At 45.2% G+C, this 55,008-nt stretch carries 60 protein-coding genes (1 of these 60 cut by a window edge); 37 read left to right on the top strand and 23 right to left on the bottom strand.

What is annotated here, in order from left to right:
* The 5 genes from HGO26_RS14150 to hemC all read right to left on the bottom strand — a co-directional run.
* The coding region (locus HGO26_RS14150; RefSeq protein WP_168825927.1) for a retention module-containing protein at positions 1-1,456 on the bottom strand (1,456 nt) is incomplete at its 3' end.
* Between the two features lie 433 nt (positions 1,457-1,889).
* Positions 1,890-3,056 carry a heme biosynthesis HemY N-terminal domain-containing protein gene (locus HGO26_RS14145; RefSeq protein WP_168825925.1) on the bottom strand — a complete coding sequence of 389 codons (1,167 nt, stop codon included), beginning with the start codon at positions 3,054-3,056 and terminating at the stop codon, positions 1,890-1,892.
* Positions 3,053-4,234, bottom strand: a complete 1,182-nt coding sequence (locus HGO26_RS14140) for a uroporphyrinogen-III C-methyltransferase (RefSeq protein WP_168825924.1) — start codon at positions 4,232-4,234, stop codon at positions 3,053-3,055. Before HGO26_RS14140 ends, HGO26_RS14145 begins: the two co-directional genes overlap by 4 nt.
* 60 nt (positions 4,235-4,294) lie before the next feature.
* On the bottom strand, positions 4,295-5,035 hold the full coding sequence (locus tag HGO26_RS14135; RefSeq protein ID WP_168825922.1) for a uroporphyrinogen-III synthase: 741 nt from the start codon (positions 5,033-5,035) through the stop codon (positions 4,295-4,297).
* A 4-nt stretch (positions 5,036-5,039) separates the two neighbouring features.
* Positions 5,040-5,972 (bottom strand): hydroxymethylbilane synthase, encoded by a 933-nt coding sequence (hemC, locus tag HGO26_RS14130; RefSeq protein ID WP_113940849.1) that lies wholly within the window; start codon positions 5,970-5,972, stop codon positions 5,040-5,042.
* A gap of 202 nt (positions 5,973-6,174) precedes the next feature.
* On the opposite strand from hemC, the gene HGO26_RS14125 reads away from it, so the two are divergent.
* Positions 6,175-8,586, top strand: a complete 2,412-nt coding sequence (locus tag HGO26_RS14125) for a class I adenylate cyclase (protein ID WP_105250440.1) — start codon at positions 6,175-6,177, stop codon at positions 8,584-8,586.
* Positions 8,587-8,669: 83 nt separating this feature from the next.
* Here the strand turns inward: HGO26_RS14125 and cyaY are convergent, their stop codons facing one another.
* A complete protein-coding gene (gene cyaY, locus HGO26_RS14120) occupies positions 8,670-8,999 on the bottom strand; it encodes an iron donor protein CyaY (protein ID WP_105250439.1) in 330 nt (109 codons plus the stop codon).
* A 79-nt stretch (positions 9,000-9,078) separates the two neighbouring features.
* Between cyaY and lptM the strand changes: the two genes are divergently transcribed.
* The 7 genes from lptM (at position 9,079) to HGO26_RS14085 (ending at position 14,503) form a co-directional block, all read left to right on the top strand.
* Entirely contained in the window at positions 9,079-9,270 is a 192-nt protein-coding gene (gene lptM, locus HGO26_RS14115; protein WP_168825920.1) for an LPS translocon maturation chaperone LptM, read from the top strand.
* Positions 9,271-9,327: 57 nt separating this feature from the next.
* Entirely contained in the window at positions 9,328-10,572 is a 1,245-nt protein-coding gene (gene lysA, locus HGO26_RS14110; RefSeq protein ID WP_168825915.1) for a diaminopimelate decarboxylase, read from the top strand.
* Positions 10,573-10,648: 76 nt separating this feature from the next.
* Positions 10,649-11,476, top strand: a complete 828-nt coding sequence (gene dapF, locus HGO26_RS14105; protein ID WP_105250436.1) for a diaminopimelate epimerase — start codon at positions 10,649-10,651, stop codon at positions 11,474-11,476.
* Entirely contained in the window at positions 11,473-12,102 is a 630-nt protein-coding gene (locus tag HGO26_RS14100) for a DUF484 family protein (RefSeq protein WP_131523371.1), read from the top strand. Before dapF ends, HGO26_RS14100 begins: the two co-directional genes overlap by 4 nt.
* A 57-nt stretch (positions 12,103-12,159) precedes the next feature.
* A complete protein-coding gene (gene xerC / locus HGO26_RS14095) occupies positions 12,160-13,080 on the top strand; it encodes a tyrosine recombinase XerC (RefSeq protein WP_131523372.1) in 921 nt (306 codons plus the stop codon).
* Positions 13,080-13,811: an HAD-IA family hydrolase gene (locus HGO26_RS14090; protein WP_168825913.1), complete on the top strand. Its 732-nt coding sequence runs from the start codon at positions 13,080-13,082 to the stop codon at positions 13,809-13,811. Before xerC ends, HGO26_RS14090 begins: the two co-directional genes overlap by 1 nt.
* Positions 13,812-13,924: 113 nt before the next feature.
* A complete protein-coding gene (locus HGO26_RS14085) occupies positions 13,925-14,503 on the top strand; it encodes a HupE/UreJ family protein (RefSeq protein WP_168825911.1) in 579 nt (192 codons plus the stop codon).
* Between the two features lie 29 nt (positions 14,504-14,532).
* On the opposite strand, the gene HGO26_RS14080 is transcribed toward HGO26_RS14085, so the two are convergent.
* The 14 genes from HGO26_RS14080 to HGO26_RS14015 form a co-directional block, all read right to left on the bottom strand.
* Positions 14,533-15,036, bottom strand: coding sequence for an AlbA family DNA-binding domain-containing protein (locus HGO26_RS14080; RefSeq protein WP_105250431.1), 504 nt, complete (start codon positions 15,034-15,036; stop codon positions 14,533-14,535).
* A gap of 132 nt (positions 15,037-15,168) precedes the next feature.
* A complete protein-coding gene (gene ric / locus HGO26_RS14075) occupies positions 15,169-15,924 on the bottom strand; it encodes an iron-sulfur cluster repair di-iron protein (RefSeq protein ID WP_168825909.1) in 756 nt (251 codons plus the stop codon).
* A 405-nt stretch (positions 15,925-16,329) separates the two neighbouring features.
* Positions 16,330-17,100: an HNH endonuclease gene (locus HGO26_RS14070; protein WP_168825907.1), complete on the bottom strand. Its 771-nt coding sequence runs from the start codon at positions 17,098-17,100 to the stop codon at positions 16,330-16,332.
* A 340-nt stretch (positions 17,101-17,440) separates the two neighbouring features.
* Positions 17,441-18,157, bottom strand: coding sequence for a Crp/Fnr family transcriptional regulator (locus HGO26_RS14065; RefSeq protein ID WP_247651554.1), 717 nt, complete (start codon positions 18,155-18,157; stop codon positions 17,441-17,443).
* Between the two features lie 260 nt (positions 18,158-18,417).
* Entirely contained in the window at positions 18,418-19,143 is a 726-nt protein-coding gene (locus HGO26_RS14060; RefSeq protein WP_168825905.1) for a nucleoside phosphorylase, read from the bottom strand.
* Positions 19,144-19,213: 70 nt separating this feature from the next.
* Positions 19,214-20,419 carry a NupC/NupG family nucleoside CNT transporter gene (locus HGO26_RS14055; protein ID WP_168825903.1) on the bottom strand — a complete coding sequence of 402 codons (1,206 nt, stop codon included), beginning with the start codon at positions 20,417-20,419 and terminating at the stop codon, positions 19,214-19,216.
* Complete coding sequence (locus HGO26_RS14050) at positions 20,416-20,967, bottom strand: NAD(P)H-dependent oxidoreductase (RefSeq protein ID WP_168825901.1); 552 nt, start codon at positions 20,965-20,967, stop codon at positions 20,416-20,418. Before HGO26_RS14050 ends, HGO26_RS14055 begins: the two co-directional genes overlap by 4 nt.
* Before the next feature lie 390 nt (positions 20,968-21,357).
* Positions 21,358-23,439 (bottom strand): flagellar biosynthesis protein FlhA, encoded by a 2,082-nt coding sequence (flhA, locus tag HGO26_RS14045; RefSeq protein WP_168825899.1) that lies wholly within the window; start codon positions 23,437-23,439, stop codon positions 21,358-21,360.
* Positions 23,440-23,454: 15 nt separating this feature from the next.
* A complete protein-coding gene (gene flhB / locus HGO26_RS14040) occupies positions 23,455-24,585 on the bottom strand; it encodes a flagellar biosynthesis protein FlhB (RefSeq protein ID WP_168825897.1) in 1,131 nt (376 codons plus the stop codon).
* Complete coding sequence (gene fliR, locus HGO26_RS14035; protein WP_168825895.1) at positions 24,582-25,361, bottom strand: flagellar biosynthetic protein FliR; 780 nt, start codon at positions 25,359-25,361, stop codon at positions 24,582-24,584. Before fliR ends, flhB begins: the two co-directional genes overlap by 4 nt.
* A 1-nt stretch (position 25,362) precedes the next feature.
* Entirely contained in the window at positions 25,363-25,632 is a 270-nt protein-coding gene (locus HGO26_RS14030; RefSeq protein ID WP_006083412.1) for a flagellar biosynthetic protein FliQ, read from the bottom strand.
* A 4-nt stretch (positions 25,633-25,636) separates the two neighbouring features.
* Positions 25,637-26,371 carry a flagellar type III secretion system pore protein FliP gene (gene fliP, locus HGO26_RS14025; protein WP_131523383.1) on the bottom strand — a complete coding sequence of 245 codons (735 nt, stop codon included), beginning with the start codon at positions 26,369-26,371 and terminating at the stop codon, positions 25,637-25,639.
* Positions 26,368-26,727 (bottom strand): FliM/FliN family flagellar motor switch protein, encoded by a 360-nt coding sequence (locus HGO26_RS14020; protein WP_131523384.1) that lies wholly within the window; start codon positions 26,725-26,727, stop codon positions 26,368-26,370. The genes fliP and HGO26_RS14020 overlap by 4 nt, the downstream gene beginning before the upstream one ends.
* On the bottom strand, positions 26,720-27,601 hold the full coding sequence (locus tag HGO26_RS14015) for a FliM/FliN family flagellar motor switch protein (protein WP_168825893.1): 882 nt from the start codon (positions 27,599-27,601) through the stop codon (positions 26,720-26,722). The genes HGO26_RS14020 and HGO26_RS14015 overlap by 8 nt, the downstream gene beginning before the upstream one ends.
* Positions 27,602-28,639: 1,038 nt before the next feature.
* Here HGO26_RS14015 and HGO26_RS14010 point away from each other — a divergent pair.
* From HGO26_RS14010 to HGO26_RS13980, 7 genes are read left to right on the top strand one after another with little or no spacing between them, the layout of a single operon-like run.
* A complete protein-coding gene (locus tag HGO26_RS14010) occupies positions 28,640-29,950 on the top strand; it encodes a sigma-54 dependent transcriptional regulator (protein ID WP_168825891.1) in 1,311 nt (436 codons plus the stop codon).
* Between the two features lie 28 nt (positions 29,951-29,978).
* Positions 29,979-30,317, top strand: coding sequence for a flagellar hook-basal body complex protein FliE (fliE, locus tag HGO26_RS14005; RefSeq protein WP_113940834.1), 339 nt, complete (start codon positions 29,979-29,981; stop codon positions 30,315-30,317).
* Positions 30,318-30,329: 12 nt separating this feature from the next.
* The gene (gene fliF, locus HGO26_RS14000) at positions 30,330-32,006 is read left to right on the top strand and encodes a flagellar basal-body MS-ring/collar protein FliF (protein ID WP_168825889.1); all 1,677 of its coding nucleotides are present in this window, start codon (positions 30,330-30,332) and stop codon (positions 32,004-32,006) included.
* Between the two features lie 16 nt (positions 32,007-32,022).
* On the top strand, positions 32,023-33,009 hold the full coding sequence (locus HGO26_RS13995; RefSeq protein WP_049821660.1) for a flagellar motor switch protein FliG: 987 nt from the start codon (positions 32,023-32,025) through the stop codon (positions 33,007-33,009).
* Complete coding sequence (fliH, locus tag HGO26_RS13990) at positions 33,009-33,719, top strand: flagellar assembly protein FliH (protein WP_131523389.1); 711 nt, start codon at positions 33,009-33,011, stop codon at positions 33,717-33,719. Before HGO26_RS13995 ends, fliH begins: the two co-directional genes overlap by 1 nt.
* Complete coding sequence (locus HGO26_RS13985) at positions 33,697-35,046, top strand: FliI/YscN family ATPase (protein ID WP_113940831.1); 1,350 nt, start codon at positions 33,697-33,699, stop codon at positions 35,044-35,046. Before fliH ends, HGO26_RS13985 begins: the two co-directional genes overlap by 23 nt.
* On the top strand, positions 35,024-35,449 hold the full coding sequence (locus HGO26_RS13980) for a hypothetical protein (RefSeq protein WP_168825887.1): 426 nt from the start codon (positions 35,024-35,026) through the stop codon (positions 35,447-35,449). The genes HGO26_RS13985 and HGO26_RS13980 overlap by 23 nt, the downstream gene beginning before the upstream one ends.
* Before the next feature lie 85 nt (positions 35,450-35,534).
* On the opposite strand, the gene HGO26_RS13975 is transcribed toward HGO26_RS13980, so the two are convergent.
* The 3 genes from HGO26_RS13975 to flgA all read right to left on the bottom strand — a co-directional run bounded on the left by HGO26_RS13975 (position 35,535) and on the right by flgA (position 37,102).
* A complete protein-coding gene (locus tag HGO26_RS13975; RefSeq protein ID WP_028761850.1) occupies positions 35,535-35,990 on the bottom strand; it encodes a flagellar protein FlgN in 456 nt (151 codons plus the stop codon).
* Positions 35,983-36,264, bottom strand: a complete 282-nt coding sequence (flgM, locus tag HGO26_RS13970; RefSeq protein ID WP_113940828.1) for a flagellar biosynthesis anti-sigma factor FlgM — start codon at positions 36,262-36,264, stop codon at positions 35,983-35,985. The genes HGO26_RS13975 and flgM overlap by 8 nt, the downstream gene beginning before the upstream one ends.
* 100 nt (positions 36,265-36,364) lie before the next feature.
* The gene (flgA, locus tag HGO26_RS13965; protein WP_131523391.1) at positions 36,365-37,102 is read right to left on the bottom strand and encodes a flagellar basal body P-ring formation chaperone FlgA; all 738 of its coding nucleotides are present in this window, start codon (positions 37,100-37,102) and stop codon (positions 36,365-36,367) included.
* A 96-nt stretch (positions 37,103-37,198) separates the two neighbouring features.
* Here flgA and flgB point away from each other — a divergent pair, with 96 nt between their 5' ends.
* The 22 genes from flgB to motA all read left to right on the top strand — a co-directional run.
* Positions 37,199-37,549: a flagellar basal body rod protein FlgB gene (gene flgB, locus HGO26_RS13960; protein ID WP_168825885.1), complete on the top strand. Its 351-nt coding sequence runs from the start codon at positions 37,199-37,201 to the stop codon at positions 37,547-37,549.
* Positions 37,550-37,557: 8 nt separating this feature from the next.
* Complete coding sequence (flgC, locus tag HGO26_RS13955; RefSeq protein ID WP_113940825.1) at positions 37,558-37,974, top strand: flagellar basal body rod protein FlgC; 417 nt, start codon at positions 37,558-37,560, stop codon at positions 37,972-37,974.
* A 2-nt stretch (positions 37,975-37,976) separates the two neighbouring features.
* The gene (locus HGO26_RS13950; RefSeq protein ID WP_113940824.1) at positions 37,977-38,639 is read left to right on the top strand and encodes a flagellar hook assembly protein FlgD; all 663 of its coding nucleotides are present in this window, start codon (positions 37,977-37,979) and stop codon (positions 38,637-38,639) included.
* A 22-nt stretch (positions 38,640-38,661) separates the two neighbouring features.
* A complete protein-coding gene (flgE, locus tag HGO26_RS13945; protein WP_168825882.1) occupies positions 38,662-39,864 on the top strand; it encodes a flagellar hook protein FlgE in 1,203 nt (400 codons plus the stop codon).
* 14 nt (positions 39,865-39,878) lie between these two features.
* Positions 39,879-40,613, top strand: coding sequence for a flagellar basal body rod protein FlgF (locus HGO26_RS13940; protein WP_131523393.1), 735 nt, complete (start codon positions 39,879-39,881; stop codon positions 40,611-40,613).
* Between the two features lie 11 nt (positions 40,614-40,624).
* Positions 40,625-41,410, top strand: a complete 786-nt coding sequence (gene flgG / locus HGO26_RS13935) for a flagellar basal-body rod protein FlgG (RefSeq protein ID WP_006083393.1) — start codon at positions 40,625-40,627, stop codon at positions 41,408-41,410.
* Between the two features lie 10 nt (positions 41,411-41,420).
* Positions 41,421-42,083, top strand: coding sequence for a flagellar basal body L-ring protein FlgH (gene flgH, locus HGO26_RS13930; protein WP_113940821.1), 663 nt, complete (start codon positions 41,421-41,423; stop codon positions 42,081-42,083).
* Between the two features lie 14 nt (positions 42,084-42,097).
* On the top strand, positions 42,098-43,210 hold the full coding sequence (locus HGO26_RS13925) for a flagellar basal body P-ring protein FlgI (protein ID WP_168825881.1): 1,113 nt from the start codon (positions 42,098-42,100) through the stop codon (positions 43,208-43,210).
* Complete coding sequence (locus HGO26_RS13920; RefSeq protein ID WP_168825879.1) at positions 43,210-43,617, top strand: rod-binding protein; 408 nt, start codon at positions 43,210-43,212, stop codon at positions 43,615-43,617. The genes HGO26_RS13925 and HGO26_RS13920 overlap by 1 nt, the downstream gene beginning before the upstream one ends.
* The gene (flgK, locus tag HGO26_RS13915; RefSeq protein ID WP_113940818.1) at positions 43,614-44,987 is read left to right on the top strand and encodes a flagellar hook-associated protein FlgK; all 1,374 of its coding nucleotides are present in this window, start codon (positions 43,614-43,616) and stop codon (positions 44,985-44,987) included. The genes HGO26_RS13920 and flgK overlap by 4 nt, the downstream gene beginning before the upstream one ends.
* Positions 44,988-44,998: 11 nt before the next feature.
* A complete protein-coding gene (gene flgL / locus HGO26_RS13910) occupies positions 44,999-45,916 on the top strand; it encodes a flagellar hook-associated protein FlgL (RefSeq protein ID WP_168825877.1) in 918 nt (305 codons plus the stop codon).
* 12 nt (positions 45,917-45,928) lie between these two features.
* Positions 45,929-46,942, top strand: a complete 1,014-nt coding sequence (locus HGO26_RS13905; protein WP_168825875.1) for a hypothetical protein — start codon at positions 45,929-45,931, stop codon at positions 46,940-46,942.
* 144 nt (positions 46,943-47,086) lie between these two features.
* Positions 47,087-47,899 carry a flagellin N-terminal helical domain-containing protein gene (locus HGO26_RS13900; RefSeq protein WP_006083386.1) on the top strand — a complete coding sequence of 271 codons (813 nt, stop codon included), beginning with the start codon at positions 47,087-47,089 and terminating at the stop codon, positions 47,897-47,899.
* A gap of 215 nt (positions 47,900-48,114) precedes the next feature.
* Positions 48,115-48,918: a flagellin N-terminal helical domain-containing protein gene (locus HGO26_RS13895; RefSeq protein ID WP_113940815.1), complete on the top strand. Its 804-nt coding sequence runs from the start codon at positions 48,115-48,117 to the stop codon at positions 48,916-48,918.
* 220 nt (positions 48,919-49,138) lie between these two features.
* Positions 49,139-49,957, top strand: a complete 819-nt coding sequence (locus HGO26_RS13890) for a flagellin N-terminal helical domain-containing protein (RefSeq protein WP_113940814.1) — start codon at positions 49,139-49,141, stop codon at positions 49,955-49,957.
* A gap of 302 nt (positions 49,958-50,259) precedes the next feature.
* On the top strand, positions 50,260-51,606 hold the full coding sequence (fliD, locus tag HGO26_RS13885) for a flagellar filament capping protein FliD (RefSeq protein ID WP_168825873.1): 1,347 nt from the start codon (positions 50,260-50,262) through the stop codon (positions 51,604-51,606).
* 13 nt (positions 51,607-51,619) lie between these two features.
* Positions 51,620-52,000 (top strand): flagellar export chaperone FliS, encoded by a 381-nt coding sequence (fliS, locus tag HGO26_RS13880; RefSeq protein WP_113940812.1) that lies wholly within the window; start codon positions 51,620-51,622, stop codon positions 51,998-52,000.
* On the top strand, positions 51,969-52,295 hold the full coding sequence (locus HGO26_RS13875; RefSeq protein ID WP_168825871.1) for a hypothetical protein: 327 nt from the start codon (positions 51,969-51,971) through the stop codon (positions 52,293-52,295). Before fliS ends, HGO26_RS13875 begins: the two co-directional genes overlap by 32 nt.
* Positions 52,285-53,493, top strand: a complete 1,209-nt coding sequence (locus HGO26_RS13870; protein WP_168825869.1) for a flagellar hook-length control protein FliK — start codon at positions 52,285-52,287, stop codon at positions 53,491-53,493. The genes HGO26_RS13875 and HGO26_RS13870 overlap by 11 nt, the downstream gene beginning before the upstream one ends.
* Before the next feature lie 16 nt (positions 53,494-53,509).
* Entirely contained in the window at positions 53,510-53,977 is a 468-nt protein-coding gene (locus HGO26_RS13865) for a flagellar basal body-associated FliL family protein (RefSeq protein ID WP_168825867.1), read from the top strand.
* A gap of 11 nt (positions 53,978-53,988) precedes the next feature.
* Positions 53,989-54,705: an RNA polymerase sigma factor FliA gene (locus HGO26_RS13860; RefSeq protein ID WP_113940808.1), complete on the top strand. Its 717-nt coding sequence runs from the start codon at positions 53,989-53,991 to the stop codon at positions 54,703-54,705.
* 23 nt (positions 54,706-54,728) lie between these two features.
* Positions 54,729-55,008, top strand: partial view of a flagellar motor stator protein MotA gene (gene motA, locus HGO26_RS13855; protein WP_168825865.1) — the beginning only. It continues 578 nt past the right edge of the window; only the first 280 of its 858 coding nucleotides appear in the window; it begins with the start codon at positions 54,729-54,731; its stop codon lies off the right edge, out of view.

The following is a 55,008-nucleotide window of genomic DNA, read 5'->3' as shown; positions in this document are numbered from 1 at the left end:
GGGTGTCGGAATCGCCGTCTTCGGTGACGGTGCCAGCATCGCTGTCGCCGTTACCGACCGTGATGTCAGCGGGATCGTCGACAGGATTAACATTAATGGTTAGCGTTGCCGTTGAACCAGTGTTAGTTGTGTAGGTAATGACTGGTACTTGGCCATTCCAGTTGGCATTGGGTGTGAAGGTGTAAGAGCCATCGGCATTGATGACTAAGTCGCCGCCTTCAAGTTCAACTGTGGTGCCTGCGGCCACTGTATCGCCGTTCACGGTGAAGCTAACGACCGATAAGGTGTTATCCACATCGCTGTCATTGGTGAGCACGTTACCGGTGGCAACGGTATCTTCATCAACGGTATTAGTATCGTTGGCTAACGCAGAGGCATCATCAACAGGGGTAACATTAATGGTTAATGTGGCCGTTGAACCAGTGTTAGTGGTGTAGGTAATGACAGGTACTTGGCCATTCCAGTTTGCATTCGGCGTGAAGGTGTAAGAACCATCGGCATTGATGACTAAGCTGCCACCTTCTAGGGAAACAGTGGTGCCTGCGGTAACGGTATCGCCATTCACAGTGAAGCTGACAACGGAAAGGGTGCTGTCGATATCGGAATCATTATCAAGCACATTGCCAGTTGCTGCAGTGTCTTCTGCAACTGTGGCGCTGTCATTTGCAAGGATGGAAGGATCATCGACAGGGCTGATATTAATGGTTAGCGTTGCAGTTGAGCCCGTGTTGGTTGTGTAGGTAATGACAGGTACTTGGCCATTCCAGTTTTCATTCGGCGTGAAGGTGTAAGAGCCGTCGGTATTTAAAATTAAAACACCACCTTCGAGAGTCACTTCTGTGCCTGCTGCATAGGTGGTACCGCTGATTTCGAAGCTCACAACACTTAGAGTGGAATCCACATCAGTGTCGTTATCGAGCACATTGCCAGTCGCTACAGTATCTTCATTGGAAGTGTTGCTGTCATTAGCAAGTGCTGAAGGTGAGTCTGCTGCAATGGTGAATTGTGGAATATTAACCGTCGTTCCAGTCAGTGCTTGGCCGCTTGTTGAGTAGCCTGAAGCTGCAATGGTTTCTGTGCCGCTACGGGCTAGAGTGACATAGCCCGAGTTACCATCACTGCCTGGTGTGTTGCCTGCTGCGGTTTCTGGTAGGTTCTGAGTTGGGTCTTCACCGGATGCAATAAGATCTTGTAATGCTTGAATTTCATCTAGGGCTGCTTCGTTAGCCGTGCCAGAGGCTGCTGCAGTAGTTTCGCTGGGCGCGACTTCATTTGATAGCTTAGTGCCATCATCGAAGGTAATTTCATAGGTTGCGTTTTCGCCAATATGGAGCACAGCACCTTTAGGGAGTTGTTCGCCATCCTTAGCGGGTTGATTTGAACCATCAACTTCGATATTGATTTGCCCTTTTACTAACTTAAGCAAACCTTTCTTTGATGTAATTACCGATCCCATAGTAAGCTCCCAACAGCCAAAGTGTGTTAATCCATAGACGCACAAGTCCAACAAATATGTCGCACTGTGATACAAGTGGTGGAATTTTAGCTAACGAAACGACTTAAGTCAATTTTTTGACGCGCTTGTGTCGCCTGTTCTTATGCGGTTTTACGGATCTTAATACGCAAAAGTGACAATTTTTAGACCTGTAACTAGATGTAGTAGCTATATCTATAAAAAGGGCCGTATTTAGTACTTTTTAACTTTAAGATTAAGCATCGTTATAAGAAATTAATCTGGATTGGGAGAGTGGTTTTTACGGAAAAGAAGCGACACGATCTAGTTTTTAACATTTTTGGCAAGTTAAGTGGGTTTTAATATGCCAGCATTGGCAAGTGCCGTGATCTTTCGTTACTCAAATCACGGCGACTAGGTTGCAGGCATTGTAGAACTACAGATTAACCGCCTGACGATAACTTTGATTTGCGTTACCTTGTTCACCTAACTGTTCTTGAATCCGCGCAAGCGCCAACCAAGAGGCTTTTGTGGGTTCGAGTCTGCAAACATTTTGCCAGCAGGTTCTGGCTTCTTTCATATCCCGTGTTTGCTGATAAAGTTTAGCTAAGCACATCTGGTAGTCGGCATTATTCTCATGGGTGATTTCATGCTTGAGTAACTGCTTACGGATTTCTGTATCTTGGGCTGTCGTTATTTCTGGAATGACTTCTAAAAGTGCTGATTCAGGAGCAGTGCGTAATTTTTTCGAGAGTAGCTTCAGCGCTTGCTCTTTGCGATTAAAGCGGCATAAACCCACAGCATAAATCGCCAAAAACTCAGACTGATTGCGCTCACTGCGAGATAACCACTGCCAGCATTGTTCTAAGGCTTCTTCGCCTTTAATGGTTGCGGCTTTGAGTAAAGCGCAGTGAGTGATTACATTGAGTTCATTTAGCTGGGTGTCATCTAGGATCTGGCGTTTCTTCAAAATAGGTAATAATAGCTTGAGCGCATCCCAATCCTCTTGCGCTCGATATAACTCGAGGGCGAGTTTGAGTACCGGTGCTTTGCTCTTACTTGTGGGGGCTAATTTATCGAGCTCGGTGCGGGCTAAAGCTAACTCACCTTGTTTTAACAGATATCGAGTACGCGTGGTTGCGACGGCATTCGCGGCCAGCGGTTGTGTTGCTGCACGGTCAAGATATTGATCACGCTCTGCTATTTTCTGTTGGTACTGGGCAGCACGAGCCGCTGCAAGTAAATTAAGTGCAGGGAGTTCGCCATTGTCGGCGCCTTTTATCATAGCGCGTTCTGCTGCTGGCCAATCTTCTTCTGCCAGAGCCAGTGCACCCATTAAGGTATGCTTTTTCGCGGAGCGACGGCGCCAGTGGCGAGGAATAAAACGGCTACGCAGCATGAGATTAATGGCGCTAATCACCAACCATTCTAGTACTTGGAACATGGCATAAAATACAATTAAGGCAATGATCCCAAAGACTAAACTGGTCTCAATCTGGTAGTCACCTGCCGCAATGTATACATAACCTGTGTTGCCCACCAACCAAGGGCTAATGCAGAGCCCTATTAGTATTATCCCTAAGAAAATTAATATCTTGATCATAATGGCACATCCTCTGATGAGGTCAGCTCACCATAGCTTGTTAGCTGTAATAGCAGAGGTTTTGCGGCAAAGGATTTCAGAGTAATAGGATCAAGTTCTAATGTTGCCAATTTATCGATTTTGGCGATGGCTTCAGCAGTGCTGTGATCTTGAGTATCAAAATAGGTTTGAATCCACTTACGCACCATCATTAATGATTGGTGATAAGCGGCTCTGTCGTAGCGGTATAACGCAAGTTGAGATTGCAGCAGTTTATGACGAATATTTTCAACCAGATACCACTGTTGCTCAGGAGCAAGTAAAGCGGGTGCATCGGCGGTTCTATGGCGTATGGTGATAAAGTCTTGGGTTAACGCTTTCCACGTCTTCCCTAAGTTGCTCTGCCAGTCATTTAAATCGCCAGTAATGTTTGTATCTTCAGGGGCATCGGTTTCTGCATCGGTGCGATTAAGTGGCAGCTTATCGAGTTGCTCAATTAAGGCATCGAGGGCTAATACACTACCATCAATATCTGTGGTTTTAATACTTGCAGTCGCTGCGATATCTTTTGCCAGAGCCTTACGAATAGGTAGCAAAGCGGGATTGTTCATGGCGGCGATGGTTTCATCCGCCGACTTTAATAGATCGGTGGCGGTGCGAGGATCTTTTTCTAACCAAAGTTTACGGCCCGCCATGTTTACTAGATATTCGGCTTCTGACGCCATCCAATGCGTTGGACTGCGCTGGGCAAGTTTATTGATCCTGTCCTGCAGTAGATTTTGGTCTTCTGCTAATTTTGTTAATTCTTGATAGGTTTTAGCATCATTCAGTTGTTGCTGTTCAAGCTGGCCAATACGTTGATTGGGTTGTAGCAGGGCTTGCTGTAATTGGTCTTGTAGGGCGATATTTTTCGCATCCTGCGCCAGCAGTTGCTGTTGCATCTGTTGGTATAACATAAAACCGCCGCCAAGGGTGCAAGCGGTTAAACCCAGCGCTAATAACACCCCAAAGCGAATCGCCCACGAGCTTCTATTGGATGCTGGCGTTTGACTCGGCGTGCTTGAAGGTGTGGCTTTGGCTGTTTGGGATTCAGTTGATGGCGCTGAAGTTATGGGCGTGTCATCAGTCGTTATTGATGGTTCAATAATAGAGGTAGCCTGTAATTCAGGGCTCTTTGCGTCGTGCTTGTTGTTATCCATTTAACAGTCCTTGAAAACATGCTACTGCCGAAATTCGAGTTAAATCGGGCTAAATAGCGCTTAGAGTTTAAGGGCGTTTAGCACGGCTTTGCTGTTGGCGGCATTGGCATTGGTGACTTGGGTTATACCAAAGGCGTGAGCTTGAGCTTCTACTCGGTTACTTGGGACTATGATATGACATGAGCGCAGCCATGCAAATAACTCTTTTGGCACTAGATTAATCAGGTTATCCAGTACTTCACCGCTGGTGACGACAATAGTGTCGATGCCAAACTCTTGCCATTGTTGTGCGATCTGTTGTCCATCGAGTGGTGGACAAGCCCGTTGATATACTTCCCAATAGCGCACTGTTGCCCCGCGCTCAGCCAGTCGTTCAGCTAAGGCTTCACGGCCACCAACGCCACGTATGATCGTAATCTGCTTACCTTTAATATCTTGCAAAGGCGCGAGCGTGAGTAGACCTTCGGTCTGCTGACAATCATCTGGGGCTTCGAGGGCTTCAATGCCGAGCTGATTTAATGCTTCCCAAGTCGCATGACCTACGGCGAAATATTGAGCTTGAGGCCAGCCTTTTATTCGAGAATGAGCGGTTGTTAAGGCATAGTCGGCAAAGCTGACTGCATTAGCGCTGATACAGATAATCATATCGGCGTGTGCCAGTGGGTGCGAGTTATTCGTTGTGATGGGCGGCGTTGCTTCGACACACAGTAGAGGTGTAACCCAATGGCTAATGCCTTGCTGATTCAAGGCATCGATCATGGACTGATTGCGCCCTTCAGGGCGCGTCAGTAAGACTTTCATCGACTTATGCTTTAGCGTAAACAGCGTCGAGTATGCTTTTTGCGCCTTTGCTCAATAGCTCTTCGGCAAGGGCAACCCCTAATTGCGTGGCGTCGGTTTTTGGACCTGTGATCACGCCTTCGATGATTTCACTACCATCAGGGTTACCGACTAGGCCGCGTAATGTCATCTCATCACCATTGATTTCGGCAAATGCGCCAATCGGCACTTGGCATCCACCTTCTAGGCGCGTGTTCATCGCGCGCTCGGCAATCACACGGTAGCGCGTTTCTAAATGTTCTAATGGTGCCAGTAGGGCCTTAACGCGTGCGTCGTTGGTGCGACATTCGATACCCACAGCGCCTTGGCCGTTGGCGGGCAAGGATTCTTCGGCAGAGATAAAGCTAGCAATCCGCTCAGATAATTTCAGGCGAATTAAGCCAGCAGCGGCAAGAATAATGGCATCGTATTCGCCGTTATCAAGTTTAGCTAAACGAGTGCCTACGTTACCGCGTAAATCTTTGATAATAAGGTCAGGGCGTGATGCGCGCAGTTGGCATTGACGACGTAGGCTTGAGGTGCCCACAGTTGCGCCTAATGGTAATTCGCTGATCGTTTTATATAAATTCGATACAAAGGCATCGCGGGGATCTTCGCGCTCGCAAATAACTTCAAGGCCTAAGCCTTCTGGGAAGTCGACGGGTACGTCTTTCATTGAATGCACCGCGATATCGGCAAGATCGTCTAACATGGCGACTTCAAGCTCTTTGACGAACAACCCTTTACCGCCCACTTTGGCTAGCGGCGTATCTAAGATAACGTCGCCCTTAGTGCTCATTGGCAGCAATTCCACCACAATACCGGGGTGAATGCGTTCTAATTCGGCTTTAACAAATTCAGCTTGCCACATGGCCAGCGGACTCTTGCGGGTTGCGATACGTATGCGGTTCTCAGACATGCCTAGTTTCCATCAAAGATCTTAGTTGCGCCAATGCTAACATTGGCAAATCGTTTATGTAAGGAAGCCGTATCGATTCTTTGAAGTTGGCGATGTTCTAGATACCGTGAAAGTGTGACGGGCTTCACGTTTAGTTGCTCGAGTTTGTAAAAGTGTTAACATGAGCACATTTCCCATAAGTGCTTAAGTGTTGTGTTTTTGAATGGATCGGCAAATACAGTTTCCTGATATAGCAGAAAGACTTAATAAGGTACGTATTGCACGCGCCCTAGCTTTGCTATCGCCGCTACAAAAACACTTATTCCATTTGATCCCTTTTTTAATTCACCAGAACGGTGTTCAGTATCCTGGCTATCATGCCGCCAATACGCCCTGTGGAATCAACGAGTATCAGGTTGGTGAGACTGAGTCCCAGGCCTGCGATGTGTTCTCGCTGCCTTTTACTACTCAAGAAGCGGATATCAATGCCTTTGAAGGCGTTTATGCGATGGGGAGTACTGGCAGTTTTGGCCAAAATGCCAAGAGCGATGTCGATGTTTGGTTAGTACATAGGGCCGATCTGTGTGCTGAGGATTTGGCGCTAATCAAGATTAAAGCGACTCGATTGACTGCTTGGTTTGCCGAGTATCAGTTTGAGGTGAATTTTTACTTAGTTCATCCGCAGCAGTTTTGTGGCGGTAAAGCCGTTCGTGGATGTCAATCAGCAATGGCCCATGAGCATAGCGGTAGTATGCAACATTGGTTATTACTTGAAGAGTTTTATCGCAGTCAAATTCGTTTGGCGGGTAAAACGATTGCATGGTGGCCAGACGCTAAACTCAATCCTGCGCTCTTGTCCTTAGGCGATGTACATGAATTACCTGCGAGTGAGTACTTTGGTGCTTCGTTATGGCAGCTCTACAAGGGCTTAGAAAAGCCCCATAAGGCACTGATTAAAGTATTGCTACTCGAGGCTTATGCCAGTGATTATCCCCATTCAACTCTGCTTTGTGATCACTTATGGCAGAAAACGCTCGCCGGTGATTTTTCGACGTCGAATGATGCCTATTACTCTATCTATGAGATTATCGAAACCTATTTACTTAAGCAGAATGATACTCGCCGACTAGAGATAGTGCGGCGCTGCTTCTATTTAAAATGTGGCGTGCACTTGAGTCGAACCCAAGAGGGCAAAGATTGGCGTTATCCTAAATTGCAAAAGCTGGTGCAGGATTGGCAATGGCCAGATAGTCTGATTAGCACTTTAGACAATTGTGAACATTGGCATAGTGGCCAGCTCAATTGGTTTAACGAGCAACTGAATGAATTGTTATTAGCGAGCTACCAAACCTTATTACGCTTCGCATCGACACATGAGTTAAATGAAGGTTTGCGGATCGAAGATTTGGGAATGCTGACACGCAAGTTGCATACCTATTTTAGTCAAGATGAAGACCAAATCGCTAAGCTGAATCTGCTGTGGAGTGCTTCAGTCGCTGAGTCCGAAGTGACTATGGTCTCAAGCTCCCGCGAGCGCCAATATTATCTGTATCGACAAGGGCCTCAGCCACAAAATTTGTTAGGCGAGTCGGCAATATGTAAGGGAAAAACCCCTTCAGCTTTAATGATTTGGGCATGTTTAAATGGGATCTCGACGCCGAGTACTCAATGGCATGAATATGGTCAGAGTAAGGCAAAGTCGAAACGGCTTACCGAAGCTTCTAAGCGGTTACTGAATTTTATCGACCACGATTGGCGTGTATCTAAACGTGACTTATGCCAGCCATGGCATTTTCGTAAGCTGATTTTCGTGCTCAATCTGGATTGCGATCCCACCATTGAATGGCAAGGACAGGAAATGATGGTCGATGTGATGAATGCGAACGTGTTCTCACTCGGGCGTAAAAAAGCCAATATGCTTGGTGCGTTAGATGCAATTTGCTTGAATAGTTGGGGTGAATGGCAGTGTCATCGCTTCGAAGGCGATACCGCGGTATTGCAAGCCTTAGCCTTTGTGACGCCGGGGCTAAGACGAGCCAGTTTACCTGTGGATATGGATGTGATCAGCTGTTCACAGAAGTTACGCCCACAGCTTAAATTAGCAGTGAAAAATCTACTAAAACAAACCATGCGTTTGTGCCAACAAGTGCAGCAATCCAGCACCTTAGTGCAGCCACTGCAGATAAGTCGTACTCGCTATGGGATCTTTTTTAATCCCTTAGGCATGGCCTATCAGGACTTAAGCGATGCCAAGTCATTTTATCAACAGTTATCCCGCAGTCATCTTGTACTATTGCCGCGGCCTGAATTAGGTGACGATCCCTTTTCGAGTATGCCGAAAGTGGTGCAGAACTATGCGGCTAAAGGCGCGATTCAGTATTTTCTACGCCAACGGGTCGATAACTTGGATGTATTTATCCTCGATGAGGAAAATCAACTAAGCCATTACGTGCAGGCGGGATCAAACATGGCCGAGTTGGTAAATAAAGTGAGCCATCACTATGTGTTCGATGAGCATTATGCTTCACGGGCCCGGTTTAATATTCCGCAATTTTTCCATTTAGTGCGGGTAGCCGGAGAGTTAACGGTGGCGCCTTTCGGTATCGATGTTAGCGATCAAGACACTGAGTTTTAGCTGGTTTTTAACATAAATAATGGGAGCCAAGGCTCCCATTATTGTTTTGTACTATTACGGTTTTGCACTACGACAGGCTTAGATTAAAAGCTAAGCTTAATGCCGCCTTGGCGCTCGATAGACTCTTGCACGAATGGCATAAATTCGCCGCCATTTCGTCCGTCCATCCATTTACCTTCAACAAAACCAAAGTGATATCCACCAAAGCGTGTGGCGACCCAAATCTCATGCAAAGGTTCTTGCTTGTTGATCACTATCTTAGAGCCATCAACAAATTCTAATTGCAATACGTTGCCACTGGCATCGATATCAAGATCGGCATCTTGCTCATCAATCGCAGTTTCAATCGCATTTTCTATGGCTTGGAACATGTCATCGGCGAGCTGGTGAAATTCTGTATCTGTCATGGCCATGCATTTCTGTCCTTTGCTTTCGTCAAGATGGGTGCGATTATAAGGCCATTAGTCACCAGATGCACAGATGTTGAGAAAAATGAGACTGTTTTTATTGTTATTGCTTGGTAGCCTATTCATTACTGCATGCGGCCAGAAGGGCCCCCTCTATCGATCTCCGGCCACAGAGGTGAATCAGCCTAAAAAGGTTGAAGCGTCTAAACCTGAGCCTGAAGTAGAAGAGATTAAAACCGAAATTCGAGCCATCGAAGTACAAAAAACACAACAATAATAGCAGCTATAACTATCATCACTATCGCAGCGATAAAGCGCAGTAAGGAATCAGACATTGGATCACTTTCTCTACCAACAAAATGCCCTGCACGCCGAAGGCTGCCAGGTCGCCGACTTAGCTCAAACCTATGGCACGCCGCTGTATATCTATTCCCGCGCCACGCTAGAGCGCCATTGGCATGCCTTTAATAATGCCGTGGCAGATCATCCACATTTGATTTGTTACGCGGTTAAAGCTAATTCGAACTTGGCCGTACTAAATGTGCTGGCACGTTTAGGCAGTGGTTTTGATATCGTTTCGGGTGGTGAGTTAGCAAGAGTGATTGAAGCGGGCGGCGATCCCGCCAAAGTGGTGTTCTCAGGCGTGGGTAAAACTGCGGCCGAAATGGAACAGGCACTTAATCTGGGCATTTACTGCTTTAACGTCGAGTCGAGCGCCGAGCTTGAGCAGTTAAATTTGGTCGCAGGTCGTTTAGGTAAAGTGGCGCCAGTTTCCTTGCGAGTCAATCCCGATGTGGATGCGGGGACTCACCCCTATATTTCGACTGGTCTTAAAGAAAATAAATTCGGTATCGCTATGGATGAGGCCGAAACCGTCTTCGCCCGTGCCCATGCTTTGCCACATTTAAAAGTGAAAGGTGTCGATTGCCATATCGGCTCGCAATTAACCGAAATTCAACCTTTCCTCGATGCAATGGATCGTATGCTAGCGTTGATCGATCGTCTAGCTGAACAAGGTATCGTCATTGAGCATTTTGATGTGGGTGGCGGTTTAGGTGTGACCTATGATGCTGAAACTCCGCCGCATCCTGATGTGTATGCCGCCGCCATATTAGCGCGTATGGGCGACCGTCAACTTAAGCTAATCTTCGAACCGGGCCGTGCGATTGCCGCTAATGCGGGGATTTTTGTCACTCAGGTGCTGTATCTGAAAGAAAACAGCGACAAGCGTTTTGCGATTGTCGATGGCGCGATGAATGACTTAATTCGCCCAGCACTTTACAGTGCATGGCAAAATATTATCCCAGTCGTGCCAAGGGACTCTGAGGCCTATGAGTTTGATATTGTTGGTCCAGTGTGCGAAACAGGTGACTTTTTAGGTAAAGATCGCAAGCTGGCTTTAGTGGCAGGGGATTTACTGGCTGTGCGTTCGAGTGGTGCCTATGGTTTTGCGATGGCCTCTAACTACAACACGCGTCCTCGTGCGGCCGAAGTCATGGTCGATGGTGAGCACGCTTTCTTAGTGCGTGAGCGAGAAAAATTGTCTCAGCTCTGGCAAGGTGAGCAACTCCTGCCGTAAACTAGAAAAATTATATTGATTCAGGCGCTTGGTTTCATACTTAATGAGCGGCGCCTCGGCTTAAAGGATAAGTATCTTGATCCAATTCACTAAGATGCACGGACTGGGTAACGATTTTATGGTGGTCGATGGGGTCACGCAGAACGTGTTCTTTTCGCCTGAGCAGATCCGCCGTTTAGCCGACCGTAACTTTGGCATAGGTTTCGATCAATTACTGTTGGTTGAGCCGCCCTATGATCCCGATTTAGATTTTCATTATCGCATCTTCAATGCCGATGGCACTGAAGTCGAACAATGCGGTAATGGCGCCCGCTGTTTTGCCCGTTTTGTGCGCAATAAAGGATTGACCAATAAGAGTAAAATCCGTGTTAGCACTTCATCAGGTAAGATGACTCTGCGTTTAGAGCGAGATGGCACAGTCACCGTGAATATGGGCGTGCCTATTCTTGAACCAAGTCTGATCCCCTTTAAAGCCAAGAAAGCCGAAAAAACCTATTTACTGCAAACACCACTGCAAACCTTTTTATGTGGCGCGGCTTCTATGGGCAATCCCCATTGTGTGCTCGACGTTGAAGATGTGGCGAGCGCCGCTGTTGCTGAAATTGGTGCCATGCTCACTAAGCATGAGCGCTTTCCCCGTGGTGTGAATGTGGGATTTATGCAAGTAGTAGATTCGGGCCACATTAAGCTGCGGGTGTATGAACGTGGTGCGGCCGAAACTTTGGCCTGTGGCACTGGCGCGTGTGCAGCTGTGGTTGTAGGTCAAGTGCAAGGGAAGCTCGGCCAGCAAGTGCGGGTGGATTTACCCGGCGGTACTTTAACCATCAACTGGGAAGGCGAGGGGAAACCTTTGTGGATGACGGGCCCAGCGCAGCATGTTTACGATGGACAAATTCAGTTATGACAGAGCCCTTGATGCCGCAGACGAATGTGCCCTTTGATGAGTTGATTATTCGCGAGTATCTGCTGGATAATCCTGATTTTTTCAATCGCTATCCTGAGCTATTGCTGGCAATGCGTCTGCCCCATCTGGAGCGCGGCGCCATCTCTTTGGTGGAACGTCGTCAAGAAATGCTACGCCAGCGAGTCAGCCAGTTGGAAGAAGAGATCACCAGTCTGTTAACGATGGCGGCGCGCAACGAGAAAATTTACCAATTCAATACTGAGTTATCCTTCCAGCTACTGAATTGTGCCGATCTAGTGTCACTCAAAGAAGTGCTGGCCGACAGTTTAAAATTACAGTTTAATTTCAGCCATGTGCGTTTGATCAGCGTTCTCGATGCTGATATGAAGGCAATATGGGATCAAAGACTGCATAAAGGTCACTATTTTGGTCGGCTAACGCAACAAGAAGCCAAACGGTTATTTGGTAGCGAAGTGGGTTCGGTGGCACTGACTAAATTGTCGGAAGACAACCCGGTGATTTTTGCCATTGCTAGCCAAGATGTCACCCATTTTCATCCTGATATGGATAACATGCTGCTGGAACAGTTGCGGCGTTTACTGGCGCATATGCTTGCCAAGCTGTAACGGCCGTTGAGCGATTTTGCTCACCCAAGGCTTGGCAAAACCCACGAGGAAACCGATATGAGTACGCAAACAGGCGAAGTGTCGGCATTAAATACTCAATGGTTACAAACCTTTGAACGTTATCTGAGTACCGAGCGGCAGTTGTCAGCCCATACAGTACGGAATTACCTTTACGAGCTTAATCGCGGTAGCGATCTCTTGCCCGAAGGCGTGCATTTACTCAATGTGAGCCGCGAGCATTGGCAGCAAGTGTTAGCCAAATTGCACCGCAAAGGTTTAAGCCCGCGATCGCTTTCCCTGTGTTTATCGGCGGTAAAACAATGGGGTGAATTTTTGCTGCGCGAAGGCGTGATTGAGCTTAATCCCGCGAAAGGCTTAAGTGCCCCCAAACAAACCAAGCCTCTGCCGAAGAATATCGATGTCGATGCCATCAGTCACTTGCTGGACATTGAAGGTACAGATCCGCTGAGTCTGCGGGATAAAGCCATGATGGAATTGTTTTATTCCAGTGGCTTACGTTTAGCGGAACTTGCCGCGCTTAATTTATCCAGTGTGCAATATGATTTGAAAGAAGTGCGAGTCTTAGGTAAAGGTAATAAGGAGCGTATCGTCCCTGTCGGTCGTTTAGCGATTACTGCGCTGCAGAATTGGCTCAATTGCCGAAAGCAGATCCCCTGTGAAGATAACGCCTTATTTGTGACTGAAAAAGGCAAGCGACTCTCCCATCGCAGTATTCAGGCGCGCATGGCTAAATGGGGTCAAGAGCAGGCATTATCGGTGCGAGTACATCCCCATAAGCTGCGTCATTCCTTTGCCACTCACATGTTAGAAGCGAGCGCCGACTTGCGGGCGGTACAAGAATTATTGGGTCATGCGAACCTGGCGACCACACAAATTTATACCAGTTTGGATTTCCAACACTTAGCTAAGGTGTATGATAACGCCCATCCTAGAGCGAAAAAAACACAGGATAAATAATGCGTTGCTATCTTAGGCCTCAACATATTCAAGCGATCAGTTTCGATCTCGACGATACCTTGTACGACAATCTGCCGCATATTTTAAATGCCGAGGCTGAGCTGGCGACGTTTCTGTTGCAGACTTATCCATTATCGCAGGCGTGGCAACCCCATGATTGGCGCAGGCTAAAACTGCAACTTTTGCAACAAAATCGTGAGCTCGCCCACGACACCAGCGCAGCACGTTTAGCTACGCTTCGCCAAGGTCTAATACAATTAGGGTATTCGTCGACTGAAGCCGAACGCGGCGCCGAGCAAGGATTAGCATGCTTTTATTTTTATCGCAGCCATTTTCAAGTGTCTGACGAAGTGCTCTTATTACTCAAGCGCTTATCGCAGCATTTTAGATTAGTCGGGATCACCAATGGCAATGTGGATGCCGAGCGGATTGGTTTAGGTGATGCCTTCGAGTTTGTGTTGCATCCAGGTAATGGCGTGCATATGAAACCCGCTAAAGACATGTTCGAATTGGCCTGCTCGCGATTAAACATTGCACCGCAACATTTACTGCATGTTGGCGACAGTATGAATGCCGACGTTCGTGGTGCTCGATTGGCGGGGTGTCAGTCTGTGTGGCTAAATCCCAGTTTTGGTCGAGTCGATTCCTTACCGATAGCCGCCTTGTTGCCCCATTTAGAAATAGCCTCCCTCGACGCTTTGACAAAAGTATTGGCTATCGACGTAAACTAACTTAGCGTGCATTTTTAATCTGTATCTTTGGGTGATTGAGATCAAGGTTTGCCAGCCAAATTTGCACTAAAGTTAAGTTTTATATCACTAAAGTCACTGACTAAGGCTATTTTATGGCGCGTATCGGGTTGTTATTACTGCTCACTTTATGTTGGATCGCGCCGGTATCGGCCCATGAGATCCATTCAGGTGGCGGTTTCATGTCGGGTTTTAACCATCCCGTATTGGGCTTCGATCACTTGCTGGCTATGTTGAGTGTGGGCATGTTGAGCACCCAGCTCGGTGGCCGCGCGATTTGGACTGTCCCCTTAGCATTTGTCACCTTTATGTTAGTGGGTGGGATTTTAGGTTTATATGTGATTGCTGTTCCCTTTGTTGAAATAGGTATTGCCCTCTCTGTGTTGTTGCTCGGTCTTGCTATCGCCTTCGACCGTCAAATCCCGTTGTTATTCGCTATGGCCTTTGTGGGCGTATTCGCGATTTTTCATGGTCACGCCCACGGCGCTGAAATGCCGGAATTGGCTAGCCCAGTCCTGTATGCCCTAGGATTTTTATTTGGTACAGCAGTCATCCATTTAGGCGGCGTAATGATAGGCCTTGGAATGCAGCGGATGACAGGGCAACGCAATTTAATGCGCGTTACTGGCGTAGCGATTGCGGCCATGGGCGGCTATCTATTAGCAGGTTTTTAACGTAATAACAGGATGTTAGATTTACTGGATTAACGTGCCTTGAGTTGCTTCATGCAAAGATGGGCGCGGCGTAGCAGTAGATTGACTTGCCGACGGCTCGCGTGCATGTCGGCATCTCCCACCCTAAAATAACTCCCAGTGTAAGGATCGCTGCCTACGTAGATAGGTTTTAGCTGCTCAGGCGCCAGCGGTACGCGGATACGAATGAGTTTTTTGTTCATAATTTCAATAATCTGTACATCCGAGATCGCTAAAAGATTGTGACTCGTGCGACTCGGGTCATCGAGGATTTCCCAAAATTCTTGCAAGACGGGAAGGGGGTTGGGAATGCCTTCAATACTGAAATGGCCACGCTCTTCCCGCACACCTAGGATGATCTCGCCACCCAAAGTGTTGGCAAAAGAGCTATAAGTCGCCCAAATGTCTTCGGGTAATTGACCTTGGCCATCGCGGCCACCTGCGAGTTTAAATTCTACTTGGGCCGATTCGTGCAAATTGGCAATATCATCGAGTGCAAATGATTGAAATGTCATGGCAGCTTATCCGTCAGCGACACATGACTTGTTGTAGCACGTCAACAATTGAAAGGCCAGACTTAGGTCTGGCCTCAAGGTTAAGCGGAAAATCTGTAATTTGGAGCCGCTACGGGATAAACATTTAATCAATTATTGAGTCAGAACCAATGCCTTAGGAAAAAGAATATTGTTTTCTAAGTGAATATGCTGATGTAAGTCCGCCTCAAATTCCGCCAGAGTGGCATAACAAACACGCCATGTAGTGCACGCATATTCAGGTGGTGTGAAGTCGTTAGTGAGCTCGTGTAATTTTTGCAAAATCAAACCGACTTCTTCATGCTCATGTTGCATCGCATTGATGGGGTTGCCAATATGGCCAAAGCAAGCCTCAACCTGCTCTCCATGACTCATGGCGCGGATCGCCGGAAACAGTATTTTTTCTTCCTTCATTAAATGTGGCATTAAGTCTTCAACTAAGGCTCGTACCCAACCCGCAAAGGGAACGATTTCGGCATAGTGCTCACCGTGAGCGCGAATCATCTTTTCGGAATATTCGACTAATAAAGGGGCTTTTTCGCGCACGTATTGATGGTGCGTTGATTCTATATATTCGATAAGTTGATCTAAGGGTAATTGATTTAATTCATCTTCTTTGCTACCGGTAAGTGTTGCGGCATTCAGCGCAGCAACCACTTTTGCGGGATCTACATCTGCACGCTCACAGGCGACTTCCAGTGATTTACCCCCGCCACAACAAAAATCGATACCAAATTGACTAAACACATGTGCGCGGCGAAAGTCTTCTGCCACTAGTTCACCTATTTTTCGTTCTAGCCAATGATTGTGTTGAGAATTAAACCCATGGGGTGGGAGTTGTGCATCTTTTGAGACAGAAGTAGCAGACATGAGTAGCTCCAGAGCAGCAATAAAGTTACATTCATATTATTTGCAGCTTTATTTTGTGGCAACTAATCCTGACTGAAATAGTCAGGTTTTGCAGTACCAGTCACATAAATGGAGTCAAATAGAAGGAAGGCTATCTGATTGTTCTGAGCTACAAGCAACAGGAAGCCCAGATATCTTGCCCGTTATTTTGGCCTTGTAACCTTATCAAGTTGGCGTTGAATCAATTCTCTGGAGATTTGATTCATCTTAAGGGGGAAAAACCGCCCTCAAAGAGCCAAAAACGAGGCGCGAGGGCGGGTTTTAGCGGTTGACGTGAATCAGTCTGGGGTAGAGTGATTCACGGGCACAATTTAAAGTAAAACGACCATGAGTAAATTTATGGTTAATGTTCTGTTGACCCAATTTTTAGCTAATTGCCAAACCTGCGCCACAATTTGAAACAAAGCAATTTTTCATTATATTTCCCATGCCGAATTTCGTTTCTTTGGCATTAAACTCAAGGCCGGAATTGGCAACAATGTACGTAACTTCTACTGCTGTAATAGGAAACTCAATGGGCCATCCGTTCGGCCTAGCGTCGTGATAACGCTTGTTGGCGTCGTCGATAGTATTTATCTCAAAATACTCGATTGATACCATGTCACCATTCGGGTAACTAATTTTTACTTTTTTAGCTGAAGGCGGACATTCAATGTCCTCTTCACCGCCAACGTTGAACCATTCATTATTTTGAATGTAAGCCCTTGGCAAATTACTTGTTGATAGTATGTGTAGGTTTAGTAAGAGATAATTATTTTCGTCTCGCTCGAACCAAATAACTGGCTGCTCCCTAAATTTGAAAATAACTGGTGTCTCGTAATAGAAATTACCGCCGACAACAGCTAAGAGGCGATTTCTCATCCAATTGAATTTTCCGCTAACTTGTTTCCAGTTGTCCTTTCCAGTTTGTTTTAGGCTATGAAGTTGTTCTTTGGTAAATGCTCCATGATCAGCTTGTATATGATGTTCTCTGCAAAGAGCGATCATGCCCTCAGGATTATGATGATTATTTTCGCGCCATGGAGGATCGAAATGATGCCATTCAAGATATGGTCGACCACAATCCAGAACAGGACAACCAAATCCGACCTCTTCCCGCAGTGTTCTTTTGACGTCTTCTGGAGGTTTCCTGTTCATATTCGCATCCTTTCAGCCTGACTAAATCAAAGATTATGATTAATAATAACTCTACAAGAGTCATTATATGTAAACGTGACACAAAGTCAGCATACCGCACAATGAATGGGTTTGATGCGTGAACCAGACTAGGCAAGTCTGATTCACTCATTACAAAATCTAACACTTTTTAGATCCATCAGATTGGATTATGGCTCTCCATATTTAGGATTGGATTTATCGCTCTTAACGATAAATGTGCTGATTGATGCAGTTTGTCGATGGCAAAGCTGATGCAAATTGGGTGGTTTGCCTATGAATCCCTTGCATAACCTGATGCTTGATGCAGCATTCTTTTGATCTACTCCGCAATAAAAGTTACTAGCGCCTTTGGGTCGATAATATGCAGCTGCTGATCGCGTTTTTCGACAAGGCCGAGTTCAATGAGGGAGTTGAGTGCGCGGCGGTAGACGCGACTGCTGGTGCCAAAGCGTTCGGCTTCTTGCTCGACTTTGTTAAAGGCTCCGAGGGCGATATTGTTTTGACTGCGTTGTAGCAGATCGAGGGCGATATTGACGGCGATGGGGTGCAATAGGCGGTTGGTGTAGATTGCCATTGAGTCTTGATAATCCCATGCCAGCGCTGAGGCAAAAAAGAGCGCTAGTTGCGGTTGAGTGACTATGCATTGCTGCAGTTTGGCGGCACAAATTACCTCGGCTTCCATCTGATCTTCGGCCATCACTGTCCACTGGCAGGGCAGTTTGGTAAAAAACTCAATTTCGCCAAAAATATGCTGATCACAATTTAGCTCACCTAACTGAAAGCGCCGACCATTATGGGCGCTAGTATACATGGCGACTTTTCCTACGGACACGACATAAAGCTCACGCACATTTTGCCCCTGTTGCAACATGATATCACCGGGGGCAAATTGGCGGCTGGCCGTTTGGCACTGAAATAAGGCCTGCTTAAAGAGTTCGCGCTGCTCGCTTAATGTGTCGCCAAAGCGGCTAGAGAGTTCAGGATGTAACTGCATGTTGATGATAGTTGTGGATATTGATGCGATTAAGGTACGCATTTCGCTGCAAGATTGATACTCATTCGATCATAAAATATGTAAATCCCTGCGTGAGGGCTGGCACTTTGGCGGCGGTAGATGGTCGTTCGCATTGTGTGTCGCCGTTGTTGTGACGCTGCAAACGTGTGTTATGACAGGTCGGTGTGAATGTGAGCTTTAGTGAGAATGATGGCGCATTGGCTGCGCCATTAAGAGGATGACTTGGTCGTTATCTGGATGCATTTATCGGCAAGGCTTACTGCTATTAACCTCAACAAGCTCTAATCACACAGTGCGTTGAGTGCGGCTAAAATGGCATGTTGCTCACCTTGGGCGCTTGCTTTGGACGATGCAACATAGTCATTAACTCCTGCTTTAACATCCTGCTCAAATAGCACTACGTTGGTTAGTATCGCCGCCACTTCAAGTTGGCGCAGTCGGCCGACGGTGAATAACGCAGCGGTTTCCATATCGGCCCCGAGCACGCCTTGGCGATGCCAATAGTGGCAGAGCTCCTGTTCTTGATTGGTATAAAAACTGTCGTGGGAGCGCACTACGCCGCTATGGGCAATAATATGATGCTGCGCGCAGTATGCTTGCAGTTTGCCGACCAAACGATGATTGGCACAGGCCGGAAAGCTGGGCTTTACATAGCTTGCAGAGCCGCCATCATCACGCACTGCGGCCTCGGCAATAATCACATCACCTATCGCTATCTGCGGTTGTAGCGCACCGGCGGAGCCGATGCGGATAAGTTGTTTAACACCGCATTGATACAGTTCCTCAAGGGCAATGATCGCCGAGGGAGCACCAATACCTGTGCTGCAAACGGTGATTATAGTGTCGCCATAACGGCCACGCATTAACCGAAACTCGCGGTTATCCGCCAAGGATTCGACATCCGTTAGATGCGCCGCGATGCGGTTGACTCGATTGGGTTCGCCGCAGACGACGGCTTTTTCACTGACTTGATGGGGCGCGACGAGAATATGGGGTTGAATGCTCATTGTTGACCTTTATCAATTACTTAGCTTGGCGGTAGCCCCGAATGGTATCGGGCTACCGCGAAGGGAAAACTTAGATAAACAAACTGACAATTGCAGCATTCATCAAGTTTGCTAACGTCGCCGCTAGCAGTACTTTCATCCCGAGCTGACCAATCAACCCCGCGCGTTGCGGTATCATTTGACTCAGGGCGCCACACACCATGGCCACTGAGCCGATATTGGCAAAGCCGCAAAGGGCAATGGTCATAATGGCATTGCTACGTGCAGAGAGTTCCACATTGCCCATATTGGCGAAGGCAACAAACTCATTCATGGCGATTTTTTGGCCTAGGAAGGCGCCTGCTGTGCTTGCTTCAGCCCATGGAATACCAATCAACCAAGCTACTGGCGCAAACAAGGTGCCGAGGATCATATCCACGGTTAAGGTTGGCATGCCAAACAGTTCACCAATCGCACCCAATCCGCCGTTCAACAAGGCCATGAGACCAATACAGGCAATAATGACTGCGCCGACGATGGCAGCGATTCCCATACCAGCAATAGCGCCTTTGGCTATGGCATCAATAAAGCTACTGGGCTTTTCATCATCGGGTAATTCTGGCACTTCGTTAACGGTTGGCTCGGTTTCTGGGATAAGCAACTTAGCGAACATCAAACCAGCTGGAGCTGACATAAAGCAAGCCATAATCAGATAGTTAAGCGCAACGCCCATCCCCGCAAGGCCCGCTAAAATGGAGCCAGCAATTGAAGACAATCCACCGACCATCACCGCAAAAATTTGTGCGCGGGTGAGGACGCGGTGGTAGGGCTTGATCAGTAACGGTGCTTCGGTTTGGCCGAGAATAATATTGCCCGCCGCATTCATTGACTCCGCCCGTGACGTGCCGAGCGCCTTTTGCAAGCTGCCGCCAATAATTAACACAAACCACTGCATAATGCCTAAGTAGTACAGCAATGAGGTGAGTGCGGCAGTAAAGATGATTTGCGGTAATACCTGTAACGCCCAGACAAAACCTATGCCTTCAACGCTGAAATTGACTAAGCTGCCAAAGGCAAATTTAATCCCTTCAGTACCATAACCAAAGACTTTGCCTACGGTATTCGATACGGCCAGCAGCACATCGGCACCAATCTCGGTTGCCAGTACAAAAAAAGCTAGCGCGATGATAATGCCAAACGCACCGATAACGGCACGCCAGCTGATCAAACGGCGGTTGTCAGAAAACAGCAAACCTACGCCTAAGAGTACAAAAATGCCGAGGATGGACTGGATCATACTGAGTGGTCCTTATATGAATTAATGGCTGCAATCACACGCTCAGCGTGGGCCTTTGCAAGGGAAAGGGTGTTGGACTTATTGCCACCTTCGGCGGCAGTGGAGTTCATCTCAAAGCTAATAATGGTATCGATAATCTCGACAGCGGCTGCGCGAAATGGGTGTTCGTAAGCTTGTTGGTATACGTTAAAGGGTAAAAAGTTAAAGCCTGTTTCGCTGTAGGAGTCTTCAGTCGCCCCTGCAGTGATAGAAAACAGGACAGGTTTACCTTGGAGCTGGCTACCATTGGGGCCAAAGGCAAAACCATAGGTAAATACCTCATCAATCCAATGTTTGAGCACGGCGGGGTAGGTGCTCCAATAGAGCGGGAATTGCACCACAATCACATCGGCATCGAGCAACTGTTGCTGCTCCGTGGCGGTATCCCCATCAAATTGAGCCACAGAATTAATACGCCAGCCCGGTTGCTCAGCTTCAAGGGTAAGTATGCTGGCATTGGCCACAGACAGAGTTAAGTTGGGGTGCCCGTTTAGCACGAGTATGTTCATTAGCTAGCTCCTGAGAGGAAACGGTGCCGCCATGCAGCCAAAACCAGAGGCTCAAGCACCGAGTTACGAAGTCATGGCGTGGATTATAGGGAGGGAAGAGTGAATACAAGAGGACATTTGTCTCCTAGCACCTGATGCAGCTCATACTATTGTGAAAATTTGATTAACATATCGATGTACAAATGAATGAAGTGATAAGCGCAATGTCGGGTCATACCGAAATGCTAACGTTTATTAAGCGCTAAGCTTAGCTCCCAATCTGTTCATCCTGACTGCGTAAAATAGTGCTAAGTGCATGTGGCACCAATGTCGAACGCCGGTTAGCATTCTGTCATTGATGCTTCTTGCACAATGAAAACTTAATAAAGCGATAGGGCTTAATGCGTTTGATTACCCGAGTTGTCCCGCAATCATAAGTTCTTTTGTTTCAGGGACTTCATTATAGGATAAAACATGAAGTCCACGGGCGAAGGCTAATGCATAACGCGCGAGGAAAGGCCTGAGTTGTGGAGAAACAAGTAGGATAGGGTTATAGCCTTTCTCTTTTGTCTCCGCGAGTAATTGGGGCATTCTTTGTTGTAGCTGCGCCAGTAGATTAGGTTCGATAGGGAAACTATCCAATGCTACTCGGCCCTGTTGCTGCGATTGATTTAACGCTGTCATTAAAGTCTGTTCTAATTCTGCGGTCAGAGTGAGTACATTCAACTGCGGACTGCTGCCTGCGATTTGATGCAAAATACTATTGCGTAAAGCGCAGCGCACATCGGCGGCGAGTAGGACGGGATCTTTGGTTTGCTCGCTGCATTCCAGCAAGGTCGTTGCTATGGTGCGTATGTCTTTTAGCGGCACTTGCTCTTTGAGTAACAAGCGGAAAACTTTGAGTAACTGAATGGGGGTTAAACAGGTACTGAGTGATTCCGCCAGTTTGGGGGCTTGCTTACTGAGTCTGTCAGTTAATTGCATAATATCATCATGTTGCAATAATTCAGGCAGTGATTCGCGCAATAACTTACTGACATGAGTGGCAATGATTGTCGCATTATCGACGACTGAATAACCTAAGTTAAGTGCTTTGGCCTTTAACTCTGGTGCAATCCAAATGGCATCCATTTGGTAAGCGGGTTCCTTGGTTAAAATCCCATCAATTTTACCGTAAACAGGACCACTTTTTATTGCTAACAGCAGATCAGGTTCTAATTCGGCGATAGCCACTTGAGTGCCCATAAAGTTAATTTGGTATGCATGTGGTGCCAAGGCTAAATTGTCGCGCACTCTCACTTCCGATAGCAGAAATCCGATTTGTTCTGAAAGGGTACGTCTGATCCCTGTTAGGCGTTTTTGTAATTCTGCTCCTTTGGTTTTTTCGACTAGATGAACCAATCTATAGCCTAATCGTACTTCGATGATGTCGGTAAAAGGCAGGGATTCCCAGCTTGGCGCTGAAGGTTCTGTCAGGCTGGTTTCTATGAGTTCTTCAGTTTTCTCTTCAGTAAAGGAGGCCTTATTCTGGTTTTGTTTCCACGCCGCAAAGCCTAGTAGTATTGCAAAAGATAAAAATACCAGTGCTGGCATTCCCGGGGTGATACCGAGAATCGCCATCACAATGGCTGCAGTGGCTAAGGTTCTAGGGTTAGCCAGTAACTGTCGACTCAATTGGGTCGGCATTTCTTCTGCATCGGATACCCTAGTCACAATAATTGCGGCAGCAGTGGCGAGTAGTAATGATGGAATTTGTGCAACTAGGCCATCACCAATGGTTAATAACGCATAGGTTTTAAAGGCTTCTGTTGTACTCAGATCATGCATAAAGATGCCTATGCTGATCCCACCAATAATGTTGATGGCTAAGATCAAGAGTCCTGCGATGGCATCTCCTCTCACAAATTTTGAGGCCCCATCCATGGAACCATAAAAGTCTGCTTCTCTGGCGACATCTTGGCGACGTAGGCTGGCTTGTTCATGTGTGAGTGTGCCGGCATTGAGATCGGCATCGATTGCCATTTGCTTACCCGGTAGGGCATCCAATGTAAATCGCGCCGATACCTCAGAGATCCGCTCTCCACCCTTAGTGATTACAACAAAGTTAATAATCATTAGAATTAAGAAGATAACAGCACCGACGACATAGTTTCCGCCAATAACGACTTCACCGAAGGCTTGGATCACTTTACCCGCAGCATCGCCTCCTTCATGACCTTCAATGAGTACTACGCGCGTCGATGCAACGTTTAAGGTCAAACGCATTAAGGTCGCAAGGAGCAATAAGGTTGGGAATACAGAAAACTCTAACGGTCGCCTGATCGAGACGCTCACCAGCAGCACCATGACGGCAAGGACGATGTTAAATGTAAACAAAATGTCCAGTAGCCATGCAGGCAGCGGTAAAATCACCATCGCCAGAATAGCGAGCAGCATGACTGGAATGCCGATATAGCTGTAATTTCCTGAAAAGGTGCGAGAAAGCCAATTCATAGGTTAAGCAATCCTTTAATCGTGACGTAAATTAGGGGGAATAAAAAAATGTGGTAAAGGCTCAGGTTTCTGCTGTAAGCCCTTACGAGATGCTTTTATTTGCATGACATAACTTAATACGTGCGCTATGGCGATAAAAAGGGCACTGGGTATTTGTTGATCGACTTGCGTTGAATGATAAATAGCCCGCGTGAGCGGTGGGATATCAATAATTTCAATATCATGTTTTTTAGCGAGTTCTCGCATATAGAGGGCGAGTTCTTCGGTGCCTTTAGTGATGACGTAAGGCGCATCCGCTAAGTCAGGATTGTATTTTAATGCCACGGCATAGTGAGTAGGATTAACCAAGAGAACATCCGCTTTTGGAATGGTGGTATCTGCCCGAGAGCGAGCCATTCGTTGCTGTATTTGGCGGATTTTAGCTTTAATCTCTGGCTTACCTTCTTGCTGGGTATGCTCGTCTTTTACTTCTTGACGTGACATACGTAATTCTTTGCTGTTATGCCAATATTGGTAAGGCACATCAATAAAGGCGATCACGAGCAGCCCAGTACCAAGATAAAACATGCCTTGCGACAGTAGATTGATGCCATCACGAACCGCTTCATCAATAGGGCGTTGATTGTAGCTAAGTAGTTCTTGTAAGTGACCATTTAAGAAAACCAACATAATTCCGATCAGTAACACAATCTTTAGGCATGACTTGAGTAACTCAACAAGAGATTGAGCGGAAAATATTCTTCCGACACCGGCAAGAGGATCGATTCGACTGTATTTAAAATTAGCATTTCCAAAATTAAATATTGGCCCCCCAGGCAAGGCTCCTGCAACTGCGGCCAACAGAGCAACCATGATGAATAGTGGGCCTAAGATGCTTAGCATTTCGACTAGGCTAGCGCCAAGATGGCGCATCATGATGTCTGGTTGATCTAACTCTGCCCGCGTGAGCAGCATATTGTATTTAGCTAATCCACTGACTCTCGTCGCAAACCAATCCGCATTACTGGTCAGCATGGCAGAGCAACCAACGACCAGTGCTGCGGAGGCAAGATCTTTAGAGCGTGGAACTTGGCCTTCTTCTCTCGCTTTACGCTTTTTCTGCGGTGTAGCTTCTTCTGTTTTATCTTGTTGGGGCGTTTTACTCATGAGATCCCTCCGATAAATTGGTACATGGCAGTTAATGCGTCTAAGCACAGATCACTGTAACGAGTTGGAATGCCGCTTAACGAAAGGAAGACGCAAATCAAGCCCATCAACAAGGTCATGGGAAACCCGAGCGAGAAGATGTTTAATGACGGCGCAGCGCGGCTTAATACACCAAAAGTGATGTTAACCATTAACATGGCGAGTACTGCGGGTATGGCGAGCATCAGCGATGCAGCAAATAGCCAGCCCATTCGACTAACCAATCCCATTAGCGGTAAGTCAAAAATCCCATTTCCAATTGGCCATAAACGAAAGCTATCAACAATGATGTTGAGCCCGACTAAATGACCGTCAAGAGCCAGAAAAATCAATGTACCAAAGATTTGTAACCATTCACTGAGAATGGGGTTGGTGTCGCCATTAGCGGGATCGTTCATCACTGCCATCGCTAGACCCATCTGCATCGACATAATAGTGCCAAGCATGGTCATCACATGGATTAAAATGGTTAAAAATAGCGCGAGCATAAATCCAATGAGTAGTTGCTCTATGGCTAAAAACAATGATCCAAGCGAGAGCGCATCGACAGCGGGAACGGGGGGCAGCATAGGTGCAATAAGTGCTGCAATACTTAAGGCAAGAAAAATTCTTACTGTTGCAGGCACATAGGAATTACCTAACAAGGGCATTATCATAAATGCCCCCATGATCCGGCAGAATGGCCACCAAAGGCTGCCGATTAACATGCTGAGTTCGGTTGAGGTGAGGGAAAGCATATCAACCGATAATATGAGGAATATTCATAAACAGCCTGTCAAATAAATCACTTAGCTGTTGTATGAGCCAATGGCCTGAAAACAGAACCATAAGTAGAGTAATGATAAGCCTTGGCAGAAAACTCAAGGTTTGTTCATTGACCTGTGTCGCAGCCTGAAATACCGCAACGATTAAGCCTAGAATGAGTCCCGGTGTCACCAACACAGAAACCATGATGATGACGAGAAACATTGAGTCAGCAAAGAGCGAGGTCAGTTCATTGATGTCCATCTAGCTACCCAAAACTTGCGGTTAAGGTGCTTACCGTCATAGCCCAACCATCGACTAATACAAAAACCATCAGTTTAAATGGGAGAGAAATAATTAACGGTGACAACATCATCATCCCCATAGACATGAGGACACTTGCGACAACCAAGTCGATAACTAAGAAAGGTAAGAAAAGTAAGAAGCCAATTTGGAAAGCTGTTTTGAGTTCACTCAGTACAAATGCGGGCATAAGGACAAAAAAGGGGACTTCCTCTGCTGCTTTCATGTGTGTGGGTTCGTTAGCTATTTTCAGCATTTGCTCAAGATCAGTTTCTCTTGTCTGCGCCAGCATAAATCGAGTTAAAGGGATTTTGGCTATTGAGACAGCCTCCATCAATTCGATCTTACCTTGGTCATAGGGCAAATAAGCTTCCTTATAAATTTTGTCTCCCACTGGGCGCATAATAAAGATAGTGAGTACTAATGCTATCCCAACAAGCACTCGGTTAGGGGGACTTTGTTGTAGTCCGAGAGCTTGTCGGAGAATTGCTAATACAATGATAATACGAGTAAAACTGGTTAGCATCATCAGCATGATGGGCAGGAAACTAATGGCCGTCATGAGCGCTAAAATTTCGAGTTTAATGTTAACTGCTTGACTGTCTTGAGCGCTATCCAGTGTGAATAAGGTCAGTCCTTCCGATGCGAGGGCTTGGGGAGCAAACAATAGAATCGCCAGTAACAATACCCGAACTATCATTCGTTACTTGTCCCATCGAGAGTAATGCTCTCTATTTCCAGCAAACGTACGCCATATCTGCCAGCCACTTCTACGACTTCGCCTCTTCCTAATAGTGCTCCATTTACTCTGATATCCAGCGGTTCACCCACCATACGGTCGAGTGCGATAACATCACCTTCTCCCATACGATTTAGTTCGCCTAAAGACATTTCAGCACTGGCCAGTTCGAGAGTAACTTGAACAGGAAGTTGTTGAAAAAAATTATTATTTTTCAATTTACGGTTATGGGTGTCCGGCTTTGAAAATGCTCTCTCAGAGAAAATATCGTCCTCTAATAGAAAATCATCATCCGATAAAATAGATTGTTCAGCCAATGTCATGCTCCTCATGCTGATAAATATCTTGGGTCAATTTCGCTACCATCTGTCCTTCATGACTATGCACAGAGGCATGAAATAGCGGTGTGTTTCCGATTGATAACAAGGTTTTTGGATAGAGATTAATAGGTAAAATATCCCCAGTTTTTAATTGGCTGAGTGATTGCACCGGGATGCTATGTTGCCCTAATGTCAGCTGCATTTTTATGGGGAGACTTTTTAGCCAGACGGCTAGTTTTGCGGGTAAATCCGCAGATACTTCAGATTTCTTAGGCTGTTCGGCCAGATGCCCCAGTAAATGCTCAGTTAAGCAAAAGAGCATTGGAGGGGTTAGTGGGCCATTGGTAAAATTGAACGACCATACTGCCGATACTGCGAGTGGCATATGGCCTTTTATGAGCTCAACTTCAAGATTATTGGTTTCGATCGTGCTATTAGGTAGCTCCTCCATTACGGAAAGTAGCAACTTTTTGGCTAACCTAAATTCAGATTGGCTGGGGTTTCTCAAAGGAGAACTTAATGGTGTTGAGGTATTACCGTAATAATTACTCGCCAATTGATCGAGCGTACAGCGATCAATTCTCCAATAACCGAGGGTATTTTGATGATGTTTTAATACAAACCATGAATAGCAATGTTCTGGAACGACAGGTGTTCTAGGTTCTGTTAACGTTGACCCCGAAACAGCGGGATGACCCTGTCTTAGTAGCGGAGATAGGATATTATTTATGGCATCGATAAGTGGACGATGTAGCTTTTCTAGCTGTTGTAATAATCGCGTTCTCGCTAGCTTTTCTTGAACTAGCATAATAGGTCTAATTATTTCATTGGAATTTGATTTTATAAGCCTAGCTTTCGCCGTCGTCTTCATTGTTCTTCCTATTAAACGTGTTTTTACTACTAGAATGCTGCTTGGCTACCTCCGTGATTCAGTTGGCGCATAAAAAACATACACAAACAGAGTGCCTAAATATTTATTTCTTTATCGTTAAGGATTAATGAATTTCTTAAAACAGTTAAGCGTTGAACTTTAGGTTCGACTCTGTTTTAAACGACGAGGATGATAAGTTAATAAGGCTTAAGTATTCAATAATAATTATAATAAATGCTGAAATATATGTGAATAGAATTGTAGGGTAAAGTTGGTTGTGAACAAAATGTTTGTTTTGGGATTGTGTAAGAAGATATTAATGCTTTAGGTTTTGCATTTTCGCGTCAATAAAAAGGCGGTTAGATATTATTTTGACATTTGTCGATATTTTGGCGGGCAATATTTATGTCAGCATTTACATATTGATTATTAATGATGATATTGTGTTGCAAATCTGTTTGTCTTTGATTTTCATTGTTTTTTGTGCGATATAGTTTGTGGTTTATTTAATATAAAACATTGGTGGTTAAATTTTGTCACTATTTTAAAAGTATCGATGGTGCATTTTTATCATTGTCATATATTATTTTACAAATATATTTGGTATAAGTCAGTCCTAAGTTATATGCATCACTTTTTTGCGGTTTTTCTTTTAGACCTTTCATGGTTGGTAGCAATTGATTCATATAATTCGGTGATACCTTAAACTTTGTTGCTGGTCACATTTCTTATCGATGATTGCACTAGAACACGTTTTAACCTTATTTAGTTGAGGGCATATCCTTAGCCATTGTCAATGTGGATACTCATTGTGTGTAGTTCTCTATCGCTGGCTTTGATATTACATGCGGAAATATATCTTCCGCATTTCGCTTCCGCATTTGTTTTTACTGTTCTTAATGGCTTGAGTTATTTATTGCTCATTCATCTAGATGGATAAGTAAGTAGTAATAGATTTTATATACACTCAAACACAAAGACTTATAGGTCTAAATTAAGGTGTTATTTAATGTACTGTAAACGAAAGGGAGTTAGTGAGTGGGTGGCCTAAGTATACGGATTGAAGGGTTAAACATATCTGCGGAACTTGCATGCAAAATAACACATGAGGATTTTTATCTGTGGAGTGATGCAATGGAATTACCTTGGCTCACTATCGTTAACTTATCGGATTGTAGTCCTTGTGATGTGAAGTCCTATCTTGCCCGTTTTCCTGGCCGTAATATCGTCGCGTTATTAGCACCAGAGCAAGGTGAGTTGGCAGCCGCAGCAATGCGAGCTGGCGTACAGGATTATCTATTAATTCCCGTAGAAACTGAGCAGTTACTTGCCTCAATTCAACGATTACACCGTTTAGAGTTACCTGATTCTAGTTTGGTTGTCGCGGCTTCTGTTAGTCGACAATTGTTGATGTTGGCCCATCGCGCCGCAACCACTGAGGCCAGTGTTTTATTATTGGGTGAAAGTGGTACTGGTAAAGAACCGCTTGCTCGTTATATTCATCGCCACTCCTCCCGTTCACATAAGCCTTTCGTTGCGATTAACTGCGCTGCCATCCCTGAAAGTATTCTAGAGTCCGTTCTCTTTGGGCATGTCAAAGGTGCCTTCACTGGTGCCATTTGTGATAAGGCAGGAAAATTTGAGCAGGCCAATGGCGGTACTTTATTACTCGATGAAATTGGTGAAATGCCCTTGCCGTTACAGGCGAAGTTACTTCGGGTGCTACAGGAGCGTGAAGTCGAAAGACTTGGTGGCCAGCATGTTATACCACTGGATATCAGAGTCATTGCCTCTACCAATCGCGACTTAAGACAAGCCGTGGAGTTTGGACATTTTAGGGAGGATTTGTTCTATCGATTAGATGTTTTACCTCTGAAAATTAAGCCTTTAAGAGAACGAAAGGCTGACATCCTGCCTCTCGCTGAACATTTCTTAAATTTATATGGCCAATCTGATTGCTCAAGTCGCTGTTATTTCAGTGAGCACGCAAGGCAAGTGCTCGTGACCTATGATTGGCCCGGAAATGTAAGAGAGCTAGAAAATTGTATTCAACGTGCATTAGTGATGCGTAGAGGCCAGGCGATTCAAGTTGCGGAACTCGGGTTAAACATTCAAGAAGAGATGCTTGAGTTGGAGCCTTTAGGCGCCTCAGATGGGCTTAAAGCGTCAAAACAGCAGGCTGAGTTTCAATATATTATTGATGTACTTAAACGTTTTAATGGGCAACGCACGTTAAGTGCTGAGGCGCTAGGGATGACGACTAGAGCCTTAAGATATCGCCTCGTACAAATGCGAGAAGCGGGTATTGATATTGAAATGTTATTAGAGCAAGCGGGTCGAGCAGCTTAGAGCAATCAAAAAGTAATAGGAATGGAATATGTCTAATGGAGCGATTGTTAGCTCAAATATGTTAATGGAAACCTTAAACATTCATCGTGAAGTGGCTAAAGGGGCGATCAACATCACTTCAAACCCTGCCGATAATGGTATGGCTTATGGGTCATTCACTGACTTGATTAAGAGTAAAGTTTCTGCCGTTAACCAAGATCAGAACCAATCCTCTATGGCGATGGCTGCTGTCGATAGTGGAAAAAGCGATGATCTCGTCGGTGCTATGGTGGCTTCGCAAAAAGCCAGTTTGTCATTTGCGACTATGCTCCAAATTCGTAATCGTCTTGTGCAAGCATTTGACGATGTAATGAAGATGCCTATTTAAGGAATTGTGTGAATGTCTACCACTTTTGTTCAATCAGGTCAGGATATTACCGGGACTGAATCTTCGTCAGGATTCATTGCTGGCATGACCCAAAAATGGCATCGTTTTAACCGTGGTGATCGTCAAGTTATCGCCTTAGCTTTACTTGCGGTGGTTGTCGCCAGTGTCATAGTGTTGATGTTATGGACTGCTACTGCAGGGTATCGACCTTTATATGGCAGCCAAGAAAATGTCGATACCTCTCAAGTGTTAAATGTCTTGGATGCAGAAGGCATTGATTATCGCCTCGAGGCAAATACTGGGGCAGTCCTCGTTGCAGAAGAGCAAGTCGGTAATGCGCGTATGCTTTTGGCCGCAAAAGGGGTAAAAGCGAAAGTACCTTCGGGTATGGAGGCACTCGACAATACCGCGCTCGGTACGAGCCAATTTATGGAACAAGCTAAGTATCGCCATAGTTTAGAAGGTGAATTAGCTCGCACTATCATGTCGTTAAAGTCGGTCCGTGCCGCAAGAGTTCATTTGGCGATACCTAAACAAACTTTGTTTATCCGTCAGGAGCCTGAACTGCCGACGGCTTCCGTCATGCTGCAGCTAGACCCGAATACTCGACTCTCTGAAACACAAGTTGAGGCTATTGTTAATTTGGTTGCTGGCAGTGTGACTGGACTAACGGCCAGTAATATCAAAGTTGTCGATCAAGATGGTCGATATTTAAGTGAGAACATTTCAGGCAATCAAGACCTTAGCCAGTCTAGAAACAAGCAGTTACAGTACACGCGTGAACTTGAGAATAGCTTAGTGGCTAATGCCGCCTCTATGCTCGAGCCTGTGCTTGGTCAAGATAATTTCCAAGTGCGGGTGACTGCAAAAGTAAACTTCAATCAGGTGGAAGAAACTAAGGAGTCACTCGATCCGCAAAATGTCGTGACTCAAGAGCGTACGAGTGTCGATGATTCAAGTAATAGTATTGCCGCGGGAATTCCCGGAGCTTTAAGTAATAAGCCACCCCAAGCAGGCAAAGAGGCGACGAATGATAAGACCCGTAATTTGAAGCAGGAAGAAAGTCGTCAATATGACGTTGGTCGTTCTGTGCGTCATGTTCGTTATCAACAAATGCAGCTCGAAAACCTCTCAGTTTCAGTGCTTATTAATAGTGCTACGGGTCAAGGAGCATTTAATGAAGAGGCTCAACTGGTTAAGTTTGGCAATATGGTCAAGGATGCCATCGGCTTTTCGGCGGCGAGAGGTGACAGTTTTACCATCAATGCCTTTGAGTTTACCCCAACTGTTACAGCGGAATTTACGCCGTCACCTTGGTGGCAATCAGAAAATTACCAAGCTTATTTACGCTACATCATAGGCGGCATCCTTGGCTTTGGACTTATTTTGTTCGTATTAAGGCCGCTGGTTAAGCACTTGACCCGAACCGCTCAAATTACTGCGCCTAGAATTGAGCCCGTTGCATTAAGTGCCGCTTCCGCTGCTGCACTCGATGGGCATTCCGCCGAAACTTTACCAAATCAAGCACATCAGTTACCGAGTGCCGACTGGCTAGGCAGTCAAGGTTTACCCGAGCCCGGCTCACCTTTGACCGTTAAAATGGAGCATTTAGCCTTGCTCGCAAACAAAGAACCCGCGCGTGTTGCAGAAGTGATAGCTCATTGGATAGGCGATAAAGACGGTGAATAATTCAATCGAAATTAAGATGGACAATTACGCCCAAGCGGCCATGTTATTACTGAGTATGGGAGAAGAAGGTGCTGCCATGGTCATGGCGCATTTGGATCGTAACGATGTGCAACACTTAAGCCATAAAATGGCGCGGTTATCGAGTATTACCCAGCAAGAAGCCGAGGCAGTACTCAGCCGTTTTTTCCAACGCTATAAAGAACAATCGGGTATCGCCAGAGCCTCACGGTCCTATTTACAAAAGACACTCGATATCGCTTTGGGAGACAGAGTCTCTAAAAGTCTTATCGATAGTATTTATGGTGATGAGATTAAAGTGCTCGTTAAGCGTCTCGAATGGGTTGACCCCCAATTACTTGCCCGTGAAATCACCCATGAGCACTGCCAGTTGCAAGCGGTATTGTTGGGATTATTACCACCAGAAAGTGCCGCTAAAATCTTAAAAATGTTGCCTAGTGATAGCCAAGATGAGGTGCTCGTTCGTATTGCGCAACTTGGCGAATTAGACCGCAACGTTGTTGAGGAACTGCGGGAGCTGGTTGAGCGCTGCATGTTGATGGCAATGGAGAAAAGTCACACGCAAGTGGCGGGTGTCAAACAGGTTGCCGATATCCTCAATCGCTTCGAAGGCGACAGAGAACAGTTGATGGAAATGATCAAACTCCATGATAAGCAGATGGCGATTGATGTCACCGATAACATGTTTGACTTCATTATTCTTGGGCGACAAAAGCAAGAAACGTTGCAGACCTTATTAGGACAGGTACCTTCTGAAACCCTATCGTTAGCATTAAAAGGCATTGATTTTGAATTAAAAGATGCCTTGCTCAATGCCTTGCCTAAACGTATGTCGTCAGCGATTGAAACACAAATAGAAGCGTTAGGTGGTGTACCTGTTAGCCGAGCGAGTGGGGCGCGTAAAGAGATAATGGAACTGGCGAAGCAATTAATGCAAGAAGGTGAAATTGAATTGCAGCTATTTGAAGAACAGGTCGTTGTTTAATGGAAAACAAGCATTCTCGTTGGCGTCTAAATACCAATCTCGCTCGTCGTTATCGTTTTCCTGCATTACACGATGCGGTTGAATCAAATTCCGATGCGGGCAGTGATTTTCAAAGTTATCAACAAGCATTCGATGAGGGTTATGATGAAGGTGTTATTCAAGGTAAGAGTGCGGGTTATGAGGCTGGCATAGAAGAAGGACGCATTGCTGGACATGCAGCTGGTTTTCATCAAGGTCGGTTAGATGGGCAGTCAGCGGGTAGAGCATCCATCGATGAGCAGCTCAACAGTTTACTTGTACCGCTAGGTGCCTTGAGAGAACTACTCGAAGACGGTCATGCAAAGCAGGTTCGTGAACAGCAAAATTTGATCCTTGAATTAGTACGCCGAGTGTCACAACAAGTGATCCGCTGCGAGCTAACCCTGCAGCCACAACAAATTCTTAAGCTCGTTGAAGAAACCTTGAGTGCGTTGCCCGATGATCAAGCGGATATCAAAATCCATTTAGAGCCGAGTGCCGTGATTAAATTAAAAGAGCTCTCGGAAGATAAAATCCGTGGCTGGAATCTCATCGCTGATAGCAGTATTTCAGCGGGCAGTTGTCGAATTGTGAGTGATAAATCCGATGCAGATGCTTCAGTCGAGACACGACTCGATGCTTGCATGAAGCAGGTTGAAACTAAGTTGAATGAGGCTGAGATTGGAGTCTGATGTATTTCATGACGATTGGCCTCAGGTTCCAGTTGCAAGGGTTTATGGACGTCTCATTCGAGTCAATGGTCTATTGCTTGAGGCTGTTGGCTGTCAGCTTGGCATGGGTGATCGTTGCCAGATTGAAGGGCGAAATGGTCGTTTAATTGAGGCTGAAGTCGTTGGCTTTCATCGGGACGTATTGTGCCTTATGCCGATTGAGCCCACACAGGGCTTGATGCCAGGTGCCAGAGTGCTGCCTATTACGGATGAGCAAACAATTGCTATTGGTGATGGTTTGCTTGGCAGGGTGCTTGATGGACTTGGACAACCACTCGACTTACTGGGCGATTTAACCGGTGTTTCACAAGTCCCGCAATCTCACACGAGTTACAACCCTTTGCTGCGCCAACCTATTCGGCAGCCGCTAGATGTCGGTATTCGCGCCATCAATAGTTTGTTGCCTATTGGTAGAGGCCAGCGACTCGGGCTCTTTGCGGGCTCTGGTGTGGGTAAGAGTGTGTTATTAGGCATGATGACTCGTTTTACTGAAGCAGATGTCGTGGTGGTTGGCTTAATTGGTGAGCGTGGCCGTGAGGTCAGGGAGTTTATTGAAGAAACACTCGGTGAAGAAGGGCGTAAACGGGCTGTGATTATTGCAGCCCCTGCAGATACCACACCGCTGATGCGATTACGTGCAATGCGGTTATCCCACTCCATTGCCTGTGCTTTTAGAGATCAAGGTAAGCAAGTGTTGCTATTAGTCGACTCATTGACTCGTTATGCTCAGGCACAGCGTGAAATCGCCTTGAGTTTAGGTGAGCCTCCAGCAACCAAAGGCTATCCGCCCTCGGCATTTGCACAGTTACCTAGACTGGTGGAAATGGCGGGCAATGGTGAACATCCGACGGGAACGCTAACCGCGTTTTATACCGTATTGGCCGAGGGCGATGATCAGCAGGATCCCGTTGCAGATGCAGCGAGAGCCATTTTAGATGGCCATATAGTGCTAAGTCGTAAATTAGCCGAGCAAGGACATTTCCCTGCGATTGATCTTAATGCGTCTGTGAGTCGCTTAGCCATGCACATAGCGACCTCTAGTAGTATTGAACAGAGTCAGATCTTTAGACATCTTTTGAGTCGTTACAATGAGGTCAGAGACTTATTACCTTTAGGTGGCTACCAAGCGGGCCAAGATCCTGAAATGGATCTTGCTGTGCGAGTGTATCCAGAAATGGCACGATTTCTACGCCAGACTACACACAGTAAAGTCAATTTGGCTGAAAGTTTAGTGCAATTGGAACAGTTGATGGGAGTTATGGGATATGAGCCAGCGTCATCTCTCTAAGTTACGTGTTCAAGCTGAAAAGAAATTAGCGCAGCTAGGGCAAAAACGCGATGATTCCAGCCTAAGTGTCCAACTAAATCAACAACAAAATCAAGCCTTAGCCCAAATGATATTGACTTATCGTGGTGCGAAAGAGGGCTCAAATGTTTTGCTCTGGCAAAATTCCGCAAGTATGGCGCAAGTGTTAGAGCCTATGCGGGTGAAGTTAGCTCAAAAGGAGGTCTTTCTACAACAGGAACAGCTGCGTATTGATCGCCTATGGCGTAAGCAATTAGGGCGTCAGCAAGGTTTGAAGTGGCTTGAAAAACAAACACATATACAAGAACAAGCACAAGTGGCACGTCGTGAACAGGCTGTTGTTGATGATATGGCGGGTTTCTATTACAAGAATAAAGGCCAATAAGCGCTGTGTCATTACAGCTGAGAGCCACCTTTTAAACTATGTCCCATGAGCGAGGGCTTTGGTAACTCTTAATAATTCAGTTTGACTAGCGTTTGGCACCGTAATCAATTTCATGGTGTTGGCCATCTTGATTCAGGATACGGTTAATCGTTTCTTGCTGTATTACGAGTAATCTGCCGTTGGTTTCATTGGCTGTTTGGCTATCTTTCACTAAGAGCTGTAAGTTGTCCCACGACATTTTTATTTGCGGTCTTAGGTGATCAGGTAGCGCCGTGATTAAGCGTCTCATGCCACTATTGTCACTATTAAAACCTAGTGTCGCGAGATTTTCGCTTCGCTGTTTGGCTCTCAAAGCTAACTTGTTACACAGTGCAGTTTGACGCTCGTTATGGGCTAAGAGCGCATCATTATCCCTGCGTTGCATTAATTCACGTTGGTGCTTAAGCATTGATTTTAATTGACTATATCCCTCAAGATCTTGACGAATATCGCGAATTAAACTTTGAACAAGTTCGCGCTTATTTACTTGACTATTATCCATGCTGTATCAATATCTTATCTGCAATTTTATCTAAGCTCAGCTCAAAGCTGCCATTACTTAAAGCCTGACGTATAGCAGCAACTTTATCTGTGTCAACGTCGGAGATGGTATGTAACTCTTTCTGGGTTTGTTCTAACAATTGCCAGTCGTGACTAATATCTTGTCGTGTTGGCGTTGATAGATTTTCTGATTCAACGGGCTTTCTGGGCGTATTAGCGCTCTTACTCGTGCTGAACTCAGTGCTCAAGGCACTGCTAATTTTATTAATTTCCATAGATGTTCATCGTCATAAATGGCTAGATATTAGATATAGGCGACCTAAATAGGATAAATCTAAAATAAATTTTTAAATTTATCCTAAGGTGGCTTAAATGTTAAAAACGGGTTTCAACTCTCCCCTTAGCTATGGGGTAGGCGGTAATGATTTTCCCTGAACTACTATTCCTCACTCTAATGGCATCACCTTGTTTACCCGCATCCATAGCAATCCCAATCATATTGGCATAAAAGGTGGCACTGACTGCTTCAATAATCACTTCATCTCCTATGCTCACGAGTTCTGGTGCACTTAAATTGCTTGCTCTTATGGGTTTGTTTTTGATTATTTTTCTGGCAACCGCTTGCCCTAAAATGTGTTTTTCATCAGTAATAATGTCTTGATCTGACGCAGTTAAGGGCAGCATTTGCCATTGTAGATTTTCTGATGTGACAACTTCATCTCTCTTAAGCGTTTTGTTGGCAACAGGAATGTAGGCGCTGAGAGCAACCTTGGCACGAACATAGAGTGACCAGCCTTCAGAGGCACAGCTTATTTTTCGTTGGATCCGACCGAATGGTAGCCCTTTAGCAGCCTCGACTTGGAGCGCCGTGCTACACGTTTTTAGCTTGGCTGTGCTGGAAGGAATGTGCAGTGTGATTTTTTTGCTGACTTTTTTTATCTCTTGCGATTGTTGCCACTTAGCTATCTCTGCGGCTACGGAGTTTGTCATTTGCTGAGATATTTGTTCTGTCGCCGTGATCTTCCCTTTCGCGTGCACATTGAGCGGAAGTAACCCTATGCTCAGTAAGAAAGTGAGGGAAAAGAACTTTCCGTATATCAATAGCGATTTCATTTAACCAACTGTTTTATATGAATAAGTATATTGGCATGCTAATTGTAAGCTGCTCGACCATCTAAATTAATTACGCATACAGTACTAGGAGTTGAGATGGCTATCAACCTTGATAAAGCATTAGGAATACATCCTCAGACACTCGATTTTAGAGTGGAGAGAAGCAAGGTATTAGCGAGTAATTTAATCAATGCCGAAACTCCGGGGTACAAAGCGAGAGATTTGGATTTCAAAGCGGCCATGAAGCAAGTTGAAGCAGGCATGCAGATGAATCAAGAGTACAACCTCGCTTATCGCATGCCTTATCAAAATTCTGCCGATGATAATACCGTGGAACTCGGTAAGGAACAGGCAAGATATTCACAGAATGCGATGGATTATCAAACGAGTTTGACATTTTTAAACATGAAAATAGCCGGTCTAAAGTCTGCTATTGAAGGTCGTTAGGAGCCTGTATGTCATTTGGCGATATTTATCAAATAGCGGGTGCTGGCATGAATGCTCAGACCATACGTTTAAATACAGTCGCGAGTAACTTAGCTAACGCTGGAACTGCCGCCGAAAACCCTGAGTCGGCCTATCGAGCATTAAAACCCGTATTTGCGACTATTTACGATGCGACTCAACAAGGTGCGATTGGTGCTTCGATTGAAGTGAGTGACATAGTCCAAGCGGATGCCCCATTGGATATGCGTTATGAGCCGAATCATCCCTTTGCCAATGAACAAGGCTATGTTGCTTACTCTAATGTGAACACGATTGAAGAAATGGCTGACATGATGGCGGCAAGTCGTTCATTTGAAACCAGTGTTGAAATCATGAATCGTGCGCGTTCTATGCAGCAAGGTTTATTGCAACTAGGGAATAAATAGCAATGGAATTGGCTCGCTCTGGTAACAACTCGATTCAGAATCCTGCAGGTGCATTAGCGGCACCAGGGAATGATGCTGCGTCATTAAAGAATGAATTTATGACCTTAATGATCGCGCAAATCAAGAATCAAGATCCCACTAAACCGCTTAACAGTGCTGAGTATATCTCTCAATTAGCGCAGTTTTCGCAGGTCGAAAGCTTAGAGGGAATGCGGAAGAATCAATCAAGCCAAATGGTCATGATGGAAAATTTGGGCATAGTACAGTCGGCATCTTTGATTGGTAAGAATGCCATGGTGCCTGTGTCTGAGTTTCAGCTCGATGGTGAAGCGGTTGAAGGCAAAGTGTATTTAGAGAATGCAGCTGAAGGCTTAGATCTTGAAATTATCGATGCACAAGGTCAGGTCGTTAGCACTATTCAACTCGGTGCTCAGGATGTTGGTGATGTTCGGTTCTCTATCGATCCTGCTGAGCTGGGGTTGTCTGCAGGCCAATATGAAATCAAAGCTAAGGCGACACTAGGTGAAAATAGTTTAGTTGCGCCAACGTATATTAAGGCACCGATTGAGAGAATCCATTTCTCCAGTGCATCCGGCATGATGATGGCTGAAATGGGCCATGGTGTTGGGGTTGTTTCTGTGCTCAATATTTCTGAAGTTTCGTAAATTATTTTTATAGGATATTAAGATGTCATTTAACATAGCTTTAAGTGGTTTACAGGCGACGACTCAAGACCTCAACACTATCAGTAATAACATTGCTAACGCATCAACGAGTGGGTTTCGCGGTGGCCGTAGTGAATTTGCATCCATTTATAATGGTAGTCAGGCGGGTGGCGTTGGCGTGATGTCAACGAGCCAAAACTTCTCTAAAGGTGGCAGCTTAACTTATACCGGTCGTCAGCTTGATATGGGGATCCAAGGCGAAGGCTTTTTTGTTCTCAAGGGGAATGATGGCGGCGCCATGTATGCTAGAGCAGGGATGTTCCATAAGGACAATCAAGGCTTTATAACCGATCCAGTCGGTAATCGTTTACAGGGATATTCTGTGAATGCGACGGGAAGATTGCAAACTGGTAATGCGGGTGATTTACAGGTACAAACGGCTTCTTTAGCGGCCAAAGCCACAACGAATGTCAGCATGGTTTCAAATCTCGATGCGAGAGTCGATGTTATTCCTCCAGCTGTCCCAGCCGTGCCATTTGATCCTAAAAATATTGATAGTTATCACTCTATTGGTACCACCAGTGTCTACGACTCTTTGGGTACAGAGCATGTGGTGACTCAGTATTATGTAAAAACAGCGCCGAATGAGTGGACGGTTAATTACACTCTGGATGGGACTCTTCTGCCAGACCAAACAACATTAAAATTTGATTCAAAAGGCATTTTAGATCCAACTACAACAAAGGATACCTTCGACCTTACATTGGGTAATGGGGCATCACCGCTTAAATTTGATATCAATTTTGATAAAAGCACTCAGTATGCCGCCAAATATAACAACTCCAGCTTATCTCAAGACGGTTACACCTCGGGTGAATTGAAAGGTGTGCGTCTGGATGACAATGGTATGTTGTATGGCACTTATACTAACGGCCAAGATCAATTACAGGGTCAGGTCGTCCTCGCAAACTTTAGCAATCCCAACGGTTTATCGGCCGTGAGTAACAATGCTTGGGTGGCTACAAATACCGCTGGGCAAGCGATTATGGGGGCGCCATCTACAGGAACTATGGGCACTGTAACGGGGGGGTATTTAGAGGGCTCGAATGTGGATACGACCGCTGAAATGGTTAACCTCATGTCGGCACAACGTAATTATCAATCTAACGCCAAAGTTCTTGATGTGAACTCGACTATGCAACAAGCATTACTTAATGCCATTTAAGAAGAGACACTGACATGGAGAAGATGCTTTATACCGCCGCCAGTGGTGCAGTTCGTATTCTTGAGGCGCAAAGTATTCGCGCGAATAACTTGGCTAACGCTGAAACTGCAGGATTTAAAGCCGACCTTGAGCGCGTTAATGCCGTGCCTTTAGCTGTTCAAGGTAATAGTTTGAACACAAGGGTTATGGCACAGACTGAGAGTAGTGGTTTTAGCCAGCAAAGTGGGGTGATCAATCCTACGGGCCGTTCATTGGATTTAGCGATCCGCGATCGAGGCTTGTTCAGTGTGGCTGTTGACGGTGTTGAAGCATACACCCGTTCAGGTGCAATTGAGACCAATGCCGAGGGGCAACTGACTATCGATGGCCGACCTGTATTAGGCGTTGATGGGCCGATAGCGTTGCCTGAGCATAAAGATGTCTTTGTGGGTGAAGACGGCACAGTCAGTGTTTTACCCTCCGAAGGCGGGATCATTGAGGAAGTGGGCCGATTAAAGCTAGTGAATCCTGACTTTGCCTTAATGCAAAAGGGGCAAGATGGATTGCTCTATCGTCGTGATGGTCAAGCAGTGCCACAAGATGAAGGTGTGTTAGTGGATAGTGGCTTCCTTGAGTCGAGTAACGTGCAGGCCGTGTCAGAGCTTATTGCATCTATGGATTTGAGTCGTCAATTTGAGATTCAAGTTAAGTTAATGAAAAGTGCAGAAAAGCTGGCCGAGGCTGGTAATCGTCTGCTGGGCAATGTTTAAGGATTATTGGTATGCAATCAGCGTTATGGGTAAGTAAAACCGGCCTAACAGCACAAGATACGAAAATGACTGCGATTGCCAACAACTTGGCAAACGTGAATACCACTGGTTTTAAGCGTGACCGTGTTGCGTTTAATGATCTGTTTTATCAGGTTCAACGTCAGCCAGGTGGACAGGTTGATGCACTGAATAATCTGCCATCGGGTCTGCAATTAGGTGCAGGAACGAGAGTCGTTGGTACTCAAAAAATATTCACTACTGGGGATATGCAAAATACCAGTCAGCAGTTGGATTTAGCGATCGAAGGTCATGGTTTTTTCCAAGTAGAAGAGCCAAATGGCGATCTTGCTTATACCCGTGACGGTCAGTTTTATCGCAGCAGCGAAGGCATGATGGTCACGTCACAAGGTTTACCTTTAGTGCCCAATATCGTGATCCCTGAAGATGCGCTAACCGTTACCATTGCTAACGATGGTGTAGTCACAGCGAAAATGGCGGGTGAAGCTGAACCTCAAGATTTAGGTCAAATCACGCTTGTTAACTTTACTAATCCAGCAGGGTTAGAAGCTCGAGGTGACAACCTTTACCGTGAAACTGCTGCATCGGGTGTGGCGGTTGAAGGTGTGGCGGGTGATCAAGCTTTAGGTGCTTTAAGACAGGGTGCGCTAGAGGGCGCAAACGTCAACGTGGTGGAAGAAATGGTCGAAATGATTTCCACGCAGAGAGCATATGAGATGAATGCCAAAGTTGTGTCAGCCTCAGACGATATGCTCAAGTTCCTCAATCAATCGGTTTAGAGAGGCAATCATGCGTTGGTTATGGTTTTTATGGTTTGCACTGTTATCGGGTTGTATGTCGCATATTCCAGATAAGGAGACTAAACCTGGCACTAAAGAGTGGGCACCGCCTGAGATTGACTACAGCCTGCCAGATGCAAAGGATGGCAGTCTTTATCGTCCCGGTTTCATGTTGACGCTTTTTAAGGATAAACGTGCTTTCCGTGAGGGCGATATTTTAACCGTCGCGTTAGATGAAAAAACCTATTCGAGTAAGAAAGCGGATACCAAGACCAACAAAGAACAAGATATGGGTATGGGACTTGCGGGCAATATTGGTGATAAAACGGCCAATGCTGACGGTAAAACCTCTTTTTCGAGAGGGTTTAATGGTGCAGGCTCAAGTACACAGCAAAACCAGTTATCAGGTTCAATCACTGTAACTGTTTCTAAGGTTTTACCTAATGGTACCTTGTTGATACGTGGTGAAAAATGGCTGCGATTGAATCAGGGCGATGAGTATTTACGCTTACTTGGCATTATACGTGCTGATGATATAGGTAATGACAATACGATATCGTCGCAACGCATTGCCGATGCTCGAATTATTTATGGTGGTCAAGGTGCCATTGCCGACAGTAATGCTATGGGATGGGCTTCTCGCTATTTCAATAGTCCATGGTTCCCGCTCTAGCAAAGGATATTTTGATGCTTCGTTGTTTATTATTGCTACTTTTGACTACTGGTACATTGCAAGCAGAAGAGCAAAGCCGTTACTTGATGGATATTGTCGATGTGCAAGGTCTGCGTGATAACCAACTCGTGGGTTATGGCTTAGTCGTCGGATTAAATGGGACGGGTGACCGCTCTCAAGTTAAATTTACCAGTCAATCTGTCGTCAATATGCTTAAGCAGTTTGGTGTACAGATTGATGATAAAACCGATCCTAAGTTAAAGAACGTCGCCGCCGTTGCTGTGCATGCGACTATTACTTCTCTGGCGAGCCCAGGACAATCCTTAGATGTGACGGTTTCATCCCTTGGTGATGCAAAAAGTCTTCAGGGCGGAACCTTATTAATGACTCCTCTTAGGGCTGTCGATGGTGAGGTTTACGCGGTAGCGCAGGGCAACTTAGTTGTTGGCGGTATTTCTGCCGCCGGTCGTAATGGATCATCTGTGACTGTGAATGTGCCAACTGTTGGCACTATCCCCAATGGTGCCTTACTTGAGGCACCAATCAAAAGTAACTTTAGTGATAATGAAGACATCATATTAAACCTTAAGGATCCCAACTTTAAAACCGCCCGAAATATCGAACGGGCTGTTAATGAACTATTTGGACCCGATGTTGCACGTGCGCAAGATCATGCCAAGGTTCTGATACACGCGCCTAAGTCGAATCGAGAGCGTGTGACTTTTATGTCAATGCTTGAAGAACTCAAGATTGACCAAGGCCGACGTTCACCTCGAATCGTGTTTAATAGTCGTACAGGCACAGTGGTATTAGGGGGAGATGTTGTGGTTCGTAAAGCCGCTGTGAGCCATGGCAATCTTACAGTGACTATTGTTGAACGGGAAAACGTGAGCCAGCCTAATGGCGCTTATCTTGGTAATGCCGCAGGGGAAACCGTGGTGACGAATGATAGCCAAGTATTGGTCGAACAAGGTAACAAACGTATGTTTGTTTGGCCCGAGGGCACAGCAATTGAAGAAATCGTGCGTGCCGTAAATAGCTTAGGTGCGACACCAATGGACTTGATGGCAATTCTAGAAGCTTTGGCGGAAGCGGGCTCTTTAGAAGCTGATTTGGTGGTGATTTAATGAAAATTGAAAATACGGGCGGTTACTTAAATAAGCTGAATGCTGATGATTTGATTAAGGCGAATGGCGAGCAAGGTGCACTTAAATTAGTCAGTCAACAATTTGAGGCGCAGTTCCTGCAAACGGTACTTAAGCAAATGCGCTCAGCCACCGACGCTATGGCCGATGAAGATAATCCTTTAACTTCCAAAAGCAATAATGGTCTGTATCAAGATTTACATGATGCGGAATTGGCAAGTCGTTTAAGCCAAGTCAATGGTATGGGCTTGGCTGACGTGATGACCAAGCAGCTATCACGTTCATTTCAGTCTGAGAAAGATCCGGTCGCCTTTGATCCTCAACAGATGACAACAACAGCGATGCAGCCTGCACTTATTATGCGGCCCGTTGTGAAGGATTTTAAATGAGCATGTTGAACATTGGTAAGTCTGGCTTATTGGCAAGCATGGCCGCATTGAATGCAACCTCAAATAACGTTGCTAATGCTATGGTTGCAGGCTATTCACGTCAGCAGGTGATGTTAAGTTCGGTTGGTGGCGGTGCTTATGGCTCCGGTGCGGGCGTGTTTGTTGATGGTGTTAGACGGATCTCTGATCAATACGAAGTCGCGCAGTTATGGCAAACCACGAGTGCTGTTGGTTTTTCTAAAGTGCAAAGTAGTTATTTGCGTCAGGCTGAACAAGTATTTGGTGCCGAAGGGAATAATATCTCCAAAGGCCTAGATCAATTATTCGCAGCCCTCAATTCATCTATGGAACAACCTAATCTCATTGCCTACCGACAAGGTGTACTTAATGAGGCTAAAGCCGTTGCCCAAAGAGTGAATGCAATCAACGACAATATTGATTCGCAACGTAATCAGATCAATGGACAGCTTGGTTCATCCGTAAAAGAGATCAACTCACAACTAAATATTATTGCCAGTTTCAACCGCGACATTCAGGCGGCGAGTGTGACAGGAACTATTCCCCCTGCACTGCAAGATAGTCGAGATGCTGCAATTGATGACTTAGCTGCGATTTTAGATATTCGGGTTGTTGAAGATAGCCAAGGCATGGTCAATATCTCGCTGGCCCGAGGTGAGCCGCTATTGACGGGAAATACTGCTGCTAAGTTAACGAGTAATCCCGATCCTACCAATCCTAAGAACGATTTGGTGACTATCCAATTTGGTGCTAGCCAGTTTAATGTTGATGAAACCGCTGGTGGCAGTTTAGGTGCCTTGCTTACGTACCGTGATGTGCAGCTTGCGGATTCGCAACAGTACATAGATGAATTAGCGGTCATGTTAGCGACTGAGTTTAATTCTATTCTTGCTTCAGGCACTGACTTAAATGGTGCGACACCGTCACAGGATTTATTTACTTATCAAGCTAATAACCCAGGAGGAAGCTTATCTCTAACGGCAGGTTTTACGCCTGATAAACTTGCCTTTGGTAAAGATGGCACCCAAGGCGATAACGCAAATTTAAAAGCTTTAGTACAGCTAGCGAATAAAGAGCTGAGCTTTACTAGCCTTGGCAGTAATACAAGCTTAGCGGAATCCTTTTCCAGCAAGGTTGGCCAGTTAGGTTCTGCTTCTCGTCAAGCGATTTCATTTGCTAAAACCAGTGTAGATTTGCAAAAAGATGCGCAGTCCCAATGGGCGAGTACCAGTGGTGTAAATCCCGATGAAGAAGGGATTAATTTGATCATCTATCAGCAGTCATATATGGCAAATGCGAAGGTGATTTCCACCGCAGATCAACTGTTTCAAACTATGCTTAGTAGCTTTTAAGGACTTTATTCATGCGTGTAACAATGCAAAATTTATACACTAACAATTTAAACAGTTTGCAGAACACGACCTATGATGTGGCACGTTTGAATCAAATGCTCTCTAAAGGTGTTTCAATACTATCGCCTTCGGATGATCCTATTGGTGTTGTTCGGGTAATGGATAACCAACGCGATTTAGCACTAGTACAGCAATACATTAAAAATATCGATTCCTTAAGTACCAATATGAGCCGTGCTGAAACCTATTTATCCAGCATGGTTGAGACGCAGCAGCGGATGAAGGAAATCAGTATCGCCACTAATAGCTCAAATCTCTCGAAAGAGGATAGAGCATCCTATGCTTCTGAAATGGAAGAACTCTTAAAGGGATTAGTGGATAATATTAACGCCACTGATGAGTCGGGTAATTACCTGTTTTCGGGTAACGCGATTGAGAAAGCTGCGGTAGTGAAGGATGCAACTGGGCGATATGTCTATCAAGGCGATGCTAGCGAGAGAACGGTGCAAACCTCTAACTCGTCATGGACTACAGCTAATGTCACCGCCGAAAAGGTTTTATTCTCCAATGCTGGTCAAGATATTTTAAATCAAACAATGGACTATATTAACGTACTAAAGGACCCAAGCTTATCACCAAGCGATGCCGCTTTTAGTGCGGCAGCTAATGGAATACAGACAGCGTTAAGCGAAACCTTAGATAGCATAGGTGCGGCGATTACTGATTTTGGTGGCAAGCAAAATAATCTCGCGTTAGTCAAAAGCTCCCATGAAGAGATGGTGTTGTTTAGTAAGCAAGTGATAGGTGAAACGCAGGAGCTTGATTATGCCGCTGCGACTGCCGAGTTCAATGTTAAATTGACCGCATTAAAAATTACCCAGCAAACTTTTGTACAGATAAGCCAACTGTCCCTTTTCAATCATATGTAGGTAATGAGTTAAATGATCAAAGGGATAGGTGAGTCACTTAGTCAGTTACGTCAAAGTCAGACGGTAACGTCTCATTATGTTGCTCCGATATCAGGTGTGCCCCGCAGTGCACCGAAAGCGAGGCCCATACCTAAGCATAGATTGGAAGCCTATGGACGTTGGGCTAAGGTGACTCAAGAGCAACATAATATTAGTGCATCGCAAGTGGTGTTACAGAGCTTGATTTCTGCCAAGAGTATCCTAGGTCAACTGAACAAACAGCTACAAACCTGCTTGTTCAGTAAAAACACAGTTGTTGAAGATGCATTACATAAAGCGGAGGAGTGTCGAAGACAATTAATCGAGATTAGGCCTTATTACCAAGGAAAGCGTTTACTCGATCATCACTTGAATTTGATTTCAGCATCCCAGCCTGCGGCATTACATTTTTTTAGGTTCCGACGAGTCGATCTCACATCACCTAAGAACCGCGATGAGCGGATTACGCTTTTTACTGAGAAGCAAACATTGCATTTGCTTTTGCCTGCCAATAAAAATCGCTTAGAGCTACAAGATATCATAGAGCCTGTTTTAGCTTCGATAGGGATAAGTATTGACCGCTTATCGACCAATGACACAGTGTTTACTGCACAGCATGAGACTTGGATGAAGCTCAATGGGGGGATTTTAATGGTGGGCGAAGGGCAAAGATTGCCAGCGGGTGAGCCGAGGAATATACCATTAGAAGAGAAATTTAGTTGGCAGGATCCCCGTGAATGGAATTTTACGGATACTGAAAAGTTAAAAATGACATTGGCTAAAGTGTCAAAGGTAGATAAAAAAGTCACAGTGCAAATTGATGATATTAAAGCATCCCACCGTTTACTACTGGTGAAGGTTAAGCAATTGACCGCATCTAGTCAGCCCAAATTTGAACTCCAACATTTGCATAAATTTATGCAACCCTATCCTTTTGCCTATCAAGTGACATCTTTGATGGCGCAGGGAAATACGAACCGCGAACAGGTTAGTGCTCTGCTGCTCTAATTTTTGAAGCGAACCCTAAGTGTGATTATTTAATTTTTGAAAATAAGCTATTTGGCTTCAGTGAAGAGCTTTTCATGTCGCCTTAATTAGTTATGCCTGGATTCAGGCCTAACCAAAACAATCGTTATTTTCTGGAGAACTACTATGTTAGGTGTTCATACTAATTACGCTTCAATCGTTGCGCAGGGCGCTGTAAATAAAAGCAATAACCTTTTAACTAATGCTATGGAGCGTTTGTCGACGGGTTTACGTATTAATAGTGCATCTGATGATGCTGCTGGTCTGCAAATTGCTAACCGCATGAGTGCTAACGTAAAAGGTATGGAAACGGCTTCACGCAATATTTCTGATGCGACCTCTATGCTGCAAACCGCTGATGGTGCGTTAGAAGAATTAACGACCATTGCTAATCGCCAGAAAGAATTGGCTACTCAAGCCTCTAACGGCGTTAACTCTGCGGCTGATTTAACGGCATTAAATGATGAGTTCACGCAATTGAACGCCGAAATAACGCGTATTGTAGAAAATACCACTTATGCTGGTAATAAATTATTCGATACTGGTGTATTGACCTCTGGTACGGGTGTGAAATTTCAAATTGGCGCCGGAACAACGGAGACAATGGATGTTAAATTAGGCGCAATTCCTAAAACTGTCGCAGGTACTTTAACAGGTGGTACCGCCAATGCTGCGATTGCCCTTGTGGATACCTTCTTAGCCGCTGTGGGTACTGAGCGTTCTACCTTAGGTGCCAACATTAACCGTCTTGGCCATACTGCCGCTAACTTAGCGAGCGTTACCGAAAACACTAAAGCCGCTGCAGGCCGTATTATGGATGCCGACTTTGCGGTTGAATCTGCCAATATGACCCGCAATCAATTATTAGTTCAAGCAGGTACAACGGTACTGTCTTCAGCTAACCAAAATACGGGTTTAGTGATGGGGTTACTGCGCTAATGTTATTCAATTAGTCAGTGTTAGTTTTAATGCCAGTAAGCTTAGCTTGCTGGCATTTTTTTATGGTGTGTATGCCATTTCAGTCTAGTTTTTACAGTGCTATACACTCTATTTTTTAAATATCGATTTTAGTTGTGGGCTTGTGTAGTCGCTTTAGTTAGTTATGCCTGAACTCAGGTCTAACCCCGCTACTCGTTATTTAATGGAGAACTTATATGTTAGGTGTTCACACTAATTACGCTTCAATTGTTGCTCAAGGTGCTGTTAACAAAAGCAATAACCTATTGACTAATGCAATGGAGCGTTTATCGACAGGTTTACGTATCAATAGCGCATCTGATGATGCTGCTGGTTTGCAAATTGCTAACCGCATGAGCGCTAACGTTAAAGGTATGGAAACCGCTTCACGTAATATTTCTGATGCGACCTCTATGCTACAAACCGCTGATGGTGCGTTAGAAGAATTAACGACCATTGCTAATCGCCAGAAAGAACTCGCCACTCAAGCGGCAAACGGTGTGAACTCTGCTGATGATTTAACGGCTCTGAATGATGAGTTTACTCAATTAAACACCGAAATTACCCGTATTCTCGATAATACAACTTATGCCGGTAATAACTTATTCACCAAGTTGGAGGCTGGTGTTACCTTCCAAATTGGTGCCGGAACGGGTGAAAAATTGGTTGTTACAACAACAGCCATAGATGATGCTGCGCTGGCTGCTGGTGATTTAACTACTGGCGCGAATGCGGCAATTGCCCTTGTTGATACTTTTATCGCAGCAGTCGGTACAGAACGTTCTACACTAGGCGCCAACATTAACCGTCTTGGACATACTGCAGCTAACCTTGCCAGTGTGACTGAAAATACCAAAGCTGCCGCTGGACGTATTATGGATGCCGATTTCGCGGTTGAATCTGCCAATATGACCCGCAATCAATTATTAGTTCAAGCGGGTACAACGGTACTGTCTTCTGCTAACCAAAATACAGGTTTAGTGATGGGGCTACTGCGTTAATTACGCCGAGTTGAGTTAGTTTTAAGTGCCAGTAAGCTTAGCTTGCTGGCATTTTTTATGGCGTTTTGTGGATGCCATTTAAGTCTGTTTTTATAGAGGTGATCCCATCTATTTTTAAATAAGTTTTAGTTTTGCGCTGTTGCTGTCGCCTTACTTAGTTATGGAGCTATACCGGGATTCAGGCATAGCCAAGATAACTGTTTTTTCTAGGAGAGCTGATATGTTAGGTGTTCACACTAATTACGCGTCAATTGTTGCACAAGGTGCTGTTAATAAAAGTAATAATCTATTAACTAATGCTATGGAGCGTTTGTCGACGGGTTTACGTATCAATAGCGCATCTGATGATGCAGCGGGTTTGCAAATTGCTAACCGCATGAGCGCTAACGTAAAGGGCATGGAAACGGCTTCACGCAATATTTCTGATGCGACCTCTATGCTGCAAACCGCAGATGGTGCGTTAGAAGAATTAACGACTATTGCTAACCGCCAGAAAGAATTGGCGACTCAAGCATCAAACGGCGTTAACTCTACAGCAGATTTAAAAGCGTTGGATGATGAATTTAAGCAATTAAATGCAGAAATTACCCGTATTGTAGAAAATACAACCTATGCGGGTAATAACTTATTTAAAGATGCTACTGATGGTGTACTCGTCAAAGGTGTGACCTTTCAGATTGGCTCGGATGGAGCAGAGCAAATGTCAGTTACCTTAGGTGCTATTGATAAGACAGTTACTGGTGATTTGTTGACTTCTGCTGCCGCCAATACGGCTATCGGGGCTGTTGATACCTTCTTGGCTAAAGTGGGGACAGAACGTTCAACCTTAGGTGCCAACATTAACCGTCTTGGCCATACTGCGGCTAACCTTGCCAGCGTAACTGAAAATACTAAAGCCGCTGCCGGCCGTATTATGGATGCCGATTTCGCGGTTGAATCTGCCAATATGACACGTAATCAATTATTAGTTCAGGCGGGTACAACGGTACTGTCTTCAGCTAACCAGAACACGGGTTTAGTCATGGGTCTATTGCGTTAATGCTATTGGGCAAGTGATGTCATTGGTCACGGCTAAAATGCCAGTTAGTTGCGCTGACTGGCATTTTTATTTTAGCCACGGTTTATGTATTGGTCGGTAGTCGCTAAACCCGAGATTGAAACCTATAAGGTTCATGTTTTAGTGGGTAATTTTCGATAACACAAAGTGGAAGATGGTTTTCCTGTTTAAGTGTTCATGCGGAAGTATTTAGCTGTGTTTGGGCCAGTTAATTATTTAATTTTCTTTAAAAACAGCAACTTGTTTTTGGCATGCGTTTTGCTCTAGAACGAGTGGAGGTAGTCATGATTTCAGGTATGAATGCAGCACAATTTGCTCAGCAACTGATTGGCGCAGACCGCGCAGGTAAAGATACGCTTTACAAAGGTAAGCTAACTGCCAGCAAAACACAGTTAGATGCTTATACGTTGCTCGAAAATAATATGAAGAAAATGGCCACTAAGCTGAGTGAAATGGGTGGCGATGCAGCTAAAGGCAAAATTGCTACGGTTACGGGCGAGAATGCGACCGCGACAGTTAAATCTGATGCTCCAAAGGGCAACTATGATTTGAGCGTGCATAAACTTGCGCAAGCGCATCAACTGACTAAAGCCTATTCCTCTGAAAGTGAATTGTTGCCAACGTCGGGCATTATCAGTATTCAAGTCGGTAGTGATCCGACTAAGCGCATGGAAATTGATTTGGCAACGGTTAATGGCGGTGCGGCTATTTCTGTGTCTCAGTTACGCGATGTGATCAATAAACAAGTGGGTAATCCTGGTGTACAAGCGTCATTAGTGCGCACAGGTAACCAAATCGAATTTATGCTGTCTTCAAAGGAATCGGGTGTCGCGAATCAAGTGAAGGTTGAGTTTAACGGTGCCGATTGGGGCATGACAGAACGTCGTGCAGCACAAGATGCGGAACTTACATTAAACGGTATCAGTATTACCAGCAGTAGTAACTATCTAGAAAATGTTGTTGATGGTGTAAGCCTCGAATTAGTCAAGGTGCATGCGGTTGGTGAAAGCAGCATGATTAAAGTCACAGACGATTTTGAAGCGAATAAGAAAGCGGTTAAGGATTTTGTCGATTCATTTAATTCTTTAATGACGCAAATTAATCAATTAACTCGTTCTATGGGCGTTAAGACCTCTGACTCTGGCTCTTCCGATAAAGATAAGGAAGACAAAACCACTGCAGTGAGTGAAGCGCAAATTGGAGTGTTGAAGGGGGATACCTCTATTCGCCTTCTCCAGTCTAAATTACGTGATTCTGTATTTGCAACGGCTGCTAATGGCATGCGTTTGTCTGATATCGGGATTGAGATTGGACGAGACGGAAAACTAAAAATTGATGATGCTAAGCTGACCGATAGCTTTAAAAGTGATCCAGAAAAAGTACAAGCCATGTTTACTGGTCCTGACAGTTATATCAAAAGCATAGAAAAGACCCTAAAACCTTTTACACAGTTCAATGGCTATATCGATCAAAAGCAGGAAGCGCTAAATAAGCAGATTAAAAGTGTGAATGACAGTATGGCGCGCCATGATTATCAAATGAATCAAAAGTATCAGATTTATTTAACCCAGTTTACGGCAATGGAATCCACCATTAATCAGTTTAATTCCGCAAGTCAGTTGTTTTCATAGGAAGCAGTAAAAAATGTTAAATGAGTACGATCCATTTAATGCCTACAAGCAAACCGCTTTAGATGCACAAGTAGCGGCAGCAACAACCCATGACATGGTGCGTATGTTACTTGATGGTTTATTGGAAGAACTAGAGCGGACCGCTGGCCATATGGAATACCAAAGGTTTGAGGCGAAAGGAATGAGTATCCATAAGTGCCTTAATATCGTGCATGGCTTGGACTCTATGCTTGACCTTGAAAATGGTGGTGAGGTTGCCGTGAGCTTACATCGTCTCTATGACTTTTGTAGCCGTCAGCTTGTCAGCGCCAGTGTCGAAAACAGTGCTGAAGCGCTAGTTCCAGTGACTCAGGTGATTACCAATGTCAGAGAAGGATGGACAAATCTCAATTAAGCAGTGGGCGCGTTTTGCGAATGCTTTACGCCAATATGCAGATGCTCAGGATTGGGAAAGCGTCCGAAAAGTGAACATCGCTTTGATCAAAGCCCTGCAACAGGCAGGTGAGACTCATGATATTGAGCAGAAATTGGCACGTGCAGAATTAAAGCGGGTTCATTCCCAAGTGCTGCAAGAGTTGATCTTGGCTCGTGATGAATTAGCCGCTGAAATGGGCCGCTTTAAGGCGCAACAACCAGGTTTAGCAGCCTATCAATTAACACAAGTAAGTGGAGCTTTGGATGATCTCTGATCTTCTTTCAACTCGTCCTGTTGGCACAAATACCAGCTTGACGACTAAAGTGACAAGTGCAGTTGATAAAGATAAATCTGAGTCATTTACCTTGTTGGCATTCCCTATAGGATTGCCTGCGGAATCTCTTCCGCTAGAGAGTGCTATGTGGACTCCGAGTGCAGAAAAAGCTCTAGGTAGTGATGCTGATACCTTTTTAAATCAATATATTAATAGTGATTTTTCCGACTCAGTGCCTTTTGCACCCGTTGCTTCTTCTGTTGTATCAGTTGCTGCTCCTGTTGTACCAGGAGTATCTCCGTCACTGTTAAATACTGAGATTAACTCAGCACCTATTAGTCAAGATGGCTTAGCCGCTACGCCTCAGAACAGTCTCGTTTCACCGACTGCTGTCGCGCCGTTTGTTCCTGTGATTTTTCCTGCGGAAACTGTTAAAGCGGATCCGATAGGTCGAACTCCAGCGTCTTTAATTGGGCTCTCAGCCACAGATCAAAGAGGAACGCTATTTAGTTCAGGGATGACCTCATCTATGGCTCTTGCAGGAAGTCGTACTCAGCCTGTGGGCATGAGTGGCGAATCCTTGAAAATGAGCGGCGTATTTACGCAGGATTCAACGCTGGCAACTTTCTCTGGGGATTTTGAGCATTTGAAATCTGACTCGTCAGTGTTTCAGCGTGTGTTGGCAGAACTTAGGGGGCATGAAGTTAAAGATATTAATGCGATAGGATCTCAGCAGGTTGCGGGTACGCAGGCTGCAAGTGCTACTCAATGGGGCCCCGTATCTCTCACTCCCATGGCTTCTTTAGCGCAGCACTCTCAGGAGATCCTTACTCCCTTAAGAGAGCATCTTCGTTTCCAAGTCGATCAACATATTAAGAAAGCCGAATTAAGGTTAGATCCGCCAGAGCTGGGCAAGATTGAGCTCAATATCCGTTTAGAGGGTGATCGTTTACAGGTGCAAATGCATGCAGTAAATCCGGCAATTCGAGATGCATTACTCAATGGTTTGGATCGTTTGAGAGTGGATTTAGCAATGGATCATGGCGGTCAAATTGATGTCGATATTGGTCAAGGTGAATCGCAACAGCATCAACAGGAAACTGCATTATTCTCCTCTTCGATAGCGGCTGAGACTACAACGGATAATGTAGTCGATGTGATGGCGAGAGAGAAATCCCAATTAGATTTATTGGCTTAAGTGCCGGAGTCGTTTAATGGCAATTTTAAAATCTCGTTTAGTAAAGATTATCGTAGCGTTACTTGTGCTCATTAGTTCGACCGCAGGTGCATTCTGGATTGGAACAAGTAGTGGAGATTGGAAGCTAGCAGAGCTTTTTGCATCGGAACCGGAAGTCGAACCTATACCAGTTGCAAAGTTTTACCCGTTAGAAAAGTTTGTGATATCGATTCCCGGGGATAAGTATCCCCATTACATGCTGCTTGAAATGTCATTAAAAAGCCGTAATCCCAATATGAAAGCGGTGTTGCTGGAGTCAGATCCACTTATACGAAACGCTATGATGAAGATGTTCTCACGTAAAACATTTGAGCAGTTGAACCACTTAGATCAGCTTGACAGTTTACAATCAGAAGCGTTGATATTGATGGTTAAAGTGCTGTCAGATAACCAATTACCATCAGATATTGATGAAGTACTCTTTACTCGCATGGTGATCCAGTAAGAGGCCTTATCATGACAGCAGCGGGCCAACTCGCATATCAACAAACCTGTGATTATCCAGTCGAAGAGCGTCAATCTGAACAACAGATTATTCGACAATACTTGCCATTAATCAAACGTATAGTCTCGCAGATGCGCAGTCACTGCGGCGTGATGTTATCACTCGAGGATATGGAGCAAATTGGCATGATGGCCTTGCTTGAGTCATCACGTCGGTATCCTGGCGAGCTGGATAATGGATTTATTTCCTTCGCTGGGCAACGGATTCGCGGTGCCATACTCGACGAGTTGAGGCGGCAGGATTGGCGTCCTAGACCTGTTAGACAGCAGGCCCATGAGCTTAATGATGTTGTTAGACGTTTGAGTCGAGAGATGGGACGTGAACCAAGCGATCTTGAAGTGGCCAGTGCGCTTGGGCTTAGCGCGGAGGATTATCGGGAACGTTTATACTCGACGCAAGCAGAGTCGATGAAAAGCTTAGATGAGTTGCTATTGGGCGGTGATCATCCAGTAGATAGAAGCAATGATGTTGAGCGGTTAATGCTGAAGCAAACCTTGATTAAAGTTATTTCAAAATTAAATGAAAGAGAACAGCTAATTTTGTCGCTTTACTATCATCATGAGCTGAATTTAAAAGAAATTGCTATGGCATTGGGATTGACTGAAACGCGTATTTGCCAGCTGCATAAATCAGCAATTTCACAGTTAAAAACAATATTGCAGCGCTAAAGTTTAAAAGTGAGAAGATCGTAATGAGTAAACTAGTTGGGCTGTTAATCATTTTAGCTTCTGTGTTTGGTGGATATGTTTGGGCTGGTGGAGCTTTGTCTGCATTGTGGCAGCCTGCTGAAATTTTAATCATTATGGGGGCCGGAGTTGGAGCGCTCATTATTGCTAACCCACAATCAGTATTAAAAGAGATGTTTGAGCAGTTAAAAGAATTATTTAATAAGGGCAAGGAAGATCCTGAATTATATCCTCAGCTATTTCCTTTGATGGGCACTTTAATGGCTCAGATCCAATCTCAAGGCT

This window comes from Shewanella oncorhynchi (genome assembly GCF_012584455.1).
GTDB lineage: Bacteria > Pseudomonadota > Gammaproteobacteria > Enterobacterales > Shewanellaceae > Shewanella > Shewanella oncorhynchi.
The sequence above is the reverse complement of the archived record's forward strand: the minus strand, read 5'-3'. Positions and strand labels throughout refer to the sequence as shown.

Coding starts and splice junctions, on each gene's coding strand:
- HGO26_RS14060 (WP_168825905.1), bottom strand. CDS start 19,143: ATGAGCATTCAACCCCATATTCTCGTCGCGCCCCATCAAGTCAGTGAA.
- HGO26_RS13900 (WP_006083386.1), top strand. CDS start 47,087: ATGTTAGGTGTTCATACTAATTACGCTTCAATCGTTGCGCAGGGCGCT.
- flgA (WP_131523391.1), bottom strand. CDS start 37,102: ATGAAATCGCTATTGATATACGGAAAGTTCTTTTCCCTCACTTTCTTA.
- HGO26_RS13905 (WP_168825875.1), top strand. CDS start 45,929: ATGATCAAAGGGATAGGTGAGTCACTTAGTCAGTTACGTCAAAGTCAG.
- HGO26_RS14085 (WP_168825911.1), top strand. CDS start 13,925: ATGGCGCGTATCGGGTTGTTATTACTGCTCACTTTATGTTGGATCGCG.
- HGO26_RS14050 (WP_168825901.1), bottom strand. CDS start 20,967: ATGAACATACTCGTGCTAAACGGGCACCCCAACTTAACTCTGTCTGTG.
- cyaY (WP_105250439.1), bottom strand. CDS start 8,999: ATGGCCATGACAGATACAGAATTTCACCAGCTCGCCGATGACATGTTC.
- HGO26_RS14140 (WP_168825924.1), bottom strand. CDS start 4,234: ATGGATAACAACAAGCACGACGCAAAGAGCCCTGAATTACAGGCTACC.
- flhA (WP_168825899.1), bottom strand. CDS start 23,439: ATGAATTGGCTTTCTCGCACCTTTTCAGGAAATTACAGCTATATCGGC.
- fliP (WP_131523383.1), bottom strand. CDS start 26,371: ATGATAGTTCGGGTATTGTTACTGGCGATTCTATTGTTTGCTCCCCAA.
- HGO26_RS13875 (WP_168825871.1), top strand. CDS start 51,969: ATGTCAGAGAAGGATGGACAAATCTCAATTAAGCAGTGGGCGCGTTTT.
- HGO26_RS14015 (WP_168825893.1), bottom strand. CDS start 27,601: ATGAAGACGACGGCGAAAGCTAGGCTTATAAAATCAAATTCCAATGAA.
- flgL (WP_168825877.1), top strand. CDS start 44,999: ATGCGTGTAACAATGCAAAATTTATACACTAACAATTTAAACAGTTTG.
- HGO26_RS13865 (WP_168825867.1), top strand. CDS start 53,510: ATGGCAATTTTAAAATCTCGTTTAGTAAAGATTATCGTAGCGTTACTT.
- HGO26_RS14070 (WP_168825907.1), bottom strand. CDS start 17,100: ATGAACAGGAAACCTCCAGAAGACGTCAAAAGAACACTGCGGGAAGAG.
- flgC (WP_113940825.1), top strand. CDS start 37,558: ATGTCATTTGGCGATATTTATCAAATAGCGGGTGCTGGCATGAATGCT.
- HGO26_RS14135 (WP_168825922.1), bottom strand. CDS start 5,035: ATGAAAGTCTTACTGACGCGCCCTGAAGGGCGCAATCAGTCCATGATC.
- fliF (WP_168825889.1), top strand. CDS start 30,330: ATGTCTACCACTTTTGTTCAATCAGGTCAGGATATTACCGGGACTGAA.
- HGO26_RS14090 (WP_168825913.1), top strand. CDS start 13,080: ATGCGTTGCTATCTTAGGCCTCAACATATTCAAGCGATCAGTTTCGAT.
- HGO26_RS13920 (WP_168825879.1), top strand. CDS start 43,210: ATGAAAATTGAAAATACGGGCGGTTACTTAAATAAGCTGAATGCTGAT.
- HGO26_RS13995 (WP_049821660.1), top strand. CDS start 32,023: ATGGACAATTACGCCCAAGCGGCCATGTTATTACTGAGTATGGGAGAA.
- flgE (WP_168825882.1), top strand. CDS start 38,662: ATGTCATTTAACATAGCTTTAAGTGGTTTACAGGCGACGACTCAAGAC.
- xerC (WP_131523372.1), top strand. CDS start 12,160: ATGAGTACGCAAACAGGCGAAGTGTCGGCATTAAATACTCAATGGTTA.
- lptM (WP_168825920.1), top strand. CDS start 9,079: ATGAGACTGTTTTTATTGTTATTGCTTGGTAGCCTATTCATTACTGCA.
- flhB (WP_168825897.1), bottom strand. CDS start 24,585: ATGAGTAAAACGCCCCAACAAGATAAAACAGAAGAAGCTACACCGCAG.
- HGO26_RS13890 (WP_113940814.1), top strand. CDS start 49,139: ATGTTAGGTGTTCACACTAATTACGCGTCAATTGTTGCACAAGGTGCT.
- HGO26_RS13950 (WP_113940824.1), top strand. CDS start 37,977: ATGGAATTGGCTCGCTCTGGTAACAACTCGATTCAGAATCCTGCAGGT.
- HGO26_RS14145 (WP_168825925.1), bottom strand. CDS start 3,056: ATGATCAAGATATTAATTTTCTTAGGGATAATACTAATAGGGCTCTGC.
- HGO26_RS14030 (WP_006083412.1), bottom strand. CDS start 25,632: ATGGACATCAATGAACTGACCTCGCTCTTTGCTGACTCAATGTTTCTC.
- fliE (WP_113940834.1), top strand. CDS start 29,979: ATGTCTAATGGAGCGATTGTTAGCTCAAATATGTTAATGGAAACCTTA.
- HGO26_RS13870 (WP_168825869.1), top strand. CDS start 52,285: ATGATCTCTGATCTTCTTTCAACTCGTCCTGTTGGCACAAATACCAGC.
- HGO26_RS13940 (WP_131523393.1), top strand. CDS start 39,879: ATGGAGAAGATGCTTTATACCGCCGCCAGTGGTGCAGTTCGTATTCTT.
- HGO26_RS13895 (WP_113940815.1), top strand. CDS start 48,115: ATGTTAGGTGTTCACACTAATTACGCTTCAATTGTTGCTCAAGGTGCT.
- flgH (WP_113940821.1), top strand. CDS start 41,421: ATGCGTTGGTTATGGTTTTTATGGTTTGCACTGTTATCGGGTTGTATG.
- HGO26_RS14125 (WP_105250440.1), top strand. CDS start 6,175: ATGGATCGGCAAATACAGTTTCCTGATATAGCAGAAAGACTTAATAAG.
- HGO26_RS14055 (WP_168825903.1), bottom strand. CDS start 20,419: ATGATCCAGTCCATCCTCGGCATTTTTGTACTCTTAGGCGTAGGTTTG.
- HGO26_RS13925 (WP_168825881.1), top strand. CDS start 42,098: ATGCTTCGTTGTTTATTATTGCTACTTTTGACTACTGGTACATTGCAA.
- HGO26_RS14065 (WP_247651554.1), bottom strand. CDS start 18,157: ATGCGTACCTTAATCGCATCAATATCCACAACTATCATCAACATGCAG.
- HGO26_RS13980 (WP_168825887.1), top strand. CDS start 35,024: ATGAGCCAGCGTCATCTCTCTAAGTTACGTGTTCAAGCTGAAAAGAAA.
- fliH (WP_131523389.1), top strand. CDS start 33,009: ATGGAAAACAAGCATTCTCGTTGGCGTCTAAATACCAATCTCGCTCGT.
- flgK (WP_113940818.1), top strand. CDS start 43,614: ATGAGCATGTTGAACATTGGTAAGTCTGGCTTATTGGCAAGCATGGCC.
- HGO26_RS13860 (WP_113940808.1), top strand. CDS start 53,989: ATGACAGCAGCGGGCCAACTCGCATATCAACAAACCTGTGATTATCCA.
- flgB (WP_168825885.1), top strand. CDS start 37,199: ATGGCTATCAACCTTGATAAAGCATTAGGAATACATCCTCAGACACTC.
- HGO26_RS14080 (WP_105250431.1), bottom strand. CDS start 15,036: ATGACATTTCAATCATTTGCACTCGATGATATTGCCAATTTGCACGAA.
- fliS (WP_113940812.1), top strand. CDS start 51,620: ATGTTAAATGAGTACGATCCATTTAATGCCTACAAGCAAACCGCTTTA.
- HGO26_RS14100 (WP_131523371.1), top strand. CDS start 11,473: ATGACAGAGCCCTTGATGCCGCAGACGAATGTGCCCTTTGATGAGTTG.
- fliD (WP_168825873.1), top strand. CDS start 50,260: ATGATTTCAGGTATGAATGCAGCACAATTTGCTCAGCAACTGATTGGC.
- ric (WP_168825909.1), bottom strand. CDS start 15,924: ATGTCTGCTACTTCTGTCTCAAAAGATGCACAACTCCCACCCCATGGG.
- HGO26_RS13975 (WP_028761850.1), bottom strand. CDS start 35,990: ATGGATAATAGTCAAGTAAATAAGCGCGAACTTGTTCAAAGTTTAATT.
- fliR (WP_168825895.1), bottom strand. CDS start 25,361: ATGCTTTCCCTCACCTCAACCGAACTCAGCATGTTAATCGGCAGCCTT.
- flgG (WP_006083393.1), top strand. CDS start 40,625: ATGCAATCAGCGTTATGGGTAAGTAAAACCGGCCTAACAGCACAAGAT.
- hemC (WP_113940849.1), bottom strand. CDS start 5,972: ATGTCTGAGAACCGCATACGTATCGCAACCCGCAAGAGTCCGCTGGCC.
- flgM (WP_113940828.1), bottom strand. CDS start 36,264: ATGGAAATTAATAAAATTAGCAGTGCCTTGAGCACTGAGTTCAGCACG.
- HGO26_RS13985 (WP_113940831.1), top strand. CDS start 33,697: ATGAGGCTGAGATTGGAGTCTGATGTATTTCATGACGATTGGCCTCAG.